Annotated in this window: 37 protein-coding genes and 1 pseudogene (1 of these 38 running past the window's edge); 21 read left to right on the forward strand and 17 right to left on the reverse strand. The window is 65.9% G+C overall.

Annotated features, from left to right (window positions below; genetic code table 11):
- The 3 genes in view from SCD90_RS09175 to SCD90_RS09185 are tightly spaced (each overlapping or abutting the next) and all read left to right on the forward strand, a layout consistent with a single transcriptional unit that may run on beyond the window.
- Nucleotides 1-739, forward strand: partial view of a branched-chain amino acid ABC transporter permease gene (locus tag SCD90_RS09175; RefSeq protein WP_319844356.1) — the 3' portion only. Its footprint begins 299 nt before the window's first position; 739 of the gene's 1,038 nt are visible here — the last part of the coding sequence; its start codon lies off the left edge, out of view; its stop codon occupies nt 737-739.
- Nucleotides 736-1,545, forward strand: coding sequence for an ABC transporter ATP-binding protein (locus SCD90_RS09180; RefSeq protein WP_319844357.1), 810 nt, complete (start codon nt 736-738; stop codon nt 1,543-1,545). The genes SCD90_RS09175 and SCD90_RS09180 overlap by 4 nt, the downstream gene beginning before the upstream one ends.
- Nucleotides 1,538-2,242 (forward strand): ABC transporter ATP-binding protein, encoded by a 705-nt coding sequence (locus tag SCD90_RS09185; protein WP_319844358.1) that lies wholly within the window; start codon nt 1,538-1,540, stop codon nt 2,240-2,242. The genes SCD90_RS09180 and SCD90_RS09185 overlap by 8 nt, the downstream gene beginning before the upstream one ends.
- 53 nt (nt 2,243-2,295) lie before the next feature.
- Here SCD90_RS09185 and SCD90_RS09190 read toward each other — a convergent pair whose 3' ends face one another.
- Entirely contained in the window at nt 2,296-2,832 is a 537-nt protein-coding gene (locus tag SCD90_RS09190; RefSeq protein WP_319844359.1) for a MarR family winged helix-turn-helix transcriptional regulator, read from the reverse strand.
- 122 nt (nt 2,833-2,954) lie between these two features.
- Here SCD90_RS09190 and SCD90_RS09195 point away from each other — a divergent pair, with 122 nt between their 5' ends.
- Together SCD90_RS09195 and SCD90_RS09200 are read left to right on the forward strand one after the other, a co-directional pair.
- Nucleotides 2,955-4,232 carry an amidohydrolase/deacetylase family metallohydrolase gene (locus SCD90_RS09195; RefSeq protein WP_319844360.1) on the forward strand — a complete coding sequence of 426 codons (1,278 nt, stop codon included), beginning with the start codon at nt 2,955-2,957 and terminating at the stop codon, nt 4,230-4,232.
- A 41-nt stretch (nt 4,233-4,273) separates the two neighbouring features.
- Nucleotides 4,274-4,651, forward strand: a complete 378-nt coding sequence (locus tag SCD90_RS09200) for a Rieske (2Fe-2S) protein (RefSeq protein ID WP_319844361.1) — start codon at nt 4,274-4,276, stop codon at nt 4,649-4,651.
- Nucleotides 4,652-4,657: 6 nt separating this feature from the next.
- Here SCD90_RS09200 and SCD90_RS09205 read toward each other — a convergent pair whose 3' ends face one another.
- The 4 genes from SCD90_RS09205 to putA all read right to left on the reverse strand — a co-directional run bounded on the left by SCD90_RS09205 (nt 4,658) and on the right by putA (nt 13,017).
- A complete protein-coding gene (locus SCD90_RS09205; RefSeq protein WP_319844362.1) occupies nt 4,658-5,812 on the reverse strand; it encodes a xanthine dehydrogenase family Fe-S subunit in 1,155 nt (384 codons plus the stop codon).
- Between the two features lie 4 nt (nt 5,813-5,816).
- Entirely contained in the window at nt 5,817-6,635 is an 819-nt protein-coding gene (locus SCD90_RS09210) for an FAD binding domain-containing protein (protein ID WP_319844363.1), read from the reverse strand.
- Nucleotides 6,632-9,007: a xanthine dehydrogenase family protein molybdopterin-binding subunit gene (locus SCD90_RS09215; protein ID WP_319844364.1), complete on the reverse strand. Its 2,376-nt coding sequence runs from the start codon at nt 9,005-9,007 to the stop codon at nt 6,632-6,634. Before SCD90_RS09215 ends, SCD90_RS09210 begins: the two co-directional genes overlap by 4 nt.
- 335 nt (nt 9,008-9,342) lie before the next feature.
- Entirely contained in the window at nt 9,343-13,017 is a 3,675-nt protein-coding gene (putA, locus tag SCD90_RS09220) for a bifunctional proline dehydrogenase/L-glutamate gamma-semialdehyde dehydrogenase PutA (protein ID WP_319844365.1), read from the reverse strand.
- A 118-nt stretch (nt 13,018-13,135) separates the two neighbouring features.
- Between putA and SCD90_RS09225 the strand changes: the two genes are divergently transcribed.
- Entirely contained in the window at nt 13,136-13,597 is a 462-nt protein-coding gene (locus tag SCD90_RS09225) for an Lrp/AsnC ligand binding domain-containing protein (protein ID WP_319844366.1), read from the forward strand.
- On the opposite strand, the gene SCD90_RS09230 is transcribed toward SCD90_RS09225, so the two are convergent.
- A complete protein-coding gene (locus tag SCD90_RS09230; RefSeq protein ID WP_319844367.1) occupies nt 13,598-14,593 on the reverse strand; it encodes a GlxA family transcriptional regulator in 996 nt (331 codons plus the stop codon).
- A 127-nt stretch (nt 14,594-14,720) separates the two neighbouring features.
- Between SCD90_RS09230 and SCD90_RS09235 the strand changes: the two genes are divergently transcribed.
- The 5 genes from SCD90_RS09235 to SCD90_RS09255 are packed head-to-tail and all read left to right on the forward strand — an operon-like array spanning nt 14,721 to nt 19,488.
- Entirely contained in the window at nt 14,721-15,764 is a 1,044-nt protein-coding gene (locus SCD90_RS09235) for an ABC transporter substrate-binding protein (RefSeq protein ID WP_319844368.1), read from the forward strand.
- An 11-nt stretch (nt 15,765-15,775) separates the two neighbouring features.
- The gene (locus SCD90_RS09240) at nt 15,776-16,822 is read left to right on the forward strand and encodes an ABC transporter ATP-binding protein (RefSeq protein ID WP_319844369.1); all 1,047 of its coding nucleotides are present in this window, start codon (nt 15,776-15,778) and stop codon (nt 16,820-16,822) included.
- The gene (locus SCD90_RS09245) at nt 16,819-17,652 is read left to right on the forward strand and encodes an ABC transporter permease (protein WP_319844370.1); all 834 of its coding nucleotides are present in this window, start codon (nt 16,819-16,821) and stop codon (nt 17,650-17,652) included. The genes SCD90_RS09240 and SCD90_RS09245 overlap by 4 nt, the downstream gene beginning before the upstream one ends.
- 2 nt (nt 17,653-17,654) lie before the next feature.
- A complete protein-coding gene (locus tag SCD90_RS09250) occupies nt 17,655-18,443 on the forward strand; it encodes an ABC transporter permease (protein WP_319844371.1) in 789 nt (262 codons plus the stop codon).
- Nucleotides 18,444-18,474: 31 nt separating this feature from the next.
- Nucleotides 18,475-19,488 (forward strand): proline racemase family protein, encoded by a 1,014-nt coding sequence (locus SCD90_RS09255; protein WP_319844372.1) that lies wholly within the window; start codon nt 18,475-18,477, stop codon nt 19,486-19,488.
- Between the two features lie 57 nt (nt 19,489-19,545).
- Here SCD90_RS09255 and SCD90_RS09260 read toward each other — a convergent pair whose 3' ends face one another.
- Nucleotides 19,546-21,900 carry an acetamidase/formamidase family protein gene (locus SCD90_RS09260; protein ID WP_319844373.1) on the reverse strand — a complete coding sequence of 785 codons (2,355 nt, stop codon included), beginning with the start codon at nt 21,898-21,900 and terminating at the stop codon, nt 19,546-19,548.
- 366 nt (nt 21,901-22,266) lie between these two features.
- Between SCD90_RS09260 and SCD90_RS09265 the strand changes: the two genes are divergently transcribed.
- Genes SCD90_RS09265 through SCD90_RS09280 form a run of 4 tightly spaced genes read left to right on the forward strand, consistent with a single transcriptional unit; the run spans nt 22,267 to nt 26,811 of the window.
- Nucleotides 22,267-23,346, forward strand: coding sequence for a TRAP transporter substrate-binding protein (locus SCD90_RS09265; RefSeq protein WP_319844374.1), 1,080 nt, complete (start codon nt 22,267-22,269; stop codon nt 23,344-23,346).
- Nucleotides 23,347-23,350: 4 nt separating this feature from the next.
- On the forward strand, nt 23,351-23,899 hold the full coding sequence (locus SCD90_RS09270) for a TRAP transporter small permease subunit (RefSeq protein WP_319844375.1): 549 nt from the start codon (nt 23,351-23,353) through the stop codon (nt 23,897-23,899).
- Nucleotides 23,886-25,211, forward strand: coding sequence for a TRAP transporter large permease (locus tag SCD90_RS09275; RefSeq protein ID WP_319844376.1), 1,326 nt, complete (start codon nt 23,886-23,888; stop codon nt 25,209-25,211). Before SCD90_RS09270 ends, SCD90_RS09275 begins: the two co-directional genes overlap by 14 nt.
- 7 nt (nt 25,212-25,218) lie before the next feature.
- Nucleotides 25,219-26,811, forward strand: coding sequence for a gamma-glutamyltransferase family protein (locus tag SCD90_RS09280; RefSeq protein ID WP_319844377.1), 1,593 nt, complete (start codon nt 25,219-25,221; stop codon nt 26,809-26,811).
- A 113-nt stretch (nt 26,812-26,924) separates the two neighbouring features.
- On the opposite strand, the gene aqpZ is transcribed toward SCD90_RS09280, so the two are convergent.
- On the reverse strand, nt 26,925-27,662 hold the full coding sequence (gene aqpZ / locus SCD90_RS09285) for an aquaporin Z (protein WP_319844378.1): 738 nt from the start codon (nt 27,660-27,662) through the stop codon (nt 26,925-26,927).
- 333 nt (nt 27,663-27,995) lie between these two features.
- On the opposite strand from aqpZ, the gene SCD90_RS09290 reads away from it, so the two are divergent.
- Nucleotides 27,996-28,832 (forward strand): alpha/beta fold hydrolase, encoded by an 837-nt coding sequence (locus tag SCD90_RS09290; RefSeq protein ID WP_425265670.1) that lies wholly within the window; start codon nt 27,996-27,998, stop codon nt 28,830-28,832.
- A 95-nt stretch (nt 28,833-28,927) separates the two neighbouring features.
- On the opposite strand, the pseudogene SCD90_RS09295 reads toward SCD90_RS09290, so the two are convergent.
- Nucleotides 28,928-29,225, reverse strand: a pseudogene (locus tag SCD90_RS09295) (UBP-type zinc finger domain-containing protein).
- Nucleotides 29,226-29,563: 338 nt separating this feature from the next.
- Here SCD90_RS09295 and SCD90_RS09300 point away from each other — a divergent pair.
- The 3 genes from SCD90_RS09300 (at nt 29,564) to SCD90_RS09310 (ending at nt 32,134) form a co-directional block, all read left to right on the forward strand.
- Nucleotides 29,564-31,048, forward strand: coding sequence for a sensor histidine kinase (locus SCD90_RS09300; RefSeq protein ID WP_319844380.1), 1,485 nt, complete (start codon nt 29,564-29,566; stop codon nt 31,046-31,048).
- Nucleotides 31,048-31,698, forward strand: a complete 651-nt coding sequence (locus SCD90_RS09305; protein WP_319844381.1) for a response regulator transcription factor — start codon at nt 31,048-31,050, stop codon at nt 31,696-31,698. The genes SCD90_RS09300 and SCD90_RS09305 overlap by 1 nt, the downstream gene beginning before the upstream one ends.
- 67 nt (nt 31,699-31,765) lie before the next feature.
- Nucleotides 31,766-32,134: a response regulator transcription factor gene (locus SCD90_RS09310; protein ID WP_319844382.1), complete on the forward strand. Its 369-nt coding sequence runs from the start codon at nt 31,766-31,768 to the stop codon at nt 32,132-32,134.
- Nucleotides 32,135-32,145: 11 nt separating this feature from the next.
- Here SCD90_RS09310 and SCD90_RS09315 read toward each other — a convergent pair whose 3' ends face one another.
- Nucleotides 32,146-33,246 carry an FAD binding domain-containing protein gene (locus SCD90_RS09315; protein WP_319844383.1) on the reverse strand — a complete coding sequence of 367 codons (1,101 nt, stop codon included), beginning with the start codon at nt 33,244-33,246 and terminating at the stop codon, nt 32,146-32,148.
- Between the two features lie 3 nt (nt 33,247-33,249).
- Complete coding sequence (locus SCD90_RS09320; protein WP_319844408.1) at nt 33,250-34,434, reverse strand: MFS transporter; 1,185 nt, start codon at nt 34,432-34,434, stop codon at nt 33,250-33,252.
- Nucleotides 34,435-34,533: 99 nt separating this feature from the next.
- On the opposite strand from SCD90_RS09320, the gene SCD90_RS09325 reads away from it, so the two are divergent.
- Nucleotides 34,534-35,412 (forward strand): LysR family transcriptional regulator, encoded by an 879-nt coding sequence (locus SCD90_RS09325; RefSeq protein WP_319844384.1) that lies wholly within the window; start codon nt 34,534-34,536, stop codon nt 35,410-35,412.
- 37 nt (nt 35,413-35,449) lie between these two features.
- On the opposite strand, the gene SCD90_RS09330 is transcribed toward SCD90_RS09325, so the two are convergent.
- The 3 genes from SCD90_RS09330 to SCD90_RS09340 are packed head-to-tail and all read right to left on the reverse strand — an operon-like array spanning nt 35,450 to nt 37,876.
- Nucleotides 35,450-36,796, reverse strand: coding sequence for a HAMP domain-containing sensor histidine kinase (locus tag SCD90_RS09330; protein WP_319844385.1), 1,347 nt, complete (start codon nt 36,794-36,796; stop codon nt 35,450-35,452).
- A gap of 4 nt (nt 36,797-36,800) precedes the next feature.
- A complete protein-coding gene (locus SCD90_RS09335; RefSeq protein WP_319844386.1) occupies nt 36,801-37,460 on the reverse strand; it encodes a response regulator transcription factor in 660 nt (219 codons plus the stop codon).
- Nucleotides 37,460-37,876 carry a PepSY domain-containing protein gene (locus SCD90_RS09340; RefSeq protein ID WP_319844387.1) on the reverse strand — a complete coding sequence of 139 codons (417 nt, stop codon included), beginning with the start codon at nt 37,874-37,876 and terminating at the stop codon, nt 37,460-37,462. Before SCD90_RS09340 ends, SCD90_RS09335 begins: the two co-directional genes overlap by 1 nt.
- Before the next feature lie 129 nt (nt 37,877-38,005).
- On the opposite strand from SCD90_RS09340, the gene SCD90_RS09345 reads away from it, so the two are divergent.
- Nucleotides 38,006-38,284, forward strand: coding sequence for a PepSY domain-containing protein (locus SCD90_RS09345; protein WP_319844388.1), 279 nt, complete (start codon nt 38,006-38,008; stop codon nt 38,282-38,284).
- A 97-nt stretch (nt 38,285-38,381) separates the two neighbouring features.
- Here SCD90_RS09345 and SCD90_RS09350 read toward each other — a convergent pair whose 3' ends face one another.
- The 3 genes from SCD90_RS09350 to SCD90_RS09360 form a co-directional block, all read right to left on the reverse strand.
- Entirely contained in the window at nt 38,382-38,708 is a 327-nt protein-coding gene (locus tag SCD90_RS09350) for a hypothetical protein (protein WP_319844389.1), read from the reverse strand.
- Nucleotides 38,709-38,841: 133 nt separating this feature from the next.
- Nucleotides 38,842-39,417, reverse strand: coding sequence for an invasion associated locus B family protein (locus SCD90_RS09355; RefSeq protein WP_319844390.1), 576 nt, complete (start codon nt 39,415-39,417; stop codon nt 38,842-38,844).
- Between the two features lie 14 nt (nt 39,418-39,431).
- Nucleotides 39,432-41,652: autotransporter outer membrane beta-barrel domain-containing protein (locus SCD90_RS09360; protein ID WP_319844391.1), on the reverse strand; the 2,221-nt coding region annotated here is incomplete at its 5' end.

The following is a 41,652-nucleotide window of genomic DNA, read 5'->3' on the forward strand; positions in this document are numbered from 1 at the left end:
TCTGGCGGGCGCGTGCGGCTTCATCGTTGGCCGGCTCTCTTTCCGGGTGCGCGGCGCGTATTTCGTGATTGTGACGATCGCCTTCGCGGAAGTCGTGCGGCTCGTTGCTCTGAACTGGATAGAGCTCACCCAAGGTCCGCTGGCGCTTACCTCCATCCCCCAGATGCGGCTCGGACTACCCTTCGGCGGCGAGACGGTGCTGCGCACCAAGGCGCAGAACTTCTACCTGATGCTGGCGGTCGCCACGTTGTGTTACCTGGTCGTGGCACGGCTTGTCTCCGGGCGCTTCGGCAGGGCCATGCGGGGCCTTAAGGAGAATGAGCCGCTCGCAATGTCGGTAGGCATCGACGTCACGCGCACCCTCACCATCACCGCCACCATCTCGGCCGCCATGGCCGGCGCCGCGGGCAGCCTCTACGCCCATTACTTCCGCATCATCGATCCGGACGTGTTCCTGTTCACCTACACGGTGACCATGATCATCATGGTCGTCAGCGGCGGAAAAGGAACGCTGGCCGGTCCGCTGATCGGTGGGGTCATCTTCAGCATCCTGCCTGTCACCCTGAGGCCCTATATGGCGCCTGAGGCACAGTGGATCGTCTATGGCGCGGTGTTGATCCTCATCCTGTTCCTGACGCCCAAGGGCCTCGCGCCCTATGTCGACGAATGGTTCGCGCGCCGCCGCGCCAACCGGCTCCCCGCACCGTCCATCGATGCCCGCGCGGAGGCCCGCACATGAGCGCCGCGCCCATCCTCACCGTCAATCATGTCGAGATGCGCTTTGGCGGACTGCGCGCCATCGCCGACCTGCATTTCGATGTTGCCGAGGGCGAGATCCTCAGCCTGATCGGCCCAAACGGCGCCGGCAAGACGACGGCCTTCAACATCATCACCGGCTATCTCAAGCCCACCAGCGGAGAGGTCTGCTTCCGGGGGACCAACCTTGCGGGGCTGTCGCCGAACCGCGTCAGCCGCCTTGGCCTGGCGCGGACCTTCCAGCGCACCTCCGTGTTCGCCAACGACACGGTGTTCGACAACGTCATGCTGGCCCTTCACGGGGCGGCGCATGGCGCAGGCGTGCTGGACGCTCTGTTCAACCTGCCGCGCGAGCGCCGCGGCGAGGCCCGCAGGCGTGAGCGCACTGCGGAAATCCTGGACCAGCTTGGCCTGACGTCACGCGCCTATGCCCCTGCGGGGTCGCTTTCCTATGGCGAGCAGCGGCTCGTCGGCGTTGCGCTGGCCCTTGCGACCGATCCGACCATGCTGCTGCTGGACGAGCCGGTCTCGGGGATGAACGCCTCCGAGACGCATAACTTCGTGCGCCTCATCCGCGCCATCCGTGACGCGGGCACCACGATCCTGCTGGTCGAGCACGACATGCCGATGGTCATGGCGGTGTCGGACCGCATCGTCTGCCTCAACCACGGCCAGCTCATCGCGAATGCACCCCCGGCAGAGATCCGCACCAATCCGGCGGTCATCGAGGCCTATCTCGGCAAGAGCGCCGCTACCACCCGGATCGAGGAGGAACTGGCCCATGCTTGAGATCCGCGATCTGCAGTGTGCCTATGGCGCGGTCTCCGCCCTCAAGGGCATCACGATGCATGTGGGAGAGGGCCAACTCGTGGCACTCGTCGGCGCAAACGGTGCCGGTAAATCCACCACGCTTCGGGCGGTGTCCGGCCTTGCCCCGAAGGTTGGGGGCAGCATCCTGTTCTGCGGTGAGGACATCACCGGGCTCGATCCGGCGAAGGTGCTGGACCGGGGCATTTCGCATTGTCCCGAGGGCCGCCGCGTCTTCCCGTACATGACCGTGGCCGACAACCTCATCATGGGCGCGTATCTGCGCCGCGACCAGGCAGGTGTCCGGCAGGATCTGGACAAGGTCTACTCGGACTTCCCGCGCCTGAAGGAACGGCGCACACAGGCCGCCGGCACCCTCTCCGGCGGCGAGCAACAAATGCTGGCGATCGGCCGGGCGCTCATGTCGCGACCGAAGCTCATCCTGTTCGACGAGCCATCGCTGGGCCTTGCGCCCACCATCGTCGAGCAGATCCTTTCGATGATCCGCAGCATCTGCGATGCCGGCACCACCGTGCTGCTGGTGGAGCAGAACGCCTTCGCCGCGCTGGAACTCTGCGACCATGCCTTCCTGCTCGAGACGGGGCGCATGGTGAAGGAGGGAAGCGGGCGGGAGCTTATCGCGGATCCCCATATCCGGGCGGCCTATCTCGGCGGCTGATCCGGCCGCTGGGATCGCGAGACCCGCTTGCCCGCGAAGCGCCCGCCTGCTGCCTAGATTGTCAGCAGGCGGTCTTCGTTGTCCTCCTGCCGGGCCGCGACCACCCGTGTCATCAGTCCGACGAGTTGCTTCTGCTCGGCGGGAGAAAGCGGCGTCAGCGTATCCTGATGGGCGCGCTTTACCTGCGCCGCGGCCTCTCCCAGAAAGGCCAGCCCCGCGGCCGTGATGCGCGACACCTGACGGCGGCGGTCGGTCGGCGCGGCAGTACGTTCGACCAGACCACGCGCGGCGAGGCGCTTCAGGATGCCGGTGGTGGTCGTTCGGTCGAGGTAGACGGCCTGGGCGATTGCGGTCTGGTCGGCAGGCCCCTGCATTTCCAGCGCCGACAGCACGCTGTACTGGAGCGGGGTGATCTGGAACTCGGCAAGAAGGTCCATGAAGAGCCCGACATGAATCTGGTGCATGCGCCGGATCAGGAAACCTGGCCGCTCGCCGATCGACCATGCCTCGTCCGCCATGACGCTCCCCTGTGCGGGCGCGCCGGTGCCGCGTCCGTCCCCGTCCATCGCCGCCTGCTCACTGCTCGCCATGTCTCGCATAACTCCGCACACCTGTCTGGATCGCCCGGGTGGCACAGGCTATGCATACCTAAATACGAAGCACGCTTCGCATCAGCGATGCACGCTCCGGCACAATTTGACGAGGTACGATAATGGCTGACGTTTCGCGATATGACACGCTGCTGCGCGGCGGCCGCGTCATCTGCCCAGCGTCCGGCGTGGACGGCATCAAGGATGTTGCCATCCGCGACGGGCGGATCGCCGCCGTGGAAGACACGATCATCCCCACCAGCGCCACCGATGTGATCGACGTGTCCGGCAAGCTGGTCCTGCCGGGCATGATCGATACGCACGGCCACATCTACCAGTACGTGACGGGGCGTTTCGGCCTGAACCCCGATATGGTGGGCGTTCGCTCGGGCGTCACGACAGTGGTCGATCAGGGCGGCCCCTCCTGCATGACGCTGCCCGGCTTCCGGCACTACATCGCGGAAAAGGCCGACACCCGCGTCTACGCCTTCCTCTCCGCCTATCTCGTGGGAGGGCTTGAGGGGCACTTCTACCCTAATCTCTACAGCCCCGAAGGCGTGGACGTGGACGCGACGGTGAAGTCCGCCACCGAGAACAAGGATCTCGTGCGCGGTATCAAGGGCCATGCCGAGATCGGCGGCTTCGCGCGCTGGGGCATCAAGGTCATGGAGATGGCAGCCCAGATCAGCCGCCGCTCGCAACTGCCCCTCTACGTGCATTTCGGCCAACTCTGGGGCCTTCCCGAAAGCGGGGCGAATGGCGAGGACGCCAACACCATCATGGAGCGCGTGATCCCGCTGCTGCAGCCGGGCGACGTGCTGGCTCATCCGTTCACCCGCCATCCCGGCGGCTTCATCAACGAAGAGGGCGTGGTCCATCCCATCATCCGGGCGGCGATGGACGCAGGCCTGCGCGTGGATGTCGGCCATGGAAGCCACTTCTCCTACCGCGTGGCGCGCGCTTCGCTTCCGGCCGGCGTCATCCCCTACACGCTCGGCGCGGACATGCACGGCTACAACACGGAAGTCCCGCAGCCCGCCGGCACGCCAGACGAGCACCACGACGACGAGAACCACCCCTTCCTCGGCCAGGCGCGCTTCAGCCTGACCCAGGCCATGAGTTCCATGATGGCGCTCGGGATCCCGCTCGAGGATGTGGTGCCGATGGTCACCAAGAACCCCGCCGAGATGCTCGGCCTGTCCGACCGCATCGGCGCGCTGAAGCCCGGTTACGCGGCCGACGTGTCGGTGCTCCATGACGACCGTGGCCGTTTCCTGCTGCGCGACAACGAAGACACGCGGGTGATCGCCGATCGCCTGCTGCGCCCGGCCTTCTGCCTGCGCAACGGCAAGCGCTTCGACGCGGACTCGCCGATCCTGCCGCACGCGGTTGCCGCCTGATCATCGACAGCCGGGGCGTTTGCGCCCCGGCTTCCCCTGAAATGACCGCGTCCCCACCCGCCCACGATCCCGACGCCCTGCACTGGGTCGAGGCCTGCACGGTCGAGGCGCTGGAACGGCGATCGCTGATCGGTGTCTTTATCGGCGGGGAACATCTGGTCGTGGCGCAGAGCGACGGGGCCATCCACGCCGCCGAACGCAAATGCCCGCACGAGAGCGCCGACCTTGCCAAGGGACGCTGCAGCGGTGGACGGCTGATGTGCCCGCGGCACCTGGCCTGGTTCGATCTGAAGACAGGTAACGTGCCCGGCTGGGACGTGCGGTCGCTGCGCATCTTTCCGACCCGTGTCAGCGATGCCCGCGTGTTCGTCGGCCTGCCAGGCGTGCCGAAAGCACCCAGACCGCCCGAGCCGTTCTGACCCGGTCTAGCCGCGACCGCCGGGCAGGAGCTTGCGGATCAGGGACCACATGGTCTGGAGCATGAAACCTATGCCCCCGATGGGCGCGGAAGCCTGCACCTCGCGCCCTTCGGCCGCTTCGGCCAGATTGGCGGCAAAGCGCTCCAGCAACCGGTCCACGATGTCGGCCACCACCGCCGGGCGGCCGAACTGGGAGAGCGGGCCGGTGAGCTTATAGGCGATCTCGACCGCAACGCGTGATGAGGCGGCATCCACCGCCTCCGCCGTAAAGCTGATCGCCCCATCGGCCCGGGATCGGCTGACCGGATCGCCGCCGCTGCCGATCACGCGTCCCGTGCGCTGCACAGCGTTGTAGTCCACCTTGGCGCGGCCCCGGAACGTCGCGCGCATCGGGCCGATGGCAACGAGGAACGCGCCCGTCACGATGCCCGCCGGATCCTGCTCCTCTATGCTGGCACCGGGCAGGCAGCGTGCAACCGTATCGATGTCCTGGATGGTCGACCAAAGCCGATCCACGGGGACGGCGACGGGGATTTTGCGGTGGAGGGTCACCGGATTGTCCAGCGTGTCGGGCAGCGGCGGGAGGCTCCCGTTCACCGACTTTGCCGGCGCGTTCGGCTCGACGGCCCGGAACGCAGGCGCAGCAGCACTTCCGGCCTCCACCGGTGGGCGCGTAATCGGGCGAACCGAAGGCTCCGGCGCGCCCTCGTCCAGCACGCTGCGGATGGCAGCCACGATGCCTGAATAGCCGGTGCAGCGGCACAGATTGCCGGCAAGTTCCTCCCGCACCCGCGTATCGTCGGCGTCCGGCAGGCGGGTGACGATGTCGTAGGCGGTGGCAAGGAAGCCCGGCGTGCAGTAGCCGCATTGCAATGCGTGATGGCGGGTGAACGCACTTCGCAATGCGCTCATCACGGGATCATCGCCAAAGCTTTCCACGGTGCGCACCTCCGCGCCCGAGCAAGTGGCGGCAAAGGTGATGCAGGAGCGCGTCGGCCGCCCGTCCACAAGCATGGTGCAGGCACCGCAGACGCCGTGCTCGCAGCCGATATGCGTGCCGGTGAGGTTGAGGTTCTCGCGCACGAAGTCCGCGAGATGCAGGCGGGGTTCAACGGCCTGGCTGACCCGCTCGCCGTTGACCTTCATGGTGACGGTGTTCATCGCGCTATCCGTTGTTGCGATCATCGGCCATGGCGATGGCGCGACCGACCGCCGCCACATGGAGGGCCTGAGACTGCGCGGAGAGGCCGGGCGCGGCTTCGGTCACCGCTTCAGCGATACCAAGCCGACCGGCCAGCACCGCCTCCGGGTCTCGCAGCAAAGCGGGAGGACGCTCGATCGCTCCCACAAGTATCCGCGTCTCGGTGCGCTCGGGATCGATCAGGACGGCGGCGCTCGCCATCGCGAACTCGCCGACCTTGCGGCAATACTTCCAGTAGGCCCACCGCGCCGCAGCGCTTCGCTTGCGCACGCGGACATGCGTGATGATCTCGCCCGGTTCCAGCACGGTCGAGAACGAGCCGCTGAAGAACCCCGTCAGCGGAACGGTGCGCTCGCCGCCCACCGACCGCAGCACCACCGACGCATCAAGCGCGGTGAGAACATTGACCCAGTCCGCAGCCGGATCGGCATGGGCAAGGCTGCCGCCGAGCGTGCCCCGGTTGCGCACCGCGCGATAAGCGATGCGCCGAGCGGCGGCCGCCATCCAGCCGGGCGTCGCGTCCGGTAGCGCCCCATCCTCGATCTCGGCGTGGGTGATGGCCGCGCCATAGAGGATGGCATCGCCCTCGTCGCGGCATTCGCGCAGGGCCGCAATGCGGGAGATATCGACCGCCAATGACGGTCGTGCGAGCCGCAGATTGAGCATGGGTCCGATGGATTGCGTGCCGGAGATTGGTTTGGCCTCGTCGCCACCGCCGGCAAGAGCCGCAAGCGCGGATGCAACATCGCCTGCCTGCAGCAGATCGAACGCGACCGGCTTCACGGCTGCACCGCCAGTTCCGGCGCGGCCGCCGCACGTGCTTCGGCGAGCGCCGCCAGGATGCGGCCCGGCGTCAGCGGCACCTCGGCCACGAAGGCGCCGGTGTCCTTGAGCGCGTCGTTCACCGCATTGGTGATGGCCGCCGGCGGGCCGATCGCGCCGCTCTCGCCGATGCCCTTCTGGCCGAAGCGGCTGATGGGCGACGGCGTCTCCATGTGATCGATGCGGATCGGTGGGATCTCGGATGCACCGGGCAGGTGATAATCGGCGAAGGTCGCAGACATCGGCTGGCCGGCAACGTCGTAGCGCATTTCTTCGTAGAGCGCCGTGCCGATCCCCTGCGCCGCACCGCCATGGACCTGACCGTCCACGATCATGGGGTTCACCATGACGCCGGCATCCTCGACGATGAGGTAGTCGAGGATCTCGACATCCCCCAGTTCCGGATCAACCGCGACGACGACAGCATGGCAGGCATAGGAGAAAGTACCGGTGTCGCGCACCGTCTTGTAGCCCTGCGTCACCTCAAGCCCTGCGGGATCCACGTCCGGCGGCAGGTCCTGCGGCCGCAGATACCAAAGGCCGGCGATCTCCTTCAGGCTGACACAGCGTTCGCCGGCCCAGGCCGCACCATCGCGCAGTTCCACCTCGTCCGGGGCCGCTTGCATCACGGAGGCCGCAATGGCGCGCATCCGTTCGCCCAGCTTGTCGCAGGCGGCGGCGACTGCACCTCCGGCCATGACCATGCAGCGCGAGCCCCATGTTCCCGTGGAGTATGGCGTCAGCGCCGTGTCGCCGTGCACCACCTTCACGCGTCGCGGTTCGATGCCGAGGATCTCGTTCGAGACCTGCGCCAATGTCGTTTCCAGCCCCTGCCCGTGACTTTGGATGCCGACCCGCACCTCCAATCCGCCATCGGGCGTCAGCCGCACGGTCGCCTGCTCGAAGCCCGGCACCATGGGGATGCCCCACCCCGCATAGACGGAGGTGCCATGAGCGCCCTGCTCGCAGAACACGGAGAAGCCGACGCCGATGCGCCGTCCGTCCGGCTCGCCCAGCGCCTGCCGTGCCCGGACGGCAGGCAGGTCGATCGCCTGCACCGCGCGGTCGAGGCATTCCACGTAATCGCCGCTGTCGAAGATCTTGTTGGTGATGTTGGTGAAAGGCATCGCCTCCGGCGGCACCAGATTACGGCGGCGGAATTCGCTCGGCTCCATCCCGATCTTCCGGGCCAGTTCGTCGAGCATCACCTCCAGCGCAAAGCACACGCCGGTCCGCGCCACGCCCCTGTAAGGCAGGATTGCCGGCTTGTTCGAGCACACCGACCAGGTGCGGCAGCGATAACCGTCGAAGCGGTACGGACCCGGCAGGATGCTCGCAACCTGCGCGGCTTCGAGGCAGGCCGAGAACGGGTAGATCGAATACGCACCGGAATCGACGATGGCCTCGCATTCCACGGCGAGCAGGCGGCCGTCGTTCGCGGCGTAGCCGGTGATCTCGTAATGGTGCTCACGGCAGTTCGAATTGCCGATCAGGTGCTCGCGCCTGTCCTCGATCCAGCGCACCGGACGGCGCAGATGCATTGCGAGCCAGGCAAGGCACACCTCCTCGCCCAGCAGGATGCCCTTGTAGCCGAAGCCGCCGCCCACATCGGGCGCCACGACGCGCACCTGCCCCTGCTCCAGCCCCAGGCATTCCGCCAGGCCGTTGCGCACGATGTGGGGCATCTGGGTGGAGGTGTAGACGACGATCTGCTCGGCCTGGTTATCCCAGTAGGCGACGACACCGCGCCCTTCCATCGGCGCCATGCTCTGGCGCGAGGTGCGCAGGGTCTTGTGGACCGACACGTCAGCCGCGGCCTTCGCCGCCTCGAAGTTAATGTCGACAGAGGTCTCGAGGAACACGTTCTCGGACCAGTGCTCGTGAACCAGGGGCTGATCCGGATCGCGAGCCCGAGTCATGTCCACGACCGCCGGAAGTTCCTCGATGTCGAGAAAGACCTGCTCGGCCAAGTCCTCCGCCTCGGCCCGCGTGTCGGCAAGGCAGGCCGCGAGCGGCTCGCCCACATGGCGCACCTTATCATGCGCGAGGATCGGCTGGATGGAACTGCGGAATCCCTGCAGCCCGGAATCGGCGCGGATGCCGGCTACGCCGGCAAGATCGGCGTGAACGAAGACCCGGCCCTCGGTGTCCGCCGGCTTTTCCACGCTGAGCACCCGCCCGTGAGCAACGGGGCTGCGGACAAAGGCGACATCGAGCATGCCGGGCAAGCGGATGTCGCCGATGAACCGGCCGCGTCCCGTCAGGAGACGATCATCCTCCAGGCGGAGAAGCGCGGCCCCAACGCCGCTCGCGGTGCGCCCTTGTCCCTGCATGTCTCGGCTGCCGCCCCTTGACCCGGATGATTGCGAAGCGTTGTTCGCTTCACCTAAACACCACACCCGGGGGCGTGGATGCAAATCAACCCCACGGCCGATTCAATGATGTTATCGATGATGTTCGAAATATGTGCGGGGTGCACACCAAGAAGACATCACATGCCGCAAGAGCAGGCATTAGCCGGCGACACTTCGATTACCTCAGATGCTTGCCACGTTGATCTCGGTGAACGGCTGCGGACTCCGCTGAACCGTCCCACAGCAAGACCGGAAGCAAGCACAGGACCGACTTCCCCCCCAAAGATACCAGCCGGAGTAGTCGAGGCGGCCCGTCATGCCTCGGCCATCAAGCGAGCATTGCCCCCTGCCGCCGTTGTGTTGATGCTGGTCGACAATTCGTTGACCAACCATTCCGGGCAGTAGTTTTCCGTCCCGGCAGCAAGTCCGGCCGAACTGGCGGCCTGGGTGACGACGAGAGGCCCCTCCCGCTCCGCGATCTCTCCCTGCACGGCATCCAGAGGATGATCGTCGTCCACCTCCAGAAGGGCTGCGGAGATGTCGGGCAGTTCGCCAGCGCGGGCAACGGTGCGGATGACCTGCCGAGCCGCCGCCGGAAGCTCCTCAAGGGCGGAAGCCATCGTCTCACGGCCCTCCACGAGCCACCCGGTATTGCCGGTTGCGAGCAGAGCACCGCACTGGACCCGGAAGCCGAGCGGCGTCAACGGGCGCACAAGCACATCGCCCCGAGGCAGGACGGAATAGATGTTCTGTTCGCCCACGGGCCCGGCGAGGTCCTGCTGCGCGTGGAGTGGGGTATCCTGAGCGAGTTCTGCCACCGCGCGCGCCTCGGCTGCGAAGCCACGGGCCTTCAACCAGTCTACATAGGCGAGGACGCGATCAGGAGCTTGCCCGCATAGCAGGGGCCGCCCCGAGGATCGCACGAGCCGCCGCAGGTAGAGCGGCCCGCCCGCCTTGGGACCGGTGCCGGACAGCCCATGGCCACCGAACGGCTGAACACCGACGACTGCTCCGACCATGTTCCTGTTCACGTAGACATTGCCGGCGTGAACCCTCTCCCGGACGCGTTCGACCATGCTGTCCAGACGCGTATGCACGCCGAAGGTCAGGCCATAGCCCGTGGCGTTGATCGCCTGGATCAGGTCGTCCAACGCTTCGCGGCGGTAGCGCACCACATGCAGAACGGGACCGAAGACTTCGTTGCGGAGCTGATCGACACGTTCGATTTCGATGATGGTGGGCGCTACGAAGATACCCTGTTCGTTTTCGACCGACCGATCGGCGCGGGTGACCTTGCAGCCCATCGCCGCCATGCGAGCGACATGGTGCTCGATGCTCTCCTTCGCCTCGGGGCTGATGACGGGCCCGACATCCGTGCGAAGCTGGTCAGGATTGCCCACGCGCAGTTCGTGCAACGCGCCCTTGAGCATGGTCAGCGTCCGGTCGGCGATCTCCTCCTGAAGGCAAAGCACGCGGAGTGCCGAGCAGCGCTGGCCGGCGCTGTCGAAGGCGGACATCAGCACGTCGGCCACCACCTGCTCCGTCAGTGCGGATGAATCAACGATCATGGCGTTCTGTCCACCCGTCTCCGCGATGAGCGGGATCGGCGGACCGGCAGCAGGGGCACGCTCCGCAAGCGTGCGGGCGATAAGGCGTGCGACCTCGGTCGAGCCGGTAAACATCACACCATCAACCCGGCGATCGGCCACAAGAGCTGCGCCCGTCCGGCCGTCGCCCGGCAGGAAGTGCAGCGTCTTGGGCGCCACGCCGGCCCGCAGCAGCAGGCGCACGGCCATGGCGGCGACCAGCGGCGTTTCCTCCGCGGGTTTTGCGATCACCGCGTTCCCGGCGGCGAGCGCGGCAGCCACCTGCCCCGTGAAGATGGCGAGCGGGAAATTCCACGGGCTGATGCACACCACCGTGCCCAGGGGCACGGCCACACCTGCACGTCGTGCCTCGGCGGCGTAGAACCGCAGGAAGTCCACGGCTTCACGCACTTCCGCGACGGCATTGGCCACGCTCTTGCCGGCCTCGCGCACCAGAAGGTGGATGAAGCGCGAGTGCTCCTCCTCGTACAGTTCCGCCGCGCTTTCCAGACGTGCCGCGCGCTCATGAGGCGTCAGCGCCGCCCATGTCGCGCTGCCGGCATGTGCCGCAGCGAGCGCCTTCTCCACCACCGCAGCATCCGGCTCACGGACAGTGCCGACATGCTCCTGCCGATCAGATGGATTGTGGACAGCGCGCGCGGCGCCTCCCTCCTCCATGCCGTTCACGATCGGAGCCGCGCCCGCTGCACCAGCACCTGCATGCCGGCGCAGTTGATCGGCCAGTGCGGCAAGCGTCGGCTCATCGGACAGATCCACACCCGTGGAGTTGACCCGGCCCGGCGCGAAGAGATCGCGCGGGGCCTTGAGCTGCGGGTTCGGCGCACCGCGCGGGTTGATCGCTGACGCGAGAGCGGCGGGATCGCGGGCAAGTTCATCGGGGGAGACGTCCTCGTCGGCGATGCGGTTGACGAAGGAGGAATTCGCGCCGTTCTCCAGCAGCCGACGCACGAGATAGGCCAGCAGCGTCTCGTGCGTGCCGACGGGTGCGTAGATGCGGCATGGGCGGTCCAGTCCGGCGCGTCCCACCACTTCGCCGTAAAGCGGTTCCCCCATGCCGTGCAGGCACTGGAACTCGTACTGTCCCGGCTGAAAGTCCGGCCCGGCAAGCTCCAGCACGGTCGCCAGCGTGCGGGCATTGTGGGTTGCGAACTGCGGGAAGACGGCGTCTGGCGCAGCGAGAAGCTTCCGGGCACAGGCGATGTAGGCAATGTCCGTGTAGACCTTCCGCGTATAGACCGGGAAGTCGGCGAGCCCATCGACCTGCGCGCGCTTGATCTCGCTGTCCCAATAGGCGCCCTTGACCAGCCGCACCATGATGCGGTGCCGGGTGCGGCGGCCAAGATCGACAAGCCAGTCGATGACCGCCGGGCATCGCTTGCCGTAAGCCTGCACGACGAAGCCGATGCCGTCCCAAGCTTCCAGTTCCGGCGCGGCGCACAGCGCTTCCAGCACATCTAGCGAGATCTCCAGCCTGTCGGCCTCCTCCGCGTCGATGTTCAGGCCGATGTCGAAGCGTCGAGCCAGCACCGCCAGCGAAAGCACGCGGGGGATCAGCTCGCCCCGCACCCGCTCCATCTGAGCGCGCTGGTAACGCGGGTGGAGCGCTGAGAGCTTGATCGAGATGCCGTTGCGCTCGATGGGTCCGCTGCCGCGCGCCGCCCGCCCGATGGCATGGATCGCCTCGACATAATCCTGGTAGTAGCGCTCGGCATCGGCCGCCGTCATCGCCGCCTCGCCCAGCATGTCGTAGGAATAGCGGAAGCCCCGCTTTTCCAGGGCCGCGCTGTTGGCAAGCGCCTCCTCGATGGTCTGGCCCCGCACGAACTGCGTGCCGAGGCGGCGGATCGCGAAGTCGAGAGCGGCGCGGATGGCCGGCTCGCCGGCGCGGCTGACCACTGCGTTGAGCGCGGAGCCGAGCACCCCCTCATCGGGCGCCTGGAGAAGACGCCCCGTCAGCACCAGCCCCCAGGTTGCGGCGTTGACGAACAGCGAACGGTCCCGTCCGAGATGCGCCTCCCAGCGGCCGGCCGCGACCTTGTCGCGGATGAGTTCGTCCCGGGTCGCGATGTCGGGAATGCGAAGCAGCGCCTCGGCGAGGCACATCAGCGCGAGCCCCTCGTCGCTCGACAGCGAGTATTCCTGCATCAGCGCGGCCACGGAACCGGAGGTCTTCGCCCTCATCTTCCCGACAAGGTCCACCGTGGTGGCGAAGACCCGCGCTTCCGCCTCGGGCGATAACGTCGCCTGCGACACCAGCGGCGGCACGCAATCCGGCTCGGGCACGCGGTAGGCGGAGCTGATGCGCTCGCGCAATTCGCCTCCACAGAGCGGTTCGACAACGCGGCTGAAGGAGGAGGAAGACGAATTCAGGTTGGCGCTCATGACATGGTCTCGTTGCAGGACCAGAATGAACCCCTTCCTCGCGAAATTAAATCTGGAGAAATCGAGGCCACGCCGGATAAAATCTAGTTATGACGGCCTACGACTGGATATTTCCCAGATGAGCATCGACAAGATCGACCGCGCGCTTCTCGACATCCTTCAGCGCGAGGGGCGCATAGCGAACTACGATCTCGCCCAGCGGGTCGGTCTGTCCTCCACCGCCACAAGCGATCGCCTGAAGCGCCTCACCCGCGATGGCTACATCACGGGATACGGCGCGCGGCTGGCGCCGGAGCGGCTGGGTCTCGGAATGCTGGTCTTCGTCGAGGTGCTTCTCGACAAGACAACCCCCGACGTGTTCGACGAGTTCGCGAAGGCCGCGCGGCGCGCGCCGGAAGTGCTGGAATGCTACATGGTGGCGGGCGGTTTCGACTATCTGATCAAGAGCCGCGTCGCCGACATAGAAGCCTACCGCAACTTCCTGGGCTCGGTGCTTTTGTCGTTCCCGGGGGTGCGCGAAACCCGAACCTACGCCGTGATGGAGGAGGTGAAACGGGACGGGCCCCTTCCGCTTCGCTGATCAGGCCTCCGACGCGGCCGTGTTCTGAACCTGCCGGTAGCGGCTCGGCGCAACGCCGAAATGGCTGCGAAACTCGCGGGAAAAGTGCGCGGCATCCGAGAACCCGCAATCCAGCGCGATCTGGGTGATGGTGCTGACCCGGTTGTCGATCATCCAGCGCCCGTAGTTCAGCCGCATGATGCGGTGCAGCCTCATCGGCGACATGCCTGTTTCGGCCGTGAAGGTCCGCTCCAGCTGCCGGGGGCTGACGCCGACATAGCGGGCCAGCGCCGGGAGCGTCGGCGGATGGTCGAGCTGCTGCTCCATGAAGTGCATGGCCTTGCGCACGCGTGGATCGGCGACCTTCTCCATGTCGTGCCGGAAGTGCGCCTGCGGAAGACTGGGCGCCCGGATGCCGGCCAGCATCATGTGGCGCACCGCCTGCTGCGCACGGTCCCGGCCGCAATGGCGCGAGATAAGATAGAGGCCGAGATCGATGGCGGCCGTCGAGCCTGCGCAGGTGATGAGGTCGCCTTCATCGACGAACAGCCGATCGACGCTGGTGCGCACTCCGGGGAACTGCGCCTCGAACGCGTTTCGCACGTTCCAGTGAACGCAGACCGTGCGTCCGTCCGCGAGACCGGCTCGCGCAATGGCAAAGGTGCCGGTGCAGATGCCGAGCAGGCGAACGCCGGATGCGTGGGCACGCACAAGATATTCCGAGAGGAGAGGCGACGGCTTCTCGTCGAGATAGTCGTTGCCGCCACATACGGCGATGTAGTCGAACTCGGTCTGCGGCTGCAGGTCCGCGCTGCCAGAGATCTGGACGCCGCAACTGGCCATGCGCACGCCCGCCCCGGGCGTCATGATGCGCCAGGTTGCATGTATCTGCCGGCTTTGGCCGCCATCATCCGCAGCCAGCCGAAGAGCATCGATCAGCCCGGCAAACGCCGCCAGCGTGAACTTGTCCAGCAGGACGAACCCCACGCGCAGCGGCGGTTTCGATGGGTCCGCCATACGCCTGTGCCTTCTATGCCGTCTTCAGTTTGTCGCTTTTCTTCAAGTTCCTGGCAACCTGCTTCAAGCCTTCTTTCTGTGCGACTGCAACGATTGCACATCGGACAGGCAGTGGAGGGACGAACCCATGAACTATGTGAAGGCCATGATGAGCGCCTCCGTGGCTGCTCTTCTCCTCAATGCTCCTGGCGCACTAGCGCAGCAGCCGGAATCCATCACCGTCGCCTGGTATGGCGGCAATTGGGGCGAGGCCTTCCAGGCCTGCGTCGCAACTCCGTTCACCGAGAAGACGGGCATCAAGGTCGTGCCGGAGATCGGCACCTCGACCACGACCTTGTCCAAGCTGCAGCAGCAGAGCGCGGCGCCCACCATCGACGTGGCGTATCTCGACGGCGGCATCAGCGAACTGGCCGATAAAGCCGGGGTGCTTGCCGCCATCGACCTCGCCAAGCTGCCGAACTCGGCCAACCTCTCGAAGGCCGCAGCCTATCGCAATGGCGACAAAGTGTACGCTGTCAGCGGCGGTTATTATTCGCTCGGCCTCACCTACAACACCAAGGAAATCACCGAGGCGCCGACCTCCTGGGAAGCGTTGTGGGACAAGGACCATGCCGGCGCGGTGACCATCCCCTCGCCCAGCAATTCCGGCGGCGTGCCCTTCGTCTTCTTCGTCAACCAGATGCTCGGCGGCACCTCCGCCGACCTGTCGCCTGCGTTCAAGAAGCTGAAGGAGCTCGATGCCGGCCTGTACTTCGACTCCTCGGGTGCTGCCAGCAACGCTTTCCAGAGCGGTGAAGTGGCCATAGGCGCCCACTTCAATGTCGGCGCATGGGCGCTCGCCGATGCCGGCGCGCCCATCGGGTTTGTCGTTCCCAAGGAAGGCGTGTGGGCGACCGATGCGCGCCTGCACATGGTCAACGGCAGCAAGAAGGCCGATGCCGCGGCCCAGTTCGTGGACACAGCGCTCAGTGCGGACTCCGCGCTCTGCCTCGCCAAGCGGCTCTATCTCGGCCCGGCCGTCACGAATGTGGAGCTGACGCCCGAAATCAGCCGCAAGCTTCCCTGGGGCGAGAAGGGCTCCGTCAGCGACCTCAAGCTGTTCGACTGGAACGAGGTCAACGCCAAGCGGGCGCAGATCACGGAAACCTGGAACCGCGAAATCGCGCGCTGACGGCAAAGAGGATGAGTCTTCTCACCATAGACGGCGTGTCGAAGAGCTTTGGCCACCACAAGGCTCTTCACGAAGTGTCGCTGACGATCGAGCCGGGGGAGTTCGTATCCCTGCTCGGTCCCAGCGGCTGCGGGAAGACCACTCTCCTCCGCCTGATTGCGGGGTTCATGGAGGCGGATACGGGCGCCATCCACATGGAAGGGCAGGACCTCACGGGCTTGCCGCCGCACCGGCGGCCCTTGAACACCGTGTTCCAGAACTATGCGCTGTTTCCGCATCTCAGCGTGCTGGACAATGTCGCCTACGGTCCGCGCCGTGGCGGTGCCTCGAAGCAGGACGCCGCCGACCGCGCTCGCGAGGCGCTCCTCCTTGTCGGGCTTGCTGATCTCGAAGACCGCTATCCACGTGAAATGTCGGGCGGACAGCAGCAGCGCGTGGCGCTCGCACGCGCCGTGGTCAACCGGCCGAAGCTGCTTCTTCTCGACGAGCCGCTGAGCGCTCTCGACCTCAAGCTTCGCAAGCGCATGCAGATCGAGCTCAAGCAGCTTCAGGAAAAGCTGGGCTGCGCCTTCGTCTTCGTCACACACGATCAGGAAGAGGCGATGACGATGTCGGACCGCATTGCGGTCCTGCACGCGGGGCGCATCGAGCAGGTCGGCAACGGCGCGGAGATCTATCGCCGCCCCCGCACGCGCTTCGTCGCCGAATTCATCGGCGACGCCAATCTCGTGCCCGTCGGCCTGGATGATGCGGGCCGAACGCGGATTCTCAGCGGCGGCAGCCGGGCCATGATCGGCACCGCCGTGCTTCGTCCGGAACATCTGGTGCTGACGCCGCTGCGTGCGCATCCGCCGGTGGGCGACGTGCTGTTCCTCGACGGTCGGGTCGAGAACGTCACCAGCGTTGGCGGCGTCACCAACATCTATGTCCACGCGGAAGGCCACGACCTCGTGGCGCGGAGGCTCGGCCTCGCCGGGAGCGATGTGGCCGTCGGCATGCCGGCCACGCTGGAGGTTCGCTGGAACGATCTCCACGTACTCGCGGACGGCGTGGCATGACACCCTCGCGGACGGCGCTCCTCGGCCTGATCGGGCTTCCGCTGGCGTTCTTCGCCGCCTTCTTCCTGATCCCGCTGATCGTCGTCTTCGTGGCAAGTGTAACGACCACCGAGGGCGCCGGCACCTTAGCGAACTACAGCCGCATCCTGTTCGACGCCTATCACTGGGAGGTCACGCTCGTGACCTTCCGTCTCGGCGTCCTGACCACCGCGATCTGCCTTGCCATCGGCTATCCGCTCGCCTGGTACCTCGTGCGCGTGGTGCGTTGGCGGGCGTGGCGGCGCATCTGCGTCATCCTGCTGGTGGTGCCGCTGTTCACCAGCAATATCGTGCGCTCGTTCGGGTGGATGGTGCTTCTCGGGCGCACCGGCCTCGTCAACGACACCCTGCGCGATGTGGGGCTGATCGACCGCCCGATCCGTTTCCTCGGCACCGAGACGGGCATCCTCATCGGCCTCGTCTACATCCTGCTGCCGTTCATCGTGCTGACCATCGGCAACGCGCTTGCGAAGGTGGACCGCACGGTGGAGCAGGCATCCGCCGATCTGGGTGCCAGCCCGGCATCCACCTTTTGGAACGTGACGTTTCCGCTCAGCATCCCGGGCGTCGTCTCGGGCGGCATCATGGTCTTCGCGCTGTCGGTCAGCGCCTATGTCACCCCGGCGCTGCTGTCGGGCGGTCGCGTCACGGTGCTGCCCATGCTGGTCTTCCAGCAATACAGCAGCGTGTTCGACTTTCATTACGGCGGCGCGCTGGCCATCACCCTGCTCGTCTTCACGCTGGTGCTGATCGCCGCGGCCTCGCTGGTCTCTCGTCTGGGGGCGCGCTGATCATGGCCGTTCGCATCGCCATTCGCTTCATCTCCTTCGCGGCCCTGCTTTACCTGCTGCTGCCCCTGGTCGTGCTCGTCGGTGCATCCCTGACCACGACGGAGTTCCTGGCCTTCCCGCCGCAGGGCCTCACGCTGCGCTGGTACCGGGTCGTCGTCGAGAACCCGACCTACGCGCACTCGTTCCTCGTCAGCACCCTGCTTGCGCTGGCGGCCACGGCCTTGGGTGTGGTTCTCGCCGTGCCCGCGGCGCTCGCCATCGCGCGCTGCAATTTTCCGGGCAAGGCCGCCTTCTCGCAGCTCCTGCTGTCGCCGCTGGTTCTTCCGCATCTCGTGCTCGGCGCGGCCTTGCTCCAGTTCGGCTCGTCCATCGGGCTGATGCGCAGCTTCGAGGCCCTGCTGGTCGGCCACACCGTGATCGTCACGCCCTTCGTGCTGCGCACGGTGCTTCCGCTGCTGACGCGCGAGCAACTGGCGCTGGAGGAGGCCTCGCGCGATCTCGGCGCCGGCCCGGTCACGACCTTCTTCCTGGTGACGCTGCCTCAGATCCGGCCCGGCATCGTCGCGGGCGCGATCTTCGCCTTCATCACCTCGTTCATCAATGTCGAGCTCTCGATCTTCAACACGACGGCCGCGCTGAACACGATCCCGGTCCAGCTTTTCAACTACGTCCAGTACTCCGTCGACCCGTCCATCGCGGCGGTGTCGGCCACCACCATCCTCGCCGCCGTCCTCGCCATCGTCGTGCTCGATCTCACGATCGGCCTCGACGTGCTGGCCGAGCGGGACTGAGCCCCTTCCCGATCCCTCCCTGGAGCACATCATGCGCAGCATCGACGCATTCGACGTCATCTACACCCACACCGAGGGCGAGCCGCTCTGCATCATCCACAGCGGCATCCCCTACCCCGCCGGATCGAGCATCCTGGAGAAGCGGCAGTTCCTGGAGCAGAACTATGACTGGCTGCGCAAGGCGCTGATGCGCGAGCCGCGCGGCCATGGCGACATGTTCGGCGTGTTTCTGACGCCGCCGTCGAGTTCCGACTACGACGCCGGGCTCATCTACATCGACGGCACCGAATATTCCCATATGTGCGGCCATGGCACGATCGCGGTCTCGATGGCGATGGTGGCGCATGGCCTCGTCAAGCGCGGCGAAGGTGGCACCACCCGCATCCGCTTCGAGACCACCGCCGGCCTCGTCGTCTCCGAAGTCGCCTCCGAAGGTGACGAGGTGCTGTGGACGCGCTTCGAGAACGTGCCGGCCTATGTGGCCGAGCAGGACGTCGCCATCGAACTGCCGGGCTACGGCCCGCTGAAGGCCGACCTTGCCTGGGGCGGCAACTATTTCGGCATCATCGACCTGCGCGGCTCGGGGCTCCGCATCTCCCCGGAGAACGGCAGCGAGCTCTCGCGCATGGGCATCATCGCCCGTGACCAGCTGCGCCAGAAGCTGCATGTGCAGCACCCCACCGAGGGGCACATCAACAACCTCAACTTCATCACCTTCTGGCACGAGCCGACCATCGAGGGCGCGTTCTACAAGAACGTCCACGTCTTCAGCGCGGGCCAGCTCGACCGCTCGCCCGGCGGCACCGGCACCAGCGCCATGATGGCCATGTTCGAAGCCCGCGGTGAGCTCAGCCTCAACCAGCCCATCAAGTCCGAAGGCTTACTGGGCAGCGGCACCTTCGAAGGTTGCCTGATCGGCGAAACCAGGCTTGGGAATGTCCGCGCCGTGCGACCGACCGTGAAGGGAACCGCCGGCTTCCTCGGCACCGCACGCTGGACGATCGATCGCAACGATCCTGTCGGAGCGGGCTTCATCGTCCTCTGAACAGAAAGGCAGGTGGGCCCAGCCCGGCCTACCTGCCTTTTCCAAACTTACCCTCAGCTAACGCTCCGGCGGCATCGCAGCGGCCCGCGACGAAACCACGCTTTTCCTGATGACGGCATGTACACCCCAATTGCCATCCGCCACCTGCGTGACACCGAAATCAACGGCGACCGACATGAGGGAAACAGCTTCGTCTTCCTCGAGATCGAAGCACTCCATGAGGAACTTCCGCGCGGTTCGAAAAGCGGTCTTCATCGCTCTGTCGAGCGATGACTTCTTGAAAACCTCCGATTGCGCGTTTCGCCCGAGCTCCCGAAGATAATTCGGATAGCTGAAACCATGGACGATCCATTCGTCCGGCGTTTCCAGAAGCGGGCTGGACAGGCCGTTGAGGTAGGCCTTCCCCGTCTCGTTCCGCTTATGGAGGACCAGTCTGATATCACCCGTCAGCGAGCATTCGAGCGCGGTGCCGCTGATCTCTCCGTCCCCTTGGGCAAGATGGGGATCGCCGATCGAGAGCAGGGCTCCGGGCACCGCGACCGGCAGGTACAGGGAGCTGCCCTTACCCGCCCGCCAATTATCGATGTTACCGCCGAAATAGCCGGGCGGCACCGTGTCCACGATGTCGACCTCGCGGGGCGCGACGGCAATGAACCCGAAATGAGGGCGTATCGGAACGCGAAGCCCTTCCATGAAGCCAGTCCGCTCCTGGATTGTTGCGCGGTCGATCGGAACGCCGGGATAGTCGATCGTCTCGTGGACGACGCCGAAAGGGTCGGTCTGCGGCGCCCAGCGATAGCTGTAAACGGCTTCCGCGAAGCCGGAGGAGCCGTTGGCCTCCGTGCGGAAGATCGTCACGATCTCGCGGTTGCGCGGGCCGTCCAGCATATCGTCGTAATGGTACCCCCAGGCACCGGCCACATTGCTGCCGAAGGCGTAGCCCGCAAACTCCGGATTGGCGCAGGGCCGCGGCCGGATGTCGAGGATCTGCACCTCCAGCACATCGCCGGGCTCCGCGCCATGGACGTAGATCGGCCCGGTGCAGATATGGACACCGAAGCCCTCGCCGGCGCCTCGCCCGAAGATCGTCGCGTTCATCGGCCCTGCGCCGCGCCTGTCCACCGCCTTGTAGTCGGGCGTCCATGCGAAGACGCTTTCCGCGCCGGCATCGCCCGAGATCATGCGCGCCTCGTCGTCATAGGCGTGCTGGGTCAGGGTCTCGACGGTGATCTCGGCGTTCGGCCGCACCCGCAAGACCGGCGGTATCGAGCGGCTGAGGTAACCCCAGTGAACCGTGTCCCGCGACACGGCGATATGATGACGCTCCGGCGTGCTGGTCGGCGCAGGCGCCGGCCTCGACGGGACCACAAGCGATGGTTCCTCGATCAGCGGAACAGCCGGCTTTGTTCCCGGCCGTGTGCCGGTGTGCAGCGGCCGGCCGCGCGTCCACCGGGTCGTGCTCAGTTCGGGAGCCGATTTACGAAAATCGCGCGGTGAGGTTCCGTAAGCCGCGCTGAACACCCGACTGAAATGAGCCTGATCGGGAAAGCCCCAGCGAAACGCGATCTCCGCAATGCTGCGGTCGGCATGCTGCGGATTGACCAGTTCGAGCCGGCAGTGCTCCAGACGGCGGTGGCGGACATGTTCCGAGAACGAGCGGTCGTGGCCCTCGAACAGGCGCTGGATGTAGCGCGGCGAGAGCCCTTCCTCCTTGGCGATGCAAGCGATCGACAGGTCCGGATCGCGCAGCCGTGCTTCGACGATTGCGCAGACACGGGCGAAGTGCCCGGCCTGCACCTGGGTGGCGCTGTCCTCGTCCGGCCGCGCTTCGGCAAGCATCGAGGACACGACAAGTTCTGTGACCGCGATTTCGCCGGCGATGAGATCGCCATCTTCAGCCATGGCAAACTGGCTGGCGAGCACGCGCATGACCGGCCGTGCGGCGGCGGCGGCGACCGTCTCCCCGAGCACGGTGCCGGAGACGACCGGCGCGCGACCCATGCGGCCCGCCATTCGCTCGCGCGGCAGCTGGAGAAGCAGGAGCTCGAAGTCGTTGCGGAACTGGAGCGACCACGGGGTCTGCGCATCGCAGACCCACAGATCGCCGTCGGCGAACTCGCTGACCCGCCGGCCGCCATCGCCGATATGACCACGCCCGTACTGAACGAAGCCGATGAGGATGGAGGTATCCTTACGCCCCGGAAGGCCGGCGAAGTCCTGCGCCGTCGAACGCAGCAGGGTCGCCTTCGTACCCGTTGGCAGAGAACGCGTGGCGATCTCGCCGAAATCGAAGCCCGTCTCGTCGCGGTGCCGGCCGATGATCGACAGGGAGCGCAGGGTTTCCTGCCATGCCCCTTCCTGCTTGCCCTTGGGAAAAGCGCTGATGGAGATAGGATCGAAGGGGCGGTTCATAGGGCGGCATCCGGACTGCTGCCCTGGGCCGCTGCAGGGCTCGTGCCATCTTGACGAACCGCGCACAATAACTTGCCTGAACCTGCTGACGTCCCGCTGGTGCTTCCCTCTAACGTGCTGTGTCTCTTAACGAATTCGCAAATTTTGGCGGTCCCGAGGACAGGCAGCCGCGCTGTGATGCCGATTGCGGACAGCAGTGTTGCCTGCGAGATTTGCCGCACATCGATGAGGCAGCGTCGCCTCGCCGGGCATCAACATCAATCCTGTGCACATTCGCTGTGCGCCACCCGAACCGCTGTCCGCCCGGACGGCGCGGTCGAACACATCATGCCGCCGCCGGACGGTTGCGGAGCGAGAGAGGTCGAGATGGATCGCCGTAATTTCCTCATCGGAGGCGTCGCCGGCACTGCGGCGCTCGCCGCGCCGGCCGTGGCCAGCGCCCAGCAGACCTTCAACTGGAAGATGACCAATTCCTACGGTCCGGGCTCGCCGTTCTATGTGACCGGCCCGGGAAGTCCGACGCACTTCTGCGAACTGGTGAAGACCATGTCCGGCGGGCGCCTGAACATCCAGCACTTCGCGGCAGGCGAGTTGATCCCCGCCTTCGAGGGCTTCGACGCCGTCTCCGCCGGCACGGTCGAGATGAACGCCTCGAACTCGTATTTCTGGGCCGGCAAGGTGCCGGCGGCGCAGTTCTTCACCACCGTTCCGTTTGGCCTCAACTTCCAGGGCCATACCGCCTGGATCTATCACGGCGGCGGCCTCGCTTTGTGGGAGGAGCTCTACACGCCCTTCAATCTGGTGCCGATGCCGCTGGGCAATACGGGCGTGCAGATGACGGGCTGGTTCCGCAAGCCGATCGAGAAGGTCGAGGACTTCAAGGGCCTCAAGATGCGCATTCCCGGCCTTGCCGGTAAGGTCTACGCCAAGCTCGGCGTGGACGTGAAGCTTCTGCCCGGCGGCGAGATCTTCCCGGCGCTGGAGCGCGGCGTCATCGACGCAGCGGAATTCGTCGGCCCGTTCCAGGACCGTCGCCTCGGCCTGCAGAAGGCCGCCAAATACTATTACACGACCGGCTGGCACGAGCCGAACAACGTCACCGAGTTGATCGTGAACAAGGCCGCCTGGGACAGCCTTCCGGCGGATCTGAAGGAGATCGTGCGCAGCGCCGCCGCAGCCTGCGTCGTCACCAGCCACACCTGGTGCGAAGCCACGAACTCCGACGCTCTGGACGAACTGGTCGCCAAGGAAGGCGTAACCGCCGGCCCGCTGCCCGGCCCGGTGGTGGACAAGCTGCGGGAGGTCACCAACCAGACGCTGACCGACCTCGCCAATAGCAATCCCAAGATCAAGAAGGTCTACGACTCGTTCACCGCCTTCAAGGCGAAGCACGACAAGTGGGCCGGCGTCTCCGAAGCCGTCTATCAAGACCAGATCCGCGTCTGACGCCGTGGTCGAGACGCTGGAGAAATGGGCGCGCGGTCTCGACCTGATCGTCGAGGCCGTGGGCCGGGCCGCGGCCTGGACCGGCTTCGCCCTTGTGGTGGTGATGGCCGCGAATGTGCTGCTCCGCTACCTGTTCAACACGGGTTCGGTGGCGATGCAGGAGCTGGAATGGCACCTGATGTCGCCGCTCACGCTGCTGTGCATCGCCTACACGATCAAGCACGAGGGCCATGTCCAGGTCGACATCGTCTTCAGCCGCCTGCCGCCCGTCGTTCAGCACGCCGTCAACCTGTTCTCGGCGGTCGCGATCCTCATCATCTCGCTGATCATCATCAAGATCTCGATCCCCTATGTGATGCAGTCCTGGCGCATCGGCGAGGGCTCTCCGGATCCCGGCGGCCTGCCCTACCGCTTCATCCTCAAGGCGCTCATCCCGGCCGGCTTCGTGCTTCTGGCGCTGCAAAGCCTCGCCTGGGTGCTGCGCACACTCCAACCCTTTCTAGGCGGCTCCGACAGAGCCGGCAGCCCGGTGAGCATCAATGCCGTGGAATGAAGTTCTCGCGCTCGCCTGCATCGGGTCGTTCTTCGTCCTGCTGTTCCTGGGCGTTCCTGTTGCGCTGACCCTTGCGATCTCCGGCTTCTTCTTCGGGTGGCTCGGCTTCGGCACCACCCTGTTCAACCTGCTGCCCGCACGCATCTACGGCGTCACGGCGAACTACACGCTGATTGCGATTCCGCTGTTCGTCTTCATGGGCGTAATGCTCGAGAAGTCGCGCATGGCGGATGAGCTGATGGAGGTCATCGGCCACATCTCCGGCAATCTGCGCGGCGGCATGGGCCTCGGCATCATCTTCGTCGGCATGCTGATGGGCGCCACAACCGGCATCGTCGGCGCGACCATCGTCACCCTCGGCCTCCTGACGCTGCCGACATTGCTGCGGCGCGGCTATGACAAGAGCCTTGCCTGCGGCACCATCTGCGCGTCCGGCACGCTCGGGCAGCTGATTCCGCCGAGCACCATCCTCATCCTGCTCGCGGACATCCTTGGCGAGTCCGTCGGCACCCTGTTCGCGGCGGCCATCCTTCCCGGGCTGCTGCTGACCGGCATCCTCGCCGCCTACATGCTCATCGTGGGCATGATCTGGCCGGATAAAGTGCCCCCGATTCCGCTCGAGGAACGGCGTGCCCTGCCAACCCGCGTCCTCTTGATGAAGGTGCTCAAGGTGGGCCTGCCGCCCATCGCGCTCATCATCGCGGTGCTGGGCTCCATCATCGGCGGCATTGCCGCGCCGACGGAGGCCGCCAGCATGGGGGCGCTCGGCTCGATCCTCGTGGCCGCCGTGGCCGGGCGCCTGAGCTGGCGGACGCTTGTGGAGACCGTGCACTCGACCGCCCGCATCACAGCCATGATGTTCTTCATCCTGATCTGCTCGCAGGTGTTCGCGCTCTCCTTCCGCGGGCTGGGCGGGGAACGGCTGGTGCACGACGCCTTCAGCATGGTGCCGGGCGGTACCACGGGCGTGATGATCTTCATGCTCGCCATCATCTTCGTGCTGGGCTTCTTCATCGAGTGGATCGAGATTAGCTACATCGTGGTTCCGATGTTCCTGCCCCTGATGCAGGCCGGCGGCATCGACCTGGTGTGGGCGGCGGCGCTGATCGCCACCGTGCTGCAGACCTCGTTCCTGACGCCGCCCTTCGGCTGGGCGCTCTTCTACCTGCGCGGCGTGGCGCCGCCCGAAGTCACCACGCTCGACATCTACAAGGGCGTGGTGCCCTTCATCGGACTTCAACTGATCGCGCTGACCCTGGTGTTCGCCTTCCCCGGCCTGGCCACCTGGCTTCCCGAAGCCATCGGCTGGTAGACCGCGGATGCTGAACACGGTTCGTGCGCGGCGGGGCATGGTGACCTCGCCGCATCATCTGGCGAGCGAAACAGGCCTGCGCGTGCTGCGCGAGGGCGGCAATGCCATCGAGGCCATGGTGGCGATGGCGGCGACCGTGGCCGTGGTCTACCCGCACATGAACGGCATCGGCGGGGACGGCTTCTGGCTCATCGCCGTCCCCGGCGAGGAGCCCGTCGCGATCGAAGCCTGCGGAAAGGCCGCTGCGCTTGCGGATGCCGGTTTTTACCGCGAGCGCGGCCTTGCCAGCGTTCCGACACGCGGGCCGCTGGCGGCGAACACCGTGGCGGCGACGGTCTCCGGATGGGAGGAGGCGCTGCGGCTCTCTTCCGCCCATGGCGGCACGCTGCCGCTGCCACGCCTGCTGGAAGATGCCATCTGGCATGCCGCGCACGGCGTTCCGGTCACCGCGAGCCAAAACGCTCTCAGCGCCGCCAAGCTGCACGAACTGCGCGACGTCCCGGGCTTCGCCGACGCATTCCTGCCCGGTGGCCGGGTGCCCGACGCGGGCAACACGCTTCGTGCGCCGGCGCTCGCCGAGACGCTGCGGCGGCTCGGCCGCGATGGCATCCAGGACTTCTACAGTGGCGCTCTCGCCCGCGACATCGCCGCCGATCTTGAGGCGACAGGTTCTCCCGTGCGCGGCGAGGACCTCGCGCGCCATCAGGCCCGCTGCCGGACACCCTTGTCCATGCGCTTGCCCGGCGCGACGCTGTACAATTTTCCCCCGCCCACGCAGGGGCTTTCGTCCCTGATGATCCTCGGCATCTTCGACAGGCTGGGTGTGGAGAGCGCCGATGGCTTCGACCATGTTCACGGGCTGGTGGAAGCGACCAAGCGCGCCTTCCTCGTTCGCGACCGGGTCATCGGAGATCCCGATGCCATGCGCGACATGCCGCAATCCTTCCTCGCCGACGAGGTGCTGGAAAGGCTCGCTGAAGGGGTCGACAAATCCCAGGCCATGCCCTGGCCGGCGCCGCCGTCCGCCGGGGATACGGTGTGGCTGGGTGCGATCGACGGCAACGGCCTCTGCGTCAGCTTCATCCAGAGCATCTTCTTCGAGTTCGGCTCCGGCGTCGTGCTGCCGCAAACCGGCATCCTGTGGCAGAACCGGGGCGCCGGCTTCGTCCTGAACGACGAAAACAGCCCGCGAGCCCTGAAGCCCGGCCGCCGCCCCTTCCACACGCTCAACCCGGCCTTCGCGCGCTTCGATGACGGGCGCGACATGGTCTACGGAACCATGGGCGGCGAAGGCCAGCCGCAAACTCAAGCCGCGGTCTTCAGCCGCTATGCGATGTTCGGCCAGGACCTCCAGGCCGCCGTCACCGCGCCGCGCTGGCTGCTCGGCCGGACATGGGGTGAGGATAGCGTCACCCTGAAGCTGGAAAGCCGCTTTCCGGACGCCCTGATCTCATCGCTCCGCGACGCAGGACACGATGTCGAGGTCGTTGAGCCCTTCACCTCCACCATGGGTCATGCGGGCGCCATCGTCAGGCACGGAAATGGGCTACTGGAAGGCGCAGGCGACCCGCGCAGCGATGGCACCGCCTACGCGTTCTAGACAACAGGGGGGAGCCGCTCCGGACGTTCGACACACAAGGTGTCGGCGTGGATGCGTGATACGGCTCCCCAACACCGGCCTAGAAGTCGCAAGTTAAACGTGCTGGGTTACGCTCAGACTACGCGCTCCTCCACTACAATGGTCTCCGAGATGCCCGCCGGATCGTAGAGCCACTTAGCCAGAGCGCCTGCGGCTATCGCCCCGAGGATGGGTGCGAGCCAAAACATCCACAGCTGGGCGATGTACTCGCCGCCTGCAAAGAGGGCTGGGCCGGTGCTTCGAGCAGGGTTTACCGAGGTGTTGGTGACCGGGATCGAGATCAGGTGGATCAACACCAAAGCAAAGCCGATCGGAATGCCGGCGAACCCCGATGCAGCACCCTTAGACGTTGTTCCGATGATGATGAAAAGGAAGAAGAAGGTAGCCAGGAACTCGATGAGGAACGCGGATCCCATGGAGAATTTGCCCGGGCTTAACTCACCATAGCCGTTCGAAGCGAAGCCTCCTGGCACCCAATCAGCCTTGCCGGAGGCTATCAGGTAAAGTGCAGTGGCACCTCCGATCGCACCGATGATCTGAGCGGCTATGTAGGGCGCGACATGTTTGTTGGCGCAGCGACCCGCGGACCATAGCCCGAGCGTCACGGCCGGATTGAAATGCCCGCCGGAGATGTGCCCAACGGCGTAGGCCATGGTCAGTACCGTGAGGCCGAAGGCGAAGGAGACACCCAGAAAACCAATGCCGAGTTCCGGGAAGGCTGCAGAGAGTACAGCTGCGCCGCATCCTCCAAAGGTCAGCCAGAATGTACCAAAGAACTCGGCACTCGCGCGACGTAGGATGTCGTTTTCCATCTGCATGCTCCCGGTTCAAGTAATCGTTTGATTAGCCTCAGCTCTGTGCCTCGCATGCAGCCGGAATCGTCGGGTGCACCAGGCAAGGTAGTCCACGGCCGCGGACAGTGAGGGTGACGCAAGGACAAGGCTGGAGACCGCCGGGCGGTTGTTCGAGAACTTCATCGTATTGGATAGCACGAGGTGCACAAGGAACTTCTTGCCGACAATTCGATCAATCCTGGGCCACGATCCAGAACATAAACCTCCGTATAGTTCCAATCGGCCAGCCAACCACTCAAACAAGACGTGCCGGACGGCGCTCGAATGCGTCCGCTACGAGAGGGCACATCAATGGCTTACGTTACCACTTCAGACGGCACGGACATCTTCTACAAGGATTGGGGATCGAAGGACGCACAGCCGATCGTGTTTCATCACGGCTGGCCGCTATCGTCCGACGACTGGGACGCCCAGATGCTGTTCTTCCTTGCGAACGGCTATCGCGTCGTGGCGCATGACCGCCGGGGCCATGGTCGCTCCTCGCAGGTCGGCACGGGCCATGACATGGACCATTACGCCTCGGACGCATCAGCCGTGGCCGAGCATCTCGATCTTCGCAACGCTGTCCATATCGGCCACTCCACCGGCGGCGGCGAAGTTGCCCGTTATGTCGCCAAGTACGGGGAGCCGCAGGGTCGCGTGGCCAAGGCGGTCCTGGTGAGCGCCGTTCCCCCGCTGATGGTCAAGACGGATGCGAACCCGGGAGGCACGCCGATCGAGGTGTTCGACGGCTTCCGGCAGGCGCTCGCGGCCAATCGCGCGGACTTCTTCCTGGCTGTCGCCTCGGGGCCGTTCTACGGCTTCAATCGTCCGGACGCGAAGGTCTCGCAGGCGGTGATCCAGAATTGGTGGCGGCAGGGAATGATGGGCAGTGCACAGGCTCATTACGAAGGCATCAAGGCCTTCTCCGAGACCGATCAGACTGCGGACCTCAAGGCCATCAGCGTGCCCACTCTGGTCATCCAGGGCGATGACGATCAGGTGGTGCCATACCGCGATGCGGCATTGCTGCAAGCGGAGTTGCTGAAGAACGGAACGCTGAAGATCTACGAAGGCTTCCCGCACGGGATGCTGACCACCCACGCCGAGGTCATCAACCCGGACCTGCTCGCCTTCGTGAAGGGCTGAGCCGCGGCACAGCAAGTCTGCAAGAAAGGGACGGATCCTGTCAGCCCCTTTCTATGCATGCTTAAAGTGCTGCAAGAGGTGAGCCCGCGAAATCGTCAGACAAAGCGCGGGATGGGGCCGATCTGGGGCGTTTGGTCCGGCAGTTCGACTTCCACGTCGTCGACATAGCACCAGCCCCATCCTTCCGGCGGATCGTAGCCTTCGATGATCGGATGGCCACTCGCATTGAAGTGCGCGCGCATGGCGGTGCGGAGACTGGTCGCAGCACCCCACATGACCGCATTGGCGGCACAGGCGCAGATGAACCCACATGCTGCCGATCTTGAGGCACTCCTCGCAGCCGCGCGCGCTGGGCTTCACGTCCCGGATCGTTCCCATATGCGAACGGGACATCTGCTGCTCGGGTGTATCGACTGTGCTCATCGTGTTCTCCGTCCCTGCGATGACTGCAATATCGCGCGCAAGTATCGGACGCTCCGGCGGCTCTATGCCAGACATACGCAAGTTTGGTTCATTGAGAGCATCCCGCGCGCTTCCTCGAAATGGCCCCACGCCCAGCTGTGCACCCGCGTCTGCATGGCGCTCGACCTGTGACCCGGCCTGTAGAACTCTTCACCAGCTTGCCCGGCATCGGATACTGCGGCACCGTGCTGACATGCTGGCGATCGGCGGGATCGCTGCGGGAGGCCGCAATGCGGGGCGATCGGGAAGCCAGGCGATGGATCGCTGCCATGCAGATTGGCGGCGCGGGTGTTCTGGCCCTCGGGATCTTCGCCCTCGACGTGCTGAGCCCGCTGCAGGGTGCCGTCGCGGTGCTCTACACGACTGTCGTCCTCATCGTTGCACGGGAACAGGTGCGCAACTGGGTGCTCGCGGCCGGCTGCTTGTGCTCGCTCCTGGCCATCTGCAGCTACTGGATCAGCCACGGCGGCGAGGGTTTCGAAGCGGCGACGGTGAGGCTGGCGGTCAGTCTTGTTGCGATTGCCACGACCAGCCTGCTCTGCGCCCGGCAGATCACGACTTCGGCGGAAAGGAAGAGCTCGGACGAGCGCTACCGCGCCATCTTCAACGCCGCCGGCTTCCCCATCTGGGAGTCCGACTGGTCGCTGGCGCACGAGATGATCTCGAGGGGCGAAGCACCAAACATCGACTTGGTGAGGAGAGCCGGCGAGGCGGCGTTCATCCGTAACGCGAATGAGGAGGCTGCACGCCTGTTCGGATATGCGAACCGGGCCGATCTGGTGGGCGGCAGCATCCTCAGGCATCACACCCCGGGCGGGCAAGCAACGCAGGCCCGCATTTTCGACCAGCTCATGGATGGGAAGTACCCCGTCGAGGAGGAGGTGCAGTTCGTCACCCTCTCCGGCGAAACGAGGGATGTGGTCCTGCGTGTCACCCTGCCGCCGGACCATGACGGATGGAAGCGCGTCCTCATCACGGCGCTCGACGTCACGCAGCGCAACCGCGCACAGCTGCGGCTTGCTGAATCCCAGGCTGAGCTGACGCATATGTCGCGTGTGACGACGCTCGGGCAGCTTGCGGCGTCGATTGCCCACGAGGTCAACCAGCCGCTGTCCGCCATCATCACCTATGCCCGCTCCGGTAAGCGCTGGCTGGCGCGCGAAGCGCCCGATGCCCGCGAGGTTGAGGATTGCCTGAACCAGATCGCGTCCAACGGCACGCGCGCAGCGGACGTGATCTCGCGCATCCGCGATCTGGCACGCAAGGCCGATCCGGAGCGGGCCGCGATGCAGCTTAGGCCCCTTATCGACGAGACCGTCGCTCTGCTTCAGCGCGATCTCGCGACGAACGAGGTTGCCTTGCACATCCGGCTGCCGGAAGGCTTGCCAGATGTCAGCGGCGATCGGGTCCAGTTGCAGCAGGTGCTGATGAACCTGCTGCTCAACGCCCAGCAGGCCATGAGCGAGAATGCGCCGGATCGGCGCGAGATCTGCATCGATGCCGCACAGGTGGACGGGCACGTCACCGTCGATGTGAGCGACTGCGGGATCGGGTTCGGCGGCCAGGATCCGGAAGCGCTGTTCCGCCCGTTCTTCACCACCAAACAGGATGGAATGGGCATGGGCCTGTCGATCTGCCGCTCCATCATCGAACAGCATGGCGGCACGCTGACCGCTGCCAGCAATGAGCGCGGGGGTGCAACCCTTCGCTTCCGGCTGCCGGTGGTCGGCAACGTCAGAAGGGAAGCGGCGTGATGGAGGACGTGACCGGCGGCTGCGTGTGCGTCATCGACGACGATCCCGACGTGCGCGGCTCGATCGGCAGCCTGCTGCGATCGACCGGGCTCGACGTCCGGCTCTACGACGGCCCAGCCGCATTTCTGGACGCCGGGGCGCCGGATGTCGCGTCCTGCCTGGTGCTCGACATCCGGCTGTCCGGGGAGAGCGGGCTGGATTTCCAGGAACGGCTTGCGGACCACGGCATCGCCCTGCCGGTGGTGCTGATCACGGGCCATGGCGACATACCGATGACCGTGCGCGGCATGAGAGCCGGCGCCGTCGATTTCCTGCCGAAGCCGTTCGGGGACGACCAATTGCTGGCGGCCGTGGGTAGGGCCCTCGACGCGGACCGTACCCGCCGCGCCAAGCTGGCCGAGGGAGCCGACCTCCAGGCCCTTTTCGAACGGCTGACGCCGCGCGAGAAGGAGGTGATGGCGCTGGTGGTGACGGGACTGATGAACAAGCAGGTGGCCGCCAAGCTCGAGCTCAGCGAGATCACCGTGAAAATCCACCGCGGAAACGTCATGCGCAAGATGGCCGCGCAATCACTCGCCGATCTTGTCAGGATGGCGGAACAGCTCGGCGTCCGCGATGCGAGCATCCAGCGCTATCATACCTCGGTGTGATGGCCGCAGCTTTCAGCCCGGGCCATATATCGGTTAAGGGCCGGATCGGCCGCTCTGGAGCTCTGCCTTGCCCCATCTGCATCAAGTTGCGATCGTCGACGACGATCCGGGAGTGAGGGGCAGCATCACCAGCCTTCTGCGTTCGGCCGGGCTGGTCGGCGTGCCGTTCGCATCGGCGGAAGATCTTCTCGGATGGCAGGACCGGGAGGCGCTGGCGTGCATCGTCACGGACCTGCACATGCCCGGCATGAGCGGGATGGATCTCCAGCACGCCTTGAACAGTGGCGGCTGGACGCAGCCGCTCCTCGTGATGACCGCTTTTCCCACATCCATCGTTCGCGAACAGATGACGGCGGCGGGCGCCCGGGCATTCCTGACGAAGCCGGTGGATCCGGACGCGCTGCTCGAAGCCATCGAGGACGCCATCCGGCTATAGCCGTCCACCTGTCAGGCGAGCGAAGAACCCAGCCGGCGGCCGTAGTCCACGATTGCCCTTCCGGCGCGCAGCCGCTCCGCTTCGAACGCCGCACGCGCTTCGGCCGTCCATCCCTGCTCTACTGCCTTTGCGAGCGACATCGCATCGCCGGCCGCTTTGGCCACGCCCATCGCGGTGTGTGGCCTCGCGACGAAAGCGGCATCGCCAATCAGCGCAATCCGCCGGTTGGCCATGCGCGGCGTCTCCATGTCAAAGATCGCCTGTGCAAACGGCGCCGGCTCTGCCGCGAAGACCTGGGCGAACTGCGGCGGCAGCAAATGGCCGGCGTCGGCCACCAGCTTTGCCCGTGCAGCCGCCGAAACGCCGCCCGGAGGAAGCGAGAAGGGATGCGTGCGTCCCTCCCCGTCCGTCAGCGCAGCCGCAAGATCCGGTGACCTGCGGTACCAGACGGCATTGTAGCGCCGCTCGCCCACATCGAGTTCGCCACGAGGACCAGCGACGGTGTAGCCGAGCACCTGTCCTCCCGGCATGTGGAAGAAGGCGAAGCGGTCGGACAGCAGATCGGCGGCCGACCCAGGCAAACGCTGCTCGTGAACGAGGGCGCGCCACGCGACATAGCCCGCGTAATGCGGCCCGTCGTCCCTCTGCAGAACGGCAGCACGGACGGCAGAGCCGATGCCGTCGGCACCGATCACGAGGTCCGCGTGGACCTGCGTTCCGTCGTCCAGTTCGAGCCAGGCATCGTCTTCGCCTTGCCCGGCCGCGATCGCGGCAGTTCCGAGATGGTAACGATCCGGCGCGATGCCGGCGCGCGCTGCGACATAGAGATGGTCCCAGGACACCTGCATCTGCGGCCGTGGATCACGGCTCAGCACCGCGCCCGCACGGTCCAGAGTGATCCGCTCACGCGCCACCACGCCAAGCGCGGCGACATCGTCGCGCCCGATCGCACGGAGCAGAGTGAACACCTCCGCCTGTGCGACCAGCCCGGCGCCTCGCCCCTCCAGACCGCTACGGGACCGCTCGAACACGTGGACCTCGTGCCCGGCCTGTTGCAGCAGGGCGGCGGAGAACAGGCCGGCCATGGAGCCGCCCGCGATTGCGATGCGCATGGCTCAGCGCTCCCGATGCAGGCTGGCAAGCTGGATCAGCACTCCGGCTGCCGAAAGCCCGCCGCCGAGCACGGTCACCCCGGTCCAGCCACTTGCCGTCCAGGCCCATGTCGCGGCCGCCGAACCTGCGGCGCCGCCAAGGAACATCGCACCCATGAAGATCGTGTTGAGCCGCGCCCTTGCCTCGGGACGGAGCGCATAGACGACGTGCTGGTTCGACACGAGCGCGCTCTGCACCCCGAAATCGAGCAGGACCACGCCGACGATCAGCCCGGCAATGCTGCCCCACAGCCCGAAAACGGGCCAGGCGGCAAGGGTCAGGACCGCGCCGAGCAGGATGACATGGTGCGGGCCCCAGCGATCCGCGATGCGGCCCGCCACCGGCGCGGCCAGCACACCGACGGCGCCGACAATGCCGAACAGTCCGGCGACATCCGCACCCAGATTGTAGCGGGGCTGCTGGAGCTGGAGGGCAAGGATCGTCCAGAATGCACTGAAGGCCGCGAACAGAAGCGCCTGAATGACAGCCGCCTTCCGGAGCTCGCCGAACTCCTGCCAAAGGCTGCCGAGCGAGCGGAGCAGTGAGGGATAGGAGAGCCCGCCGGCCGGCTCGCTGCGCGGCAGGCGTACGGCCATGACCGCGCCGGCGCCGAGCGCAAGCGGCACACCGAGCCAGAACATCTCACGCCAGCCCGCGTGGGTGGCGACGAAACCGGAGAGCGTGCGGCTGAGCAGGATGCCGCAGAGCAGCCCCGCCATCACTGTCCCGACCGTGGCGCCGCGCCGTGCCGGCGCCGACAGGTGGGCCGCGAACGGCACGATCTGCTGGGCCACCGTGGCCGTGACACCCACGAGCAAGGATGCCGCGATGACGAAGGCCGCGCTGGGTGCCAGAGCCGCGAGGGCCAGCGCGAGCGCGAGGGCTGCGAACTGGATGACGATGAGGCGCTTGCGTTCGACGAGGTCGCCCAGCGGCACCAGCAGCACCAGTCCGGCGGCGTAACCCAGCTGCGTCGCCGTTGGAACGAGGCTCGTCGCAGATCCCGGAAGATCGCGCTCCATGATGCCGAGCATGGGCTGGTTGTAATAGATGTTGGCAACCGCGATGCCGGCTGCCGCCGCCATGGCGAAGGTCATCCCGCGCTGAAGCCCGCTGGCAGGAGCTGCCATCCCCTCCTCTAAGATCATCGTCATCCCAACCTCCTATTGGCGTTGAACGAAATCTAGATCTTCACGCCCGACAGGATTAGTAGCGGCACCTCGGCAGCCGGTTTATCATCCGTAGATATGATGGAACTTGCAGACATCGCCGTGCTCGTGGAGACGGTCCGGCAAGGAAGTCTCTCCGCAGCCGGGCGCCGACTGGGGCTGACACCCATGGCGGCGTCACGTCGGCTGGCCGCGCTGGAGGCGGAACTGGGCGTTCGACTCGTTCATCGCACCACCCGCTCGCTGTCCCTGACATCGGAGGGCGAGGCATTCTTCCCGCACGCCGAAGCGATGCTGGCCCATGCTGCGGAAGGTCAGGCGGCGCTGGCTGGCGGCAACACCGCAGCCGGCCTGCTCCGCATCACGGCGTCCATCCCCTTCGGGCGGAAAGTCGTAACGCCGATGCTGGCGGGATTTCTGGCCAGCAATCCAGACCTGCGCGTAGAATTGCGCCTGAGCGATGCGGTGATCGACATCACGGCCCAGGGCGTCGACATCGCGCTTCGGTTGGGAGAGTTGCGGGATAACGGCCTGATCGCGCGCCGTCTTTCGAACGATCCGCGGGGGCTCTACGCGGCGCCGGATTATCTCGCACAGTACGGACCTCCCGCCACTGCAGCCGATCTCAGGGAGCACCAGTGCCTCGCTTTGCTGGGAACAACCCACTGGACCTTCGAGCAAGGCGGACGGACCCTGCGCCAGCCGATTGGCGGCCGGTTCACCGCCGACAGCGTCGAGGCTTTGCATCAGGCCTGCCTGGAAGGTCTCGGCATTGCCCGGCTGTCACTCTGGAATGTGCGCGACGACGTCCGGAGCGGCCGCCTGATGGACGTGCCGCTCTCCGGTTTTGCCCTGCCAGATCACGGAATCTGGGCCGTTCTGCCCACCCGCCAGTTCGTACCCGCCAAGGTGAGGCTCTTCCTCGACGCCTTCTCGGCTCATCTCGCCGAAGATTGATCCGGCTCATCGGCAAGCTCGGATCGACGCCGCGTCTTCAGAATCGTCCTATCCTGAAGGCGGCGACCAGGCCGCCCCCCGGAGCGCGTTCGATGGCAAGAGCGCTGCCATAGGCCTGCAATATGTCGGACACGATGGCGAGGCCGAGACCCGCGCCGCCGCTCTGGTCCTGGCGATGGCCACGCTGGATCAATTGCTCGATGGCCGCCGGGTCCAGTCCCGGTCCATCATCGCTGACGGCGATCTCGATCTGCCGGGCTGTTGATCGGGCGCGCAAGACGACCTGCGTGCGCGCATGCCGAACCGCATTCTCCATCAGGTTGCCCAGAACGTCGTAGAGGTCGTCGCGATCCATGGCGACCGCGCACCCGCTTTCCACCTCCAGCTCAATGTTGAGGCGCGTTCCCAGCGGCGTCCGGGTGAGCGTTCGCGCAAGTGCATCGGCGACGGGCTGGACCTCTGTCAATTCCCCACCCGGAGCGTAGCGCATGCGGGAGCGGGCCAGTTCCCGTTCCACGGTGCGGCGCATCTGCTCGCCCACGGCGCTGATGCCGTCTGCGATCTCGACCTCACCTCGCTCGCGAAGCTGGCGCACATCCGCGGCCAGGGCCGTGAGCGGTGTCTTCAGGCCATGGGCCAGATCGGCGGCACGGTCGCGAGCACGCGCCAGTGCGGCCTCCTGCTCCGTGAGCAGCGTGTTAACGGCGGACACGAGAGGCTGGATTTCCGATGGCCCATCTTCTCTGAGGCGCCGCAAACGCCCTGCCTGAACGGCCTCAACCCCCCACCGCATATTGGCCAAGGGCTGCAGGCCGGCCCTGACCTGGAACCAGGCGGCAAGCACGAGGAAGAAGCCCAGCGCCGCAAGCGCGAAGACCATGTCCTGTGTGAACGCGCTTTTCAGCCGGTCCTGGTCCTCCCGCGTGACCGCCACGCCGATGCGCAATGTGTGCGGCCGATCGTCGGCACTGACGACGATCCGCCGCTCCCTTAAATGGAGCTGCTGTCCCGCCGGACCTGCGATCGTCGATGTGGAGGTCTCCCCCGGTTGCGAGGCAGGAGCACCCGCCTCCAGCTCCACGTCCCAGAGGGATCGGGAGCGGAGCGCCGGTCCGCCGCTTTCATCGCGAACCTGCCAGTACAGACCCCCATAGATCGCGGCGAAGCGCGGATTTGCCGGCTGCCGGGTGACGCTCAGCGCTCCATCCGCACCAACCGCCACAACGCCCGCGATCTGCGTCACGTAAGCATCGAGTTCCTGCTCGATGCGGCGTTCCAGATGGCGGCTGAACAGCTCGGAAATTGCCGCCCCGGCAAGCACCAGCGCCGCGAGAGTTGCCGAGAAAGCCAGAAGGAGCAGGCGCAGGCGCAGCGAGCGCAGCACCGCGCTATTCCTCGCCGATGACGTAGCCGAAGCCCCGCCGCGTTTCTATCACACCGGCTCCGATCTTCTTGCGCACCCGCCCGACGAGCACTTCGATCGCGTTCGACTCCCGGTCGCCAAGCTCGCCCTGCAATTGTTCGGCAAGCTCCTGCTGCGTCACGACGCGCCCTGGATGGTGCATCATATAGGCGATCAGCCGGTACTCCTGCGGGGACAAGGCCACCGGCAGCCCCCGCAAGGACAAGCGCATCTGCCGCGTATCGAGCGTGAGGCCGCCCAGCGAGAAGACCGCACTTGCCTGCCCCGAGCCGCGCCGGAGATTGGCGCGCAGCCTTGCCAGCAGTTCGTCCATCTCGAAGGGCTTGGGCAGATAGTCGTCGGCGCCTGCATCCATGCCCTCGACGCGCTCCCTCCAATTGCCGCGTGCCGTGAGGATGATCACGGGAAAGGTGCGCCCGTTCTCCCGCCACCGCTTCAGCACGGAAAGCCCGTCCATGGTCGGCAGGCCAAGATCGAGGATGACGCCGGCATAATCCTCGGTGTCCCCGAGGAACCAGGCGTCCTCCCCGTCCGCGCACGTCTCCGGCACATAGCCGTGCGCGCTGAGCACGGCGGCCAGATCGGCGCTGATCCTGGGATCATCCTCGACGCAAAGGATCCGCATCAATCGTCCTCGTCCACGCTCAGAACGCCCCCGGTTCGTGGATCGACCTCGATCTCCAGCACGCGTCCTCCCGTGCTCAGGATCTTGATCTCGTACTCTGCCACCCCGTCATCTTCGGTGAGTTCGACGCCGAGAACCTCGCCGGGAAAGCGGGATCGAACCTTGGCGAGTATCTCATCCAGAGGAAGCATGTCGCCACGACGTACGCCGGTCAGCGCCTTGTCCGCATCGCTGGGCCGTGGGCGCTCGGCCAAGGGCGGCGTGGCGGGCGCGGGTTGGGGCACTTCGGCGGCTATGGGCGCCGTGGCGTTGCCAGTCGGAGACGCGGACTGCGGATGCCGGAGCAGGTACATGGACCCCGCGCCCACGCCGGCACCCAGCGTCAGGCACAGTCCCACCAAGGTGAACGTCTTCAAGTACACCCCTGACCTATGGCGCGGTGGAGATGACAGATCGCTGACATCGTTCATCAGGCAGCCGTCATGCCGGTTGGTTCAAGTTCGGTCCGTCGCTGATCGGCGCGACGCGAAATCGATAGGTGAACCATGATGACTTTGAAAGCTGGACTGGCCCTTGCAGCCCTTGCCGCCTTCTCGCTCCCCGCTCTGGCGAACGACGATGCGCAGGGCTCACGCGAGGGTTGGATGAGCGCGGGAGCGGTGTCCTCGAAGCTGGAGGCTCAGGGATATACCCGTATCACCGAGATCGAGGCTGATGATGGCGTCTACGAAGTCGATGCCACGGCACCAGAGGGTCATCGCGTTGACCTGAAGGTAAATCCGACAACGGCCGAAATCCTGCGCAGCGAGCGCGACGACGATTGATCCAGCTTGCTGCCGCCGGTGGGACGAAACTCCGGCGGCAGCGCGGCTGACCTCTGGGCCGGTCCGAGACCGTCTCGCCTTTGCTTGCTGCAGTCTTCTAGGCAGCCGGGCGAGAACCACGCGCCAGCGAGATCTTGGAGCGGCCCTCATCCTTGGGTCGGCTTCCTTCCAGCGACGCACGATGGAGTGCCTCTCCTGCTGCACCGCCAACAAACCGCAGATCGGCCGGATCACAGGTTCTGGCGATGCCCAGGGCAAGGTGATGGAGATGGACGCGGCGATTGCAGAACAGCGCCAGCTCAACGCGCTGGCGCTTGGGAAGTCCTGAAATCGCCGCCAATGGCTCGCCGTCCGCCATGCGCATCACGCTCGCGAGCTGGTCGAGAGAGATGGGGCAGGCTTCTTCGTTGGGGACCGTTTGCATCGTGTTCCTCGCTGAGAGGAGACTGCGTCAGGAGACGTTTACGATAGATTAAGCATGCGGAGGCGCGCCGATGATGATCTCATGTCGTCACCTAAACGACCCAGACGTTCAGGCACAGGCTGTCGAGGTTCGCTCAAGGCTTGTTCCTGGCTGTGCCGTTTCCCGTCAGGTCCAGCGCACGAAGATAGGCGCCTCCCAGCCCCTTCGGTGAGATCGAAAAGCTTATCGGCGAGCCATTGTCCGCTGTCGTCGCCGTGATCTTGAGCGTGGTCGCCTTCTTCAGGCGATCGAGCGCTGCCGCGTCGAAGCTCAGCGGAACCACGCAGCCCACGGGCAGGCATGTGCGGAAGGACAGGACCATCGGCTTGGCGTCGTCCATCGCCAGCGTGACGCCGGATGCAAGGAGAAGGCCGAACGGCAGCGCGAGGTTTCCCGTGGCGCCGCTCTGACCCGGGGCAAGTTCCATGGCGACGAGGCGCTGGCGATTTCCGTCCAGCACCTGCTGGCTCACCAGGCACTGCTTTCGGTCGCCCTGCACCTGGCAGCCCACGGTCCAGTCTCCATGGACCTCGGTCAGCGCGCTGGCTCCGCCCGGAAGCGCGGGGCCGGTTGGCTGCGCGAGCGCCGGCGAGGCGCACAGCAGCGCGAACGCCAGCACCACATGCATTGCGGCAGCACTTCCGGACGCGGGCGCGAGGTTCGCTTGCATGCCTGCCTATCCCCCTAGAACTGGAACCCGAGCCGGCCGGCGAAGGAATGCTGCGTCGTCAAGTCGCCGAAGGCTCCATCATAGGACACTCCGAGCTTGACCCCCTCCGAGCTGAGAATCTCGGCGCCAAGGCCCACTTTATAGAGCGGGGAATCGACATCCTCGGTCAGCCGCAGGAGCGGTGCGTCCAGTTCGGCGGCCGCGGTGAACCCTCCCTCCAGTTCCCAGCTGTGGTTGGAGAGCTCGATCCCGCCGTTCACGAAGAGGCGGAGATCCACGTTTCTGGCGACCGCGAACTCGGTCCCGAGCTCGAGCCCCGGCGTTGCGGAGAAGAACCATCCGGAACTGCCGTCGAAGGTGAAGGCGGCAAGGGAACCGGTCTCCTCACCGGAGATGCTGGACCAGCGCGCATCGACCTGCAGGCTCGGTTCCAGGTAGAACGACCCGAAGCGATAGTTCACCCCGGCCTTGGTGGAGAGCGCGAACTGCTCGCCATCCTGGGTGTAGGTGACCTGGTTGCCGATGCCCGGCAGCAGGATATCCGGCAGGTAGACGCCTTCCAGCGTCTCGCCGGGCGTCGATTCCACCTGCTGCACGGTCGTGTCGCGCTGCCCCGAGAACTCGGCCGTGCCGCCGCCCACGAGGAAGTCGGCGAAGAAGCTGCCCGCACTGTACTTGGCCAGCGCATAGCCCTGCCAGCCCGAACCTTCCGTCGAGGACAGGAGGGCATCGCCCATCGAGATGTCGGATTCGTAGCTCGTATGGGCGACCACGCCGCCCAGGGACCAGTTATCCGAGACCTCGAAGCGGCCGCCCAGAGAGATCACCTGTAGCTTGTCGTCGCGGTCCGTCGCGCCGTCGCCGGCATCGCGCTCGTAGCGCAGGTTCGGCGAGATAGAGAACCAGACGCACCGGGCCAGCGGGTCCTCGTCCTGAGCCCTTCCTCCGCAATCGCGGCCGGCGTCGAGCACCTGGGCCGTGGAGCGGTTCATCAGTTCGAAGCTGTGCACGGCATAGCTCGGCGTCAGCCTTGTCAGCGTTTCGCCGAGCGTCTGCTCGTCCGGAAGGAACCGGAGCATGTTGATGAGGCGGGCCATCGGGTTTTCAGGACTGGATGCCGCTTCGAGGCCGTCGAAATAGTCCGCCAGCGCGAAGACATTGCTGTCCGTGGTTCCCGATGCCGGATCCTGCGCCAGCGAGATGAAGCTCGGCTTCTCCGCGAACAGGACGAGGTCCGTGCCGTTCTCGACCGTGCTGGTGAAGTCGAAGCCCACCGTTGGCCGGAAGGTCGGCGTGAAGCCGTCCGCCGTCATGCCATCCTCGGCGCGGGCGATGGTGTAGCGCTCGAACAGCTTGTCGATCGACAAGAAGTTGAGCGGCGCCGTGCCGTCGAAATCGCCGGTGCCGGAGATATTGAGCCGATCCGTCAGCTGGGTGTCCAGATCGATGTCGGTCACGAAACTGCCGCTCGCGGCCTGTTCGAAGCCACCCGTCAGATCGACGGCATAGGCGGCCGGAGCCGGACCGCCGGCCTCGAGGTTGCGGATCTTGCCGATGCCGCTGTTCGTGAACAGGCCCTCGTTGAGGTACAGCCCGTCCTCGCCAAGCAGGATCTGCTGGGTCGCCACCATGCTCGCGGAGGCGCCGTTCTCGAAACGGTTGATGCCCGTGCCGAGATCGACATTGCCGATGACGCGGCCAAGTTCATTGAGGATCACGTCGTCGCCGAATGTCGCGAAGATCGTGTTGCGCATGGGCGGGTCGCCCGGACCCGTCGGAGGCTCGGGACTGAGATCGTCCAGCATGGCCGCCAAGGATCCCGGCACCCCTTCCAGGGCCAGTGCGGAAATCGGCGGCAGGCCGAGCGTGAAGAGCACGCTGTTGTTGACGAGCGTGTTGTCCGCTCCGCCCACGATCATCGCGCCAACGCCCGTGCCGTCGCCGCCTATCGTGTAGTCACCGTTCAGGGCCATCGAGATGTTGCCCTTGCCGCCCGATGCGGAGCTCTCTCCGTAGACGGCAACCGAGTCGCCGCCGCGTGCGAAGAGGCTCTCCTGCGCCACCAGATTGACGGCGCCCGAATTGCCGTTGCCGGTCGCGCTCTGCCCGAACAGCGCGTAGGAACTGGCGCCTGTGACCGTCACCGTGTTCATCGCAGTGGCACCGGCCGCCGCCGCGTCCCCGATGCCGCCGCGCGAGCCGGCCCCGGACTGGCCGAGTGCAAGCTGGTCGGTG

Origin of the sequence: Terrihabitans rhizophilus, assembly GCF_033898525.1 — a bacterium.
Lineage (GTDB): Bacteria > Pseudomonadota > Alphaproteobacteria > Rhizobiales > Methylopilaceae > Flaviflagellibacter > Flaviflagellibacter rhizophilus.

Bases quoted from the DNA above. Each gene is read 5' to 3' on its own strand.
- SCD90_RS09180 (WP_319844357.1), top strand. From the start codon at position 736: ATGAGCGCCGCGCCCATCCTCACCGTCAATCATGTCGAGATGCGCTTT.
- SCD90_RS09185 (WP_319844358.1), top strand. From the start codon at position 1,538: ATGCTTGAGATCCGCGATCTGCAGTGTGCCTATGGCGCGGTCTCCGCC.
- SCD90_RS09190 (WP_319844359.1), bottom strand. From the start codon at position 2,832: ATGGCGAGCAGTGAGCAGGCGGCGATGGACGGGGACGGACGCGGCACC.
- SCD90_RS09195 (WP_319844360.1), top strand. From the start codon at position 2,955: ATGGCTGACGTTTCGCGATATGACACGCTGCTGCGCGGCGGCCGCGTC.
- SCD90_RS09200 (WP_319844361.1), top strand. From the start codon at position 4,274: ATGACCGCGTCCCCACCCGCCCACGATCCCGACGCCCTGCACTGGGTC.
- SCD90_RS09205 (WP_319844362.1), bottom strand. From the start codon at position 5,812: ATGAACACCGTCACCATGAAGGTCAACGGCGAGCGGGTCAGCCAGGCC.
- SCD90_RS09215 (WP_319844364.1), bottom strand. From the start codon at position 9,007: ATGCAGGGACAAGGGCGCACCGCGAGCGGCGTTGGGGCCGCGCTTCTC.
- putA (WP_319844365.1), bottom strand. From the start codon at position 13,017: ATGAGCGCCAACCTGAATTCGTCTTCCTCCTCCTTCAGCCGCGTTGTC.
- SCD90_RS09225 (WP_319844366.1), top strand. From the start codon at position 13,136: ATGAGCATCGACAAGATCGACCGCGCGCTTCTCGACATCCTTCAGCGC.
- SCD90_RS09230 (WP_319844367.1), bottom strand. From the start codon at position 14,593: ATGGCGGACCCATCGAAACCGCCGCTGCGCGTGGGGTTCGTCCTGCTG.
- SCD90_RS09235 (WP_319844368.1), top strand. From the start codon at position 14,721: ATGAACTATGTGAAGGCCATGATGAGCGCCTCCGTGGCTGCTCTTCTC.
- SCD90_RS09240 (WP_319844369.1), top strand. From the start codon at position 15,776: ATGAGTCTTCTCACCATAGACGGCGTGTCGAAGAGCTTTGGCCACCAC.
- SCD90_RS09245 (WP_319844370.1), top strand. From the start codon at position 16,819: ATGACACCCTCGCGGACGGCGCTCCTCGGCCTGATCGGGCTTCCGCTG.
- SCD90_RS09250 (WP_319844371.1), top strand. From the start codon at position 17,655: ATGGCCGTTCGCATCGCCATTCGCTTCATCTCCTTCGCGGCCCTGCTT.
- SCD90_RS09255 (WP_319844372.1), top strand. From the start codon at position 18,475: ATGCGCAGCATCGACGCATTCGACGTCATCTACACCCACACCGAGGGC.
- SCD90_RS09260 (WP_319844373.1), bottom strand. From the start codon at position 21,900: ATGAACCGCCCCTTCGATCCTATCTCCATCAGCGCTTTTCCCAAGGGC.
- SCD90_RS09265 (WP_319844374.1), top strand. From the start codon at position 22,267: ATGGATCGCCGTAATTTCCTCATCGGAGGCGTCGCCGGCACTGCGGCG.
- SCD90_RS09275 (WP_319844376.1), top strand. From the start codon at position 23,886: ATGCCGTGGAATGAAGTTCTCGCGCTCGCCTGCATCGGGTCGTTCTTC.
- SCD90_RS09280 (WP_319844377.1), top strand. From the start codon at position 25,219: ATGCTGAACACGGTTCGTGCGCGGCGGGGCATGGTGACCTCGCCGCAT.
- aqpZ (WP_319844378.1), bottom strand. From the start codon at position 27,662: ATGGAAAACGACATCCTACGTCGCGCGAGTGCCGAGTTCTTTGGTACA.
- SCD90_RS09290 (WP_425265670.1), top strand. From the start codon at position 27,996: ATGGCTTACGTTACCACTTCAGACGGCACGGACATCTTCTACAAGGAT.
- SCD90_RS09300 (WP_319844380.1), top strand. From the start codon at position 29,564: ATGCAGATTGGCGGCGCGGGTGTTCTGGCCCTCGGGATCTTCGCCCTC.
- SCD90_RS09305 (WP_319844381.1), top strand. From the start codon at position 31,048: ATGGAGGACGTGACCGGCGGCTGCGTGTGCGTCATCGACGACGATCCC.
- SCD90_RS09315 (WP_319844383.1), bottom strand. From the start codon at position 33,246: ATGCGCATCGCAATCGCGGGCGGCTCCATGGCCGGCCTGTTCTCCGCC.
- SCD90_RS09320 (WP_319844408.1), bottom strand. From the start codon at position 34,434: ATGATCTTAGAGGAGGGGATGGCAGCTCCTGCCAGCGGGCTTCAGCGC.
- SCD90_RS09325 (WP_319844384.1), top strand. From the start codon at position 34,534: ATGATGGAACTTGCAGACATCGCCGTGCTCGTGGAGACGGTCCGGCAA.
- SCD90_RS09335 (WP_319844386.1), bottom strand. From the start codon at position 37,460: ATGCGGATCCTTTGCGTCGAGGATGATCCCAGGATCAGCGCCGATCTG.
- SCD90_RS09345 (WP_319844388.1), top strand. From the start codon at position 38,006: ATGATGACTTTGAAAGCTGGACTGGCCCTTGCAGCCCTTGCCGCCTTC.
- SCD90_RS09350 (WP_319844389.1), bottom strand. From the start codon at position 38,708: ATGCAAACGGTCCCCAACGAAGAAGCCTGCCCCATCTCTCTCGACCAG.
- SCD90_RS09355 (WP_319844390.1), bottom strand. From the start codon at position 39,417: ATGCAAGCGAACCTCGCGCCCGCGTCCGGAAGTGCTGCCGCAATGCAT.